Origin of the sequence: Hufsiella ginkgonis (genome assembly GCF_009834915.1) — a bacterium.
GTDB lineage: Bacteria > Bacteroidota > Bacteroidia > Sphingobacteriales > Sphingobacteriaceae > Hufsiella > Hufsiella ginkgonis.
In genome coordinates this window covers 288,357-345,208 of record NZ_WVHS01000004.1, presented here as the reverse complement: position 1 = coordinate 345,208, position 56,852 = coordinate 288,357, and the positions used below count along the sequence as shown (strand labels likewise).

The following is a 56,852-nucleotide window of genomic DNA, read 5'->3' as shown; positions in this document are numbered from 1 at the left end:
TACCGCATCGCCGATGCAAGTTGCCAGGCAGCAGTTGGCATCAAATTTTCCACACCCCGATTTTGATACTTTTCCACACTCCTTTTTGACCCTGATTTTTTTGATAATTTAGATACACATTTTTCAGAACGATCAGCGATGCCGGAATTCTCACATCTACACGTACATACACAATTTTCTTTACTTGACGGGGCCGCAGATATTTCGCGTCTCTTTAAAAAAGCAGCGGGCGACGGCATGAAAGCGATGGCGATCACCGACCATGGCAACATGTTTGGTGCATTTAAATTCGTTGCGGAGGCCGGCAAGCATGGTGTAAAACCGATCGTGGGATGCGAATTCTACGTGGTGGAAGACCGGCATAAAAAGCAATTCACTAAAGAGAACCGCGATGCGCGTCACCACCAGCTTTTCCTGGCGAAGAACGCGCAGGGATATAAGAACCTGATCAAGCTTTGCTCGCTCGGTTACATGGAAGGGTTGTACAGCAAATGGCCCAGGATAGACAAAGAACTGATCCTGAAACATCATGAAGGGCTGATCGCTACAAGCTGCTGCATCGGTGCTTCCGTTCCGCAGGCGATCCTGAAAAAAAGCGAGGAGGAAGCAGAAGCGGAATTTAAATGGTGGCTCGACCTTTTTGGCGAAGATTATTACATAGAGCTCCAACGTCATGATATCGACGATCAGAAAAAGATCAATACCACCCTGCTTACTTATGCGAAAAAATTTAATGTGAAAATGATCTGTTCCAATGATTCACATTATGTGGACCAGCAGGATTTCAATGCACATGATATTTTGCTTTGCGTAAATACCGGCGACATGCAAAGCACCCCCATTGCCACGGATGAAGAAGGTGGCAAGGGCTACCGTTTCGGGTTTCCAAACGACCAGTTTTATTTTAAATCGCAGGCAGAAATGGCGCAGTTGTTCCATGATCTTCCCGAATCATTGGACAATACCAACGAAATTGTTGATAAAGTTGAGCACTTGCAGCTTAAACGCGACATCCTGCTGCCCAACTTCCCTATACCGCCGGAATTTAAGATTCATACGGACGATACCCTGAATCAATGGGAATACCTGCGCGACCTGACCATGACCGGCGCCCGAACCCGATATAGCGATCTTACGCCGGTAATCGAAGAGCGTTTGCAATTTGAGCTTAACACTATCCGGATCATGGGTTTCGCAGGGTATTTTCTCATCGTTTCAGATTTCATTAAGGCTGGCCGCGACCTGGGTGTTTTTGTCGGGCCCGGCAGGGGGTCTGCTGCCGGATCAGTGGTGGCCTATTGTATTGGTATCACCAATATCGACCCGATGAAATATAACCTGCTGTTCGAACGTTTCCTGAATCCGGACCGTAAGTCGATGCCCGATATCGATACAGATTTTGACGATGCCGGCCGGCAGAAAGTGATCGATTACGTGGTGGATAAATACGGAAAGAACCAGGTGGCGCAGATCATTACTTATGGCTCGATGGCCGCCCGTACCAGTATCCAGGACGTGGCGCGTGTACTGGATGTGCCGCTTTCTGACGTGAGCGCGCTAAAAAAGTTGGTGCCCGACACCCTTGGCATCACCTTAAAGGAGGCCTATGCACAAGTGCCGGAACTGAACGAGATTCTGAAGGGAACTGATATCCGCGCAAAAGTATTGCAGGAAGCAGCTAAACTCGAAGGATCTATCAGGAACACGGGCATACACGCTGCGGGGATCATTATCGCACCATACGACCTGACGGATATTATTCCCGTGGCTACTTCCAAGGAGTCGGACCTGCTGGTTACGCAGTTCGACGGGAAAGTGATCGAAGATGCCGGTGTAATCAAAATGGACTTTCTTGGGCTGAAAACGCTCACAATTATAAAGGATGCCCTTCGGCTGATCAGGCAGAATTATGGCCTTGAAATAGATATCGACACCATCCCGCTGGATGATACCAAAACCTTTGAGCTCTACCAACGCGGCGACACCAACGGCACTTTCCAGTTTGAAAGCGACGGCATGCAAATGTACCTGCGTGAGCTTAAGCCCGACCAGTTCGAAGACCTGATCGCTATGAACGCATTGTACCGTCCAGGCCCGATCGAGTATATCCCCGACTTTATCGCCCGTAAACACGGCCGGCAGCAGGTGAGCTTCGACTTGCCGGTTATGGAAGAATACCTCGGTGATACTTACGGGATCACGGTATACCAGGAACAGGTGATGTTACTTTCGCAGAAATTGGCAGGGTTTACCAAAGGTGATGCCGACGTGCTCCGCAAGGCGATGGGTAAGAAGGACCGGAAAATGCTGGACAAACTGAAGCCTCAATTCATTGACGGCGCCAAGCAAAATGGGCACGACGAGAAGAAGCTCGAAAAGATCTGGACAGACTGGGAAGCATTCGCCTCCTATGCGTTTAACAAATCGCACTCCACCTGTTACGCTTTCGTGGCTTACCAAACGGCGTACCTGAAAGCGCATTATCCGTCTGAATACATGGCGGCGGTACTAAATAACCAGGGCAATATCGAGAAGATCTCGTTCTTTATGGACGAATGTAAAAGAATGGGACTGGCGGTACTGGGACCGGATATCAATGAATCAAACCTCAGTTTCGGCGTAAATAAAAAGGGAGAGATCAGGTTTGGAATGTCAGGGATTAAAGGGGTGGGTGAGAAAGCGGTAGAAAGCATCGTGGAAGAACGGGAAACCAACGGGCCTTATACCACCATCGTAGACTTTGCCAGGCGCTCAAACCCGCGTACCGTAAATAAAAAGGTATATGAGAACCTGGTATACGGCGGCGCATTCGACTGCTTCGGGTTTAACAGGGCCCAATTTTTCTTAAAACCCGATAATAGCCCGTATAATGGCATCGAGCGGCTCATAAAATACACAAACGACTACCAAAACAGCCTTAACAGTTCACAGGCATCGCTTTTTGGCGGGACCAGCGATGCACAGATCCAGAACCCGCAGCTGGCTGATGCACCGGAGTGGGGGTTGATCGAGAAACTTAAATATGAAAAGGACGTGATCGGTATCTATCTCACCGGTCACCCGCTTGATAATTACCTTTTTGAGCTGGAACATTTTTGCTCGCACCGCGTGAAATACCTGGCCCTGGCCACCAAAGCCAAAGGGGGCGAACTGCAGGACGACCAGGAACGGGAGGAGTTTAATAAAGTAAAAGGCCGCGAAATTACCATTGGCGGCCTGGTTTCGGGAGCGCAGCACCGTACCACGAAAACAGGCAAGCCGTTCGGCTCCTTTATCATCGAAGACTATAAGGATACTTACGAGATCGTTTTGTTTGGAGATGAATATGTTAAACAAAAGGCGTTCTTCACAGATGGTTATTTTCTCCAGGTGCGCGGAACCATCACAGAGCGTTTCGGGCAGAAGGATAACTGGGAGTTTAAGGTGAGTCACATCACCTCCTTGTCAGAATTGCGTGATAAGATGGCAAAATGTTTAACCATCCAGCTTCCGCTCACCGAGGTATCGGAAAGCTTTATCCTGCGCATGGATGAGATCCTCCGGCTGAATGCCGAACAGAACCCCAGCCGGAACTGCCTGTTGAAATTCAGCTTACTGGATTATGAAGACACCGTGGCCCTTGAAATGCCATCAAAGAATCATAAGATATTTCCAAGCAACGAGTTCCTGGAACAATTGAAGGAGCTTAGCAACGTTACCTACAAGTTGAACTGATTTTCTAAAACCAGCCAAGAACCAACACTTTTAACATGAGGAAAACGCTCTTTGCCGTCCTTTTAACGGCATATGTTAACTAGCGCGTTTACCTGGTTAGTATCCGCCTCCTTTTTAGCCCCCCGGCTGGACGACCTTATGCTACTGACAACCAATTGTCATATTGTTAACCCGCTATTGTGGCAGGGTTATTGAATACATACTTTTGATTAATAAAAAACTAGATCATGGCATTAGAGATAACCGACGCAAACTTTGAGGAGTTGGTGTTAAAATCAGACAAACCGGTACTGATTGATTTTTGGGCAGAATGGTGCGGCCCCTGCCGTATGGTTGGCCCGGTAGTAGAAGAATTGTCGAAAGAGTATAGCGGGAAAGCTGTAGTTGGAAAAGTAAACGTGGACCACAACCCGAACATTTCGATGAAATTCGGGATCCGTAATATACCCGCGCTGTTGTTCTTTAAGAACGGTGAGATTGTCGATAAACAAATCGGCGCAGTTCCTAAATCGGTGCTTGCTGATAAGCTGAGCAAACAGCTTGCTTAGTTGGGATTGATAAACGTTAAACGTGATGCGTTTAACGAAAAAAATCCTGCTTCATATGAAGCAGGATTTTTTTTTACCTGTAACGAACAGGATAAGCGGTCGTATCGGGAATAAATCTCCAGACGGATCTTATCATGAAAAAGCTCATTTACTTGTTTGTCATATTCCTTTTATTTGGTTGCGGAAAGGGTGCATATCCAGGGAAGGTGGATATTTACCTGCTCAAGTCGCATTCACAATTCACTACCGGCACTGCTTATCCCTACATTACGGCCATCACAAACGCGGTGCTTTCTGATACCATCCTGGTGAAAAGCGAGCAGATCGTTTCCTATGATTCCACGACGCATGTTTTTACGACAAAAAAAGGCGCGCTTAATTCGCTAAAGAACTTCGGGTCGAACAGGGCTTTTGCGGTAACTGTGAATAAGGAGATCGTGTACTGCGGGCAGTTCCGCCCGGGCTATCTTTCCTCGATAGTGACGGGTATCGCCTCAATCAACCCGGCGTTTAGCGAAGGAACGGAAAAGCTCGGGATCCAGTACGTGTCGGTGGCGGGCAGCGCTGTAATCGCCCAGCTCGACAAACGAAACGATATCCGCATAACTGGTCTGTTAAAGCAGCAGGGCCGGTTAAAATAACGGGCGTCATAACAAACGCCTGCGCGGTTAACCCGACAGGCGTTTGTTATGTAATCAGTACCGTTATTTCCAGTAAGCGATATAATCCTGGGGAACCGGTTTTTCCAGGAGATATTTGTAAATAAAGCGAGTGGTTTCCTGTGCAGATTGTCTTGCTTTTGAGCCACCGATGCCATGACGCTGGCCCGGGTAGATCATCATCTCGAAATCCTTATTGAGATCCTGGAGGCGGTCGATCAGCTGAATGCTGTTCTGCATATGTACGTTGTCGTCCATATTTCCATGAACGATGCGGAGCACTCCTTTTAGTTTTTCTGCATAAGTAACCGGGGAGGTGACGTTGTAACCCTCGGCGTTGTCCTGTGGCGTATCCATGTAACGTTCGGTATAATGGGTGTCGTACAGGTTCCAGTTGGTTGGCGACGACACCGCAATTCCGTGCGTAAACACGTCTGCGCCATAAGTAAGTGCCATGGCTGTCATATAACCCCCGAAGCTACCGCCGGTGATGCCCACTTTCTGCTCATTTACATAGCCTTTGCTCTCCAGGAACCTGATAGCGTCCATGTAATCTTCGATCTCATATTTGCCAAGGATCCGGTAAATGTAATTCATACCGGTTTTGCCGAGGTGACCCGCGCTCCGGTTGTCGATGTTTACCTGGATAATGCCTTCTTTGGCCCACCACCAGGTCTGCCCGGTAGGGCTCGACCAGCGATCATATACCTGCCCGGCATCCGGACCGCCGTAAATGGAGGTCCATACAGGGTATTTTTTTGAAGGATCGAAGTTAAGCGGGTAGGTAACTTTCATAGGCAGCTGGAGGCCGTCACGTGTGGTATAGTACACGAGCTCGGTTTTAGGCAGGTTATAGTTTTCGAACTGGGGGCCTTTCGAGTCACCGAGTTCGCGCACCAGCTTTCCGTTGGTATCGTATAGAGCCGAACGGTTAGGAGTTTGCAGGTTGGAGTAAGTGGTAACGAAATAGCTTCCGCCGGGGGAAAGGCTTACCTGGTGATCGAAGTTGCCGAACGTAAGACGCTTTGGCTCGCCGCCTTTAAGGCTCACTTTATAGAGGTCTATACGGGTCGACGCTTCTTTGCGTGCGGTGAAAAAGATCTCCTGGTTTTTTTCGTCAACGCGCAGCAGGTTTGAAACGCGCCAGTTCCCGGAGGTAAGCTGTTTCTTTAATTTCCCGGTCAGGTCATAATAATAGTAATGTCCCCAGCCGCTTTTGTCGCTTTGCAGGATAAAGCCCTGCCCGTTTTTGAGAAAATACATATTGTCGAACCAGTCTATCCAGGTTTTCTGTTTTTCTTCATAGATCACACTTTTCTGTCCGGTTTCCGGGCTCACGGAATAGATCACCAGGTTGTTCTGGTCGCGGTTCATCCATTGCACCCAAAGGGATTTGTTGTCGGCCATCCAGAACGGGGTGCCAAAGTACTGGTCTGTTTTCGGGTCGAAATCGGTCCACACTACTTGCGCGTTCCCGGTAGCTACGATTCCTACTTTCACTTCCGGGTTGCGGTCGCCGGGTTTCGGGTAGCGGGTCCTTTCCAGGTATCCGTGCTGCCCGGTAGCGCCGTAGATGGGGAACATGGGCACTTTCGAATCGTCGAAGTGCATGAAAGCGAGGTGTTTACTGTCAGGGCTCCACCAGAAAGCCTTGTAGCGCGTGGCACGGCCGAGGATCTCTTCGTAGTATACCCAGGACGCCCATCCGCTATAAATCACGTCAGTTCCGTCGCTGGTATAGCGTGTTTCTTTGCCGCTGGCGATATCTGCCGAGTAAAAATCGTTGTTGCGGGTAAATGCCACCTGTGTGCCGTCCGGTGAAAGCGTGGGATTTTTTTCCTCGGCGGTGTCTTTTGTCACCTGTGTTTCTTTGCCGTTGAGGTCGCGGTAAAAGATGTCTTTATTGCGCACCGAAACGCTTGCCTGGTTTACCTGTACCGGTGTGGAGGGAACTGCTTCGCCGGTTTTTACGTCCACGGTATAAGGCGTTCCCTGGAAACCGCCGCGATTCTCAATATAGTGGGTATCGTCTGCCCAGGAACGAACGGCGGGCAGCGGGTTCACGATGCCTTGTACCGGCCGGCCGAAAACATCGGCGAACACCGGGTCCTTTTTCTGCTGTCCAAAGGCTGTAACCGAAAGTCCGCTGAGAAGCGCGGCTGTCGTAAGTTTATAAAAGTTCATACGCTGAATGACATTTGAAAGATCGAAGCTATGGAATTACGGATTGGAGTATTGTAATTAGTTTATTACGTAGGGATGCGTTTGAAGCTGCCTTCAACTTACAACCTTAAACTCCGGGCAATTTTACAAGTTATTACTAACTTAGTACGATGACGCAAGAGTTAAGTACGTACAAGGAACTCCAGGATTTTGGTAACCTCGAGTTGCTGGCACAGCAGGTGGTAGAGGGGTTTATCACGGGCCTGCATAAAAGTCCTTTCCACGGATTCTCGGTAGAGTTTGCTGAACACCGGTTATATAACAACGGCGACTCGATCCGCAATATCGACTGGAAATTATTTGCGCGTACCGACAGGCTGTTTGTAAAACGGTTTGAAGAGGAGACCAATCTTCGCTGTCAGCTGGTACTCGATGTATCATCGTCTATGTACTACCCCGGGAAGGAAATGAACAAGCTGTTGTTCTCGGTATATTCCGCCGCTTCGCTGATGTATCTTTTCAAAAAACAGCGGGACGCCTTCGGGCTTAGCTGTTTTTCTGACCATGTGGAGCTTTCTACCCCGGCCAAGTCTACGGCTGTGCACCAGAAATATTTGTTCGCCGAGCTGGAGCGTCTCCTGGCACGGGAAAGCCGCGGAACAAAAACCTCCGTCGCCTCGGCGCTGCACGAGATTGCCGAGCAGGTGCACAAACGGTCGCTGATCATTATTTTTAGCGATATGCTGGAAACAGCAGGCTCGAAATCCGAGCTCGCGGAGATTTTTGAAGCCCTGCAGCACCTTAAGTATAATAAACATGAGGTGGTGATCTTTAACGTGCTGGAGCACCGAAGCGAGCTGGACTTCGCGTTCGATAACCGCCCCTACCATTTCATTGACCTGGAAAGCGGTGATGAGCTGAAAGTGAATCCCAGCCAGGTAAAAGCTTCCTATCTCGAAGCGATCCGTGGCTTTCACAAAGAGCTGCAGCTAAAGTGCGCCCAATACCGGATCGATTTTGTGGATGCCGACATGAACGCCGGATTTTACCAGGTGCTGAAAGCATACCTGATCAAACGGGAAAAAATGAATTGATTTAGGATTTATTCCTTAATTTCGCCTGTCAAGCCCGCTAACTATGGAAGAATTTGAGGACAGCACCTCGGCAAAAAAGACGAAAACGATCTATATTTCTACGGTGATCAGTATCTCGCTGGTATTGCTGATGCTTGGATTGCTCGGTTTGATCCTGGTACATGCCCGCGGTCTTTCCAATTATGTGAAAGAAAATATTGTGCTGAACATCATCGTGAACGACGGTGCCCGTGAAGTGGATATCCAGGCGCTGAAACGGCAGATCGATGCAAATCCGTATGTGCTTAAAACACAATATGTTAGTAAAGAACTTGCCGCTCATAACCTTACCCGCGACCTGGGAGAGGACTTCGTGGAGTTCCTTGGATATAACCCGTTGCTTTCCTCTATCGATGTGTACATGAAGGCTGATTATGCCAACAACGCCAGCATCGAAACTTTTAGCAGCCAGCTGGAGAAGAATCAGCTGGTGAAAGAGGTGATCTACCAGAAATCGCTGATCGACACGGTGAACCAGAATGTAAGGCTCATCGGCCTGGTGATCCTGGCATTTGCCATTATTCTTACTGTTATCGCCATCGCGTTAATTAATAATACCATCCGGCTCGCTATTTATTCACAGCGTTTTTTAATCAAAAGTATGCAGTTGGTAGGCGCTACGCGGAACTTTATCCGTAACCCGTTCCTCGGGTATGGCATTCTGCACGGGTTGCTTGCCGGTCTTATTTCCATCATCCTGCTGATGGGGATCCTTTACCTCGCGCAGCAGCAGGTGCCTGAATTGGTGATACTCCGCAATTGGTTCGAGTTTGGTGTGGTGTTCCTTGGTGTGATCGTAGCCGGGATCCTGATCTCTGGATTAAGCACCTATTTCGCGGTCAGCAAATATTTAAGTCTAAAAATTCATAATCTTTACAGATAATATGGCACAGAAAAAAAATGCACCTGCAACAGAAACCAAACAGGTTGAGTTCGTTTTTGGTAAAACAAATTACCGGCTCATGCTGCTCTGCATTGGTGTTGTTTTGTTGGGCTTTATCCTGATGACGGGCACCACCGATATTTATAGTTTCCGTAAAATCGTGCTGGCCCCGATCGTAGTGCTTGCCGGCTTCGCCATCGGTTTTGTAGCTATTCTCCGCAAGTAGGCATGACTACAGCACAAGCAATCGTCCTGGCCGTCATCGAGGGCCTGACGGAGTTTTTGCCGGTATCGTCTACCGGGCACATGATCCTCGGTTCTGCCCTAATGGGGATTGGCTCCGAAGAATTCGTAAAATTGTACATCGTGGCCATCCAGTTAGGTGCGATTCTTTCGGTGGTGGTGCTTTACTTCCAGCGTTTTTTCCAATCGTTCCAGTTTTATTTTAAGCTGCTGGTGGCATTTGTTCCGGCGGTGGTGTTGGGGGTGCTGTTAAGCGATAAGATCGATCAGCTGCTCGAAAATGCCATGGGTGTCGCCATCGCGCTGCTGGTAGGCGGGGTGATCCTGCTATTTACCGACAAATGGTTTAAAAATTCGGGAACCGGATCGACCGACGAAGTGACTTACCTCCAGGCTCTTAAGATAGGATTGTTCCAATGCCTCGCGATGATCCCCGGCACTTCCCGCTCCGCGGCGAGTATTGTAGGCGGTATGACCCAGGGCCTTACCCGGAAAGCGGCAGCCGAGTTCTCGTTCTTTCTTGCTGTACCCACCATGTTCGGTGCAACAGCTAAAAAGCTGTACGATTTTTACAAAGACGGTTACCCGCTCACCGGCGAGGAGATCAAGCTCCTGGCTATCGGCAACGTCGTGGCTTTTTTAGTAGCGATCCTTGCGATCAGGTCGTTTATCACCTTCCTGCAAAAGAAAGGCTTTGTAGCTTTCGGATGGTACCGGATCGTAGTAGGGGTGATCATCCTGGCGATCCTGTTATCAGGACGGTCTTTGCAGGTGATTTGAGCGGTAGTGCCGGTTAACTCTTTATTTCGGTTTCGTGACGGTGAAAGCCTGTTCACCAAATACCACATCGTTACTGGTAAGGCCCTGGACGACAACTTTAAACCTCCCCGTGATATCGCTGGTATAGAACTGTGCTGATGCGGTTCCGTCTTCGTTGAGCAGCAGGCCGTGTTTCCAGAAGATCGTAGAAAAATATTCTGGTTGCGAAGGGCTGAGTTCCGAATAGTCAGAGCCATAAAACTCTTTGTTCAGGTAAATCCCGGTGGCCCTGATCACGTGGTCGTCTTTTTTCGCGCTATTTACACAGCCGGAATAAACGACCCTGGCGCCGTTTGACAGGTAGATCCTTCCTTCCACAGGTTCCTTGTTTCCATACGCCCCGTTATGATTGGGGCAGTTTAGAATATTGTACATGCATACATAATCTCCGCAGGCATTTACCCCGAACCCGCGGGTCCCGAAGAGGTTATCGTCTTTTTTCGAGGTCAGGCTGATCTCCTTCATCATAATGGTGCGTTCGTTCCGGTTAATGAGCAGGGATCCGGTGGTGTTGATCGCCGCGGCCGCCACATCCGGGGCATCCTGTTCCCGGGCAAGCCGGGCGCTCACGGGCAAGTATGGATCGTTCAACCTGACGTCGTAACCTGCATATTGCTTTTCATTTACCGAGATGAGCAGCTTTTTATCAGGGGCAAGAATTAGGTCGCGGATGGCGGGCAAAAAAGTCCCTGTTTTGTCGGTTTGAAGCAGGGAAAATGCAGAGTCGCGTAAAAGGCTTACGGCGACAGGTTTCTTCAGCGGCTTTTTGAAATAAGTAACCGACCCGGTAAATTGCAGTGACTGATAGTTAACCGGCTGCGCCGGCTTGCCGGCCATCGCTTCCTGCCAGCTATATTTGCGCCAGCCCTTTACCAGTAGGATATTCTCGATGTATCCTTTGTTCCGGGCCCATTCGCCCATCGGGTCGGCCGGCAGATTTCCAAGCAGGCGGACCAGGTAAGCATAAGTTTCGATATCAGTCACGTTTCCCGTTTCCAGCCGGTTTTCCTGCACACAAGCTATAGAAACTATCCCCCGCAGCGGTTTTCCCGCGGCGTCTTTTAGCAAGAGGGATAGCGTTACCTTTTCGCGCGGTTTGTACTCAGGCTTATCGGTGGTAGCAGTCAGCGCTTCCCGTTGGTTATAGTGCGCAAAAATGAGCCGTTCGCCGCGAGGGCGATCCTCCTCGTCGAAAATGGTGAGCGCGGCAAGACCGCGGGGCAGCCCATCAAGCGCGATCTTGAAACTGGCGCGATATCCTCCTGCCGGGATCGGTTTCGAAATAAATACTTCATTGAAATTATGAAGCACTAACCGGCCGCCTTTTTCAATATTCCTGACGGTGACTTTCAGCGTGTCGTCGACCACGCTGCGGTTGGCGGATATCGCCGGGCTCCTGTCTATGGCAAGGGGCAGCGGCCAATCCTTCCCGGCCAGGTTGTGTTCAAATGGACGGATAAAATAAGTGCTTCCTTTTACGGGAGTAAGCAGGAACTTGCCAATTCCGAGGCTGCTGGTAAAGATCGTGTCGGCCGGTGCGCCGTCGCAAAATAATACCCCCGTTAGCTGAACGGGTATCCCGCCGGGCCTTTTGGCTTCCCAGCCCACTATACAAGGCGTTGCATCAATGAGATATCCGCCTTCGGGATAAAACCTGAGCGTTGTTTCTGCCGGGGCGACGGGCAGCCTGACACTCAGGCCCTGTTTGTCCTTTTGCCACGATACCGTTAATCGCAAGGTGTTGTTTAGTGCGGTAACATCTTTTATGGGAATATGAACAAGGTATTCGCCTCTTTCGTTGGTGCGGGCTTTGACCGTTTCTCCTGGTGTAACGTTGTAAGATAACGCCGCATTTTTTAATAACATCTTGTCTTTGGTAAAGCCCTCGAACAGCACCTTGTAAAATCCGTCGGCGGCTACGGTATCTAACAGCTTTAGGGAGGCCTGGAACGGCGGCTCGGTGGTAGTTTTCAGCGTGATGGGCTGGGTAAACGCGCTTTGGGGAATTCCGTTGACCACGTGGTTGGTAAATGCGTTAAAGTGGTACCTGCCCGCAGGCAGCGAATCGGGGACCGAAAGGTCGCCAAAGGCGAGACCATTAAACACCAGGAACTCGCGCTTAAGCACTACGGTACGATCGGCATCGCTCACCAGCGAAACAGATAACGTATGGGTGGTGTCCGTAGCAGGACGGTTAAGCAGGTACGCGGTAAACCAGGCCGTTTCATTGGCGGTGTACACGTTCTTGTCGAAATGTAAAAACAAGGCGGGCGAGGAGTTACCCGCATGGTAATCACTCAGTTTGCGCACCACGGAATCTGTAAAAAGGTCCTGGGCGTGCACGGTAACGGAGAAGCACAGGTAAAGTAATACGCAAACCAGCAGGCAGGGCAATGTCCTCATGCAGTAAATATACCAATTCGGATTTTAGGCTATCAAAATCCCGGTTATCTTTGCACCTTGACAACTACTAAATTTAAAACTTTCCACTTTGCGGAAGGAGAGGTGCTGCTGATCAATAAGCCGTACCGCTGGACAAGCTTCGATGTAGTGGGAAAGATCCGCAACGCATTTAAACCGCTGAAGCTGAAAGTGGGTCACGCAGGTACGCTCGATCCGCTTGCTACAGGGCTGCTGGTGATCTGCACGGGCAAGCTCACTAAAAAGATAGACACGTTCCAGGCACAGGATAAGACGTATACCGGTACCATGGTCCTTGGCGCTACCACGCCTTCATACGACCTGGAGACCGCGCCGGAAGGGCAGTTTGACATCTCTGCGCTTACCGAAGCGCAGGTTCGCGAAAATTGTGCCCGGTTTATCGGCGATACCGAGCAATATCCCCCCGCACATTCGGCCGTTAAAATTAACGGGGAGCGCCTGTATGAAAAAGCCCGCAGGGGTGAGGAAGTGGAGCTGAGGCTGCGCAAAGTGCATATTTCAACGTTTTCGATCACGCGTGTTGCGTTGCCCGAGGTCGACTTCGAGGTGACATGCAGCAAGGGGACCTATATCCGGTCGCTCGTGCACGATTTCGGTAAAGCCCTGGACAACGGCGCCTATCTTTCGGCTTTGCGCCGCACCAAAAGCGGGGGGCTGGATGTTGCCGGCGCCTTCGAAGTAATGGAGCTGGTAACGCACATCCGGGAACTGAAAGAAGCTGGTGAATTAATTTAGCCTCGTTAACAGCACCATGAAGATCTATCACGATATTAAAGAGTTCAGCCCCGTAAAGAATGCGGTGGTAACCATCGGGACTTTTGACGGGGTACATATCGGCCACCAGAAGATCATCGACCGGCTAAAGGAAGTGGCGAGACAGATTGATGGCGAGACCGTGATCCTTACTTTTTTCCCGCATCCGCGAATGATCCTGCATCCCGAAGATCAAAGCCTGAAGATGCTGACCACCATCTCCGAAAAGTCGGAGCTGCTCGCGCAATTTGGCATCGATCACCTGGTCATCACGCCCTTTACCAGGGATTTCTCCAACTTATCGCCCCGCGAATATGTAAAGCAGGTGCTGGTGCAGCAGATCGGCACGCGCCGGATCGTGATCGGCTATGACCATCGCTTCGGCAAGGACCGCAGCGGCGGATTTACCGACCTGCTCTGTTTTGGCCCGGAATACGGTTTTGAAGTGGAGGAGATCCCCGAGCAGGACATTAATGACGTGGCGGTTTCGTCGACGCGGATCCGCAACGCGCTGTTCTCCGGGAAGGTAGACGCTGCACGCGATTTTCTCGGGTATCCCTTCCACCTCACCGGTAAGGTGATAAAAGGCGACCGGCTTGGAAGAACCCTGGGCTACCCTACGGCCAATCTTTTTGTGGCCGAATCATATAAGCTGATTCCCGGCGACGGCATTTATGCGGTAGAAGCAGCCATTCCTGCCAGCGGCGAACACCCGGCTGTCACTTACCGGGGCATGGGCTACATCGGCAACCGGCCTACCATTAACGGGATGACGCGGAACATCGAGGTCAACCTTTTTGATTTTAACAGTGACATTTACGGGCAAACCATCCGGGTATATTTCCATAAATTCATCCGGGAGGACCGGAAATTTGAAGGACTGGAAGGCCTGATCCTTCAACTGGACGAGGATAAGACCGCCGCTCAGGATTTCTTCTCGAACAGATAGTCAACAGACTTCCCGCCGCCGGAGATCACCGCTTTTACGGTATTGCCGGTGCGGCCATACCAGATCTTTTTGGGGAATTCGTTTGCGTCATTCTCGCAAGTGAAACTATCTTCTTTGATCTCGGTGAGCTTAAACAATACCGGTGCTTTGTTTTCGGGAACATCGGCCGAATAGTAGATGCCGCCGTCCCTCACCACCAGCTTCAGTTTTTCTACATATACGGTATCGGCGCCGCGCATAGTGATACCGAAGCCCCGGATCTCGGTGTCGGATACTTTAAACCATCTTTCGTGTCCCGAGCGTCCGGGTTTTGCATTGGTGCGGTTCCAGGTGCCGGTAATCCATTCGAGTTTTTTAAAATCGGCCGCCAGTTGTTTGGGGGCTTGTGCGTGGGAGGAGGAGGCCAGTGTGCAAAGGAGTATGAAAGCTCCGGCGATTAGTTTTTTCATGTTGTTTTTATTGCGAAAATAACCAGCATAGCGGTCGCTGTATTGTACAAATCCGAACGGGTTTACCGGCAGCGGCCCACTGAAATAAATGACTATTTCCTGGTATACACACGGCTTGGGTCGCGGTCGGTGGAATCGAAGATCAGCTCGTTGCCGGCAAGTTTAAAGATCTTAAAATAAAAGTCGCGGGTTTTCCCGCCGGTCAATCGCTGTGTAACGAGGATCTTATCACCGGAGGGCTTAAACGTGCCTTTTAATATGGTATCGCCGCCCCAGACCATCACCAGCGAGTTATTTTCGTTAAACTGTACATACGGCTTTTGCATTTCAATCTCCCGGGTGGTGGTGCTGTCGGGGTTCCAGTTTAGGCTCTGGATCCGTGTATAGTTCCACTTTCCGTAAAGTTTTGCAGGGGTAACGGAGGTCCCGCATGCCACGCAAAGCGATAGCGCGGGGATCAGCAGTAAGTTCATTGATTTCATCCCGCAAAAATAGCGATCAGTATGCCGGCATGCTAAAACGCGTAAACAATTCTGAATCCTTTGTCGGTTTGCCTATTCCCCTGCCAGGCGCCGCCATAAAGCACACGCATACCGAGGTACTCTAGCCCGGCATAAAACTCCCGGTAATTCTTGTAGCCCGGGGTGGTCAGGTAGTTGCCGCCTACGATCTCCTGCAGGTGCAGTTTACGGATCAGCGGAAGCTTATTTACAAACAGTCCGCCGAAATTATGCTCGAGATGCCCCTCCAGGTATTGCTTGGAGGTACTGGGCAAATAATAGTTCAGGTACAGGAAACGGTTTACGGCAGGCTGGTAACGCAGCGCCTGGTTCCCTGCAAAATGGCGGTAATCGGTATAAAAAAGCTTGTTATTGTTCAGGAATTTACCGGCGCCGGCGTAAAATGAGAATTTGCCGTAAAGGCCGAGCCCTACGTCAGATTTGGTAATGTCGGCAAACAGCAGGTCGTAGTCTACATCCGATCCGAAGACCCCTTCTATACCTTTCACATAACTCAACCCAAGGCGCGGATATTTTGACGGAATATAGTACCTGCCGGAAGGGTAGGTGACATATTTCTTACTGAATTCGTAAGTCACCCGCATGTTTAGCGTAAACGACTGGTTGTCGGGGAACAGCGGCACATCCGCCTGTGGCGAGAAAGGGTTATTGGAGGTAAACGACCTGTTTTTGAGATCGCGGATGAGGTAATCAGCATGGTTTACCTGTGCTTCCCGGTTCGCCCATTCGGCCTGCAGGCTCAGGAGCAGGCCCCCCGCAACGCGACGCGACGTGGTTACGGTGGCAAAATCTTTCCGGTACAGTTTTAAGAAGTTCCGCTCGTAGAACAAAGAGTTTACCGTGTTCCCGAGGGTGGAAATGGTGCCCCTCGGGTTCAGATCGGCCATGGTGCTGCCTGCGGCGAAACTAACAGGCATTTTCCGGAACGGCAGGGTGCCCGATAAAGAGCCCATAAACTGTTCGCTCGCAAAGCCATAGCGCGCAGTTGCGTTCAGGAACACGTAGCGGTTGGTGGCAGAATCGATCTGTTTGCGGTAACTGACCGTGTAGTTACCGCCAAACCCCTCAACCGTGTTGTAAAATGCCGATCCCAGGAGGGAACTGTAGGTAATGTATTCCCTTTTCGCGCGGTTGCGGTGCGTATACCCGGAGGTAAAGATGAATGGCACCAGCTTAAATTTATTGTTAACCTTGTCAAGCGAATCCAGGTAAGGTTTCGAAGCCCGTTTCTCGGCCAGGGCGCCTTTTTTGCTGTAATCTTCGATCTCTTCCGCGGTAAGCGGGATAGGGCGTGCTTCCTTCCAGTAGGCGGAATCCTTCTTGTTCACGTCCTTGGTCACCTTCATTACTTCCCGGAACATGTTTTTATCGAGTGTGGGTTCGATCTCGTAATCGCGGAATACGGCGGTGTAATATCCGCCGAAGCGAAACCCGAACATCCCGCCAACAAAGTCGAACCTAACGGTAGACGGCATCCAGGTCTTTCCCCGGGCGGGGAAGAATTGCTGGTTCACTTTAACGGTATCCACAAAATTGATGTTGGCATCTTTCGTGAGATAGAGCTCCGCGCTGTAAATACGCCAGGTATCTTCCATGATGTAAATATTACCCGCAAAAGCAGGATCGGCCTTGTGCCTGGGGATCACCTGGATCTTATTTACCAGTTCCCCGTTTTCCATGGTGGTGCCGAGAAACTTGTAGTTATAATAGCTTAACGCATTGTCGGCGATGGGCGATATGAGCGGACGATTGGTAAGCCCCTGCCAGTCCTGGAGATTTTCGTAGAAGTTTACATCCAGGTCCGATGCCCTGTTGAAGCTGAATGACCGGTTGCTGCCGGAAACTTTCGAAGAGATCATTTCCTCGTGGCGCTGGTTAGGCGGCTTTACCGTGTACCTGGACTCAGATTCCGACAGGTACAGGATCCCGCGCCTGTTGGAGTCGAGACCGATCTGCTGCCCAAGTTTATCGATGTCTTTGCCCAGGAAGCGCCTGGGCGCGGCAAGCATTTTTTGCAGGCCTTTAATGTATACTTCGCAGCTATAGCTTTCTACCTCGTGCAGGTAAGATTTCCGTTTACTGATGGCGTTTCGGATGATCTCGTAGGCGGGGTCCGGTCCGCCGGCTTTAATGGCGATATCCCCCAATTGGTAAACCTGTGCTTTAAGCACTACGTTCAGCTGCTGATCTGCCTTGAGCTCGATGGTTCGTGTTTCCTGTGTGTATCCCACCGATTTAAACACCAGGGTGATCTTTCCTGCCGGAAACTTCAGGAAATACTGTCCGTCGCTGTTAGCGGAAGTTCCTTTGGTGGTTCCCTGCTGGTATACGCTGGCGAAGGGCACGGGTGCGCCGTCCTGGTCGGTGATGGTGCCCTTAATCACAAATCCCTGCGGGAAAACGTCGCCGGAAAAGATAAACAGCGATAAAAAAGCAATGATAAAGGAACGTATCATGATAAGAGGTTGGCTATTTGAACAAAGATATTCTTTTGACTAAAGGGTAGACGTTAAAAATAGTTAAAGGGTTGTATGCCGGGCTACGTATTACGTAATTCGTTCACGTTCAGTATAATTAGCGTAATAGGTTGTACGTTTTCTACTTCCTCCTGAGCCGGTAGCTCAGTTTAAACCCATTGTACACCTTCCTGTCGTGGTTGAAAGCCAGCGAGTAATCGATCCTGAATATCAGCCGTTGTAATCCAAAGAACAGTTCTGAGTAAGTCTGGTTGGCCGGCTGGTCGAGGTAGCCGCCCCCGATGATCTCGTCGAGTCGCAGCTTGCGGATCAGCGGGATCTTGTTTACGATAAAACCGCCGAGGTTATGCTCATAATGCGCCTCAAAGAACTGCCGGCTGGCGCTGAACTGGTACAGGTCGAGGAAGTGGAAGTTTCGTAAGCTGCTCTCGAAGATCAGTGAATTGTTACCGCGAAAATGATGCAGGTCCGGGTAATACAGCTGCCGGTTATTGAGGAACCTGCCTACTTTTACGGTGTACGAGGATTTTCCTAACAAGCCCAGTTTCAGCTCGTTCTGGTAGATCTCGAAAGAGGCAAAATCGAAGTCGACATCAGAACCCAGGATGTTGTTGAACCCTTTGCGGTAAGTGACCACGAAACGGGGGTATTTAAACGGCTCGTAAAATTTCCCCTCCGGGCGTGTCACATACCGGGCGGCGGGTGCATAATCCAGCTCGGCCATAAATGTAACGGCATCGTGCCGTGGAAAGAGTTCCGTATTCTCATCCGGGGTAAACGGGTTGTTAGAGCTGAAGTGCTTGTTCTTGCGGTCGATAATGCGGTACGTCGAGGTGTTTAACATCGGGAAGCGCTGGCTGTACTCGAGCGTGGAGGTGCCGAACAGCCCGGGTGCGGCTTCATAACTGCCGTTGAAGGTAACCATTCTCTTTTCATAGAACTTCCGGAAATTGGTTTCGTAGATCAGCGTATTAATGGAGTTGGTAACGCTCACAGACGATCGCAGGTTGCTGATATCCAATACTTCTGCCCCCAGCTTCATGCTCAGGAAGCCGAGGTTCACGGGGTCATAATAATATCGTGCTTCTACGCTCGGGTTAAAATGCCTGTTCGAAAGGCCGTAACGAAGCCGGGTAGTAACGTTGAGCGAATTCTTAAGGTTGTATTCTTTTTTAAAGGATGCCTGGTAGTAATAGCCAAAACCTTCTACGGTATTGTAAAAGATCCCGGGGAGCACCGGCGAGAAATTATACTCCGTATGATGTACCGTGCTGGTTTTGGTGTAACCGAATGCGGCAAGCTTCAGGAAGGTAAGCTTGTTGCTTTCGGCATCTACCGAATCTTTGTACCGTCGCGACGACATGATCTTCTCTACGCTGTCTTTCACCACATAATCCAGCGTCTCTTCCCGCGTAAGCGGAACGGGACGTTTATCAGCCCAGTACCCCTCATCTTTTTGCCGTACGTCCGTTACGATCTTGAGGATCTCGCCATTAAACAATTTATCTGATAAATTGGCATTGATCAGGTAGTTGCTGTAAATTCCCAGGAAGTAACCTTCAAACGAAAATCCCAAAACCTTTCCCTTAAAGCTCAGCTGCAGCGACGAAGGCATCCACACATCGCCGGTAACCGGTATAAATTGCTGGTTAAGGGTAAGCGTATCTACGAAATTAATGTTGGCGGTACGGGTGAGGCGCAGGTCGACGCTTTGCAGCCGCCACGTGCCGTTGGCGATATACAGCGTGCCCTGGAATACCGGGTCGTGTGCGCGTCGCGGGATCACCTGGATCTTGTAAATGGTTTCGCCGTCTTCCACGCTGGTACCCAAAAGTTTGTATTTGTAGTAGGAGAACGCAAAATCCGCCAGGGGCGATACGAAGCCGCGAATGGCAAGTTCATCCATCTGCACCAGGTTCTGGTAGAAGTTCACGTACAGGTCCGTCGCTTTATTAAAGCTCAGCGATTCGTTCTTGCCGGAGATCTTGCTCGCGGTCATCACCTCCCGGAAACGGTCGGGATGTTTATAATAGAGTTTCGATTCCGATTCCGAAAGGTACAGCAAGCCGCGGCGCGACGAATCGAGGTTGAGCACGGCGGCGACATCCTCCCCGAGAAATTTCTTCGGAGCATGCACCAGCTTTTGTACGCCTTTTATATAAACGTCGGTGGAGTAGGACTTAACCTCGTTCAGGCGGGTTTTGCGAAGGTTGATGGCTCTTCGCATGATCCCTACGGCAGGGTCTTGCGCCGACCCGAGTACGATCGTATCCAGTTTGAAAAATTCCTGCACCATGTTTACGTTCAGTTCGGTATCATGCTGCAGCTCCACGCGTATCAACTGGGTTTTATAACCGATGAAGCGGAAGGCGAGCTCGTAAGTGCCTTTGTCGAGCGTATACTGGTAAAATCCCTCGTCGTTGGCGGCCGTTCCTTTCGTGGTGTTATGTATCGCGATAGATCCGAAAGGCAGCGGTTTGCCGTTTTCGTCCATCACCCGGCCGGAAACAGTCACTTTTTGCGCCATGCAGGTTCCGCCGTACAACAGTAAAACGAAAATGAACAGGTATTGCCTCATCAGGGTAGGATAATCGCTTATTGAAGGAAAAGGTTTTATTAATCAGGCGTTAAACGGTCAATTTAACAATGTATTTTATAATTTTACGCGTTTCACGAAAAAGCACAACGCCTAAAGATATGTACGATACACTAAAGCCGGTTTTGGAAGAAGAACTTGCTGAAATTGAAAAAGCAGGATTATATAAGCGGGAAAGGGTGATCACCTCGCCGCAAGGTGCGACCATTACCGTTCAGGGCGGAGCTGAAGTGATCAATTTCTGCGCGAATAACTACCTCGGGCTTTCTTCTCACCCGGCGGTGATCGCCGCCGCGAAGGAAGCGATAGACAGTCACGGTTATGGCATGTCGTCCGTGCGTTTTATCTGCGGGACGCAGGATATCCACAAGGAGCTCGAAAAGCAACTGTCGCTGTTTCTGGGAACGGAAGACACGATATTGTATGCCGCTGCGTTCGATGCAAACGGCGGCGTTTTCGAGCCGCTGTTTAACGACCAGGACGCCATCATTTCCGATGAGCTGAACCATGCCTCGATCATTGATGGCGTGCGCCTGTGTAAAGCGCAGCGGTTCAGGTACCTGCACAATGACATGGCATCGCTCGAAGAGCAGCTGACCGCCAGCAAGCATTTGCGTCACCGGGTCATCGTTACCGACGGGGCGTTTTCTATGGATGGCACCATCGCACAGCTGGATAAGATCTGCGACCTGGCCGATAAGTACCAAGCCCTGGTGATGATCGACGAATCGCATTGCTCCGGTTTTATGGGACGTACGGGCAGGGGTACCCACGAGCATTGCGGCGTGACGGACCGGATCGACATCATTACCGGGACGCTTGGAAAGGCGCTGGGCGGCGCATCGGGCGGATTCACCTCGGGTAAGAAGGAGATCATCGATATGCTCCGCCAGCGGTCGCGCCCTTACCTGTTTTCCAATACGCTTGCGCCGTCGATCACCGGCGCATCCATCGCCGTGTTAAAAATGCTGAGCGAAACCACGCAGCTGCGGGATAAGCTGGAACAAAATACCACGTTCTTCAGAACAAAAATGACCGAAGCCGGATTCGATATTAAACCCGGTGTGCATCCCATCGTACCGGTGATGTTATATGACGCGCGCCTGGCGCAGGATTTTGCCGCCAAAATGCTGGAAGAAGGTATTTACGTGATCGGGTTTTACTACCCCGTGGTGCCCAGGGGGAAAGCAAGGATCAGGGTACAGCTTTCCGCGGCCCATGAGCAGGAGCACCTGGAGAAAGCGGTGACCGCATTTATTAAAGTCGGAAAAGAGCTGGGAGTTATAAAATAGTGATGATACAAGAAAAGATCAATCAATATACCGAAGAGATCAACGTTTTCCCGGGCGGGGATGCCGCCGCCGTGGAGGCCTTCCGCATCAAATATTTAGGCACCAGAGGCCTGATCAAGGATCTTTTTGATGAGTTTAAATCGGCTACGCCGGAAGAGAAACGCAGCCTGGGAAAGGTACTCAACGAGTTTAAAAAATTGGCCGAGGAGAAGTACCAGGCGGTAAAAGAACGGTCGGAGACCGGTGGCCCTGCACAAACGGATCTGCCTGACCTTACCCTCCCCGGCGAAAGCCTGGTGGAAGGGGCCCGCCACCCGCTGCAGCTTGTGCGTAAGGAGATCGTCGAAATTTTTAAGAAACTCGGCTTTACCGTTGCGGAAGGGCCGGAGATAGAGGACGACTGGCATAACTTTACCGCGTTGAATTTCCCGCTGGAACACCCGGCCAGGGATATGCAGGATACGTTCTTTATCCGTAAAGGCGGGAACGACATCGCGCTGCGCACGCATACATCTTCTGTACAGGTACGCATGATGGAAAGCGGTAAACCGCCGTTCCGTGCCATTATGCCGGGCAGGGTATACCGTAATGAAGCGATCTCGGCCCGTGCGCATTGTTTTTTCCACCAGGTGGAGGGATTATATGTCGACGAAAACGTTTCGTTTGCCGACCTTAAGCAAACATTATATTATTTTGTGCAGGAGTTGTATGGCGAGGGAACAAAAGTGCGCTTCAGGCCGTCATATTTTCCTTTTACCGAACCTTCTGCCGAAATGGATGTTTCCTGCAGTATCTGCAAAGGCGCCGGGTGCCAGATGTGTAAATACAGCGGTTGGGTGGAGATACTTGGCTGTGGCATGGTAGATCCCAACGTGCTCGAAAATTGCGGCATAGACAGCAACGTATATACCGGTTTCGCATTTGGAATGGGCATCGAGAGGATCACCAACCTGAAATACGAGATCCGTGACCTCAGGCTTTTTTCTGAGAACGACGTCAGGTTCCTGAAACAGTTCGGAACGGAGATCGTGTAAATAATTGAATGATAAGGGCATGGGCGTAAAGTATCTGGCGATCAACGTGAAACGGGTAATGATGTTGATGGTGCTAAGCAGCCTGTCGGTTGCCGCATGTACCGGCGATAAAGAAGGCCAGGTACCCAATGTGCCGGTTAACTACCGGATCCCGCTGCAGCAATTCCAGGTCCAGAACAAGAACGGGGTGCTGCTGGTAAACGGTCATGGCGTCGCGGGGTTGATCATTATTCATAAAGTGGGCGATTCCTATGCCGTATACGATCGTTGCAGCACCGTGAACCCATTGAAGAAGTGTGCGCTTACGGTCGACGATTCCGGCCTCGAGGCCACCGATCCATGCAGCGGAGCGAAGTTTTCGTTATATGACGGTACGCCCACCAAGGCTCCAGGGAAACGGTCGTTAAGAGCGTATACGGTGTTTATTAACAATGCAGAACTAGTGGTTTCAAATTAGCATGGAAGTTGAAAAAATAAAGGAAGCCATTAAACGTGCATCGCAGGACCTGTTCCGCAAATACGGTTATCACAAAACCAGTGTTAACCAGATCGCAAAAAAAGCCAAGATCGCTAAAGCCACTATTTACAAGTATTTTGATAGTAAAGAAGTGCTGCTGCATACGATCCTGATGGATTATATCCGGGTAAGCGTCGACGAACTTATTCACAGCGTGCCCGAAGAATCAGGCGAAGAACAATATTTAAGCAGCCTGATCCTTAAGACCAGCCGCATTTCGTATACCATTTGCAACGAATTTATCGGCTGGGAGTTCATCCGCGAATCCGCTAATGCGCAGGAATTTCTCAAGATCCTTTCAGACGACCTGGAGAAGCTCCTGATCCGTTCATTCACCGATATTCACCTGTCGCAGTCAGATCAAACTTTCCCGGCAAGACTGGGTTTCCTGATCAAGGCCAGTAAAAGCATCATCTTTTCGTTCGCGTTTATTTCGGTAAGCGACTCGGATGTGCGCAAGAACTTCGTTTCCTTCCAGAAAGAACTCTTACCTTACCTGGTGAAAGCGGCATTAAAACCCTGACGTTGATGATGAGCACACGCTTTTTTTATAAAAAACTTGTTATTCTGACGACAATCCCGTTGCTTTGCTGATCAAAGTACTTTACATGAAAGAAAACAACCTGGACAAGGAGATCACTTCCATCCGCCAGCTGATGGAGCGGTCAACGAAATTCATATCCCTGAGCGGGTTATCGGGTGTGATGGCGGGGATTTACGCGCTGATCGGCGCCGGTATCTCGTACCAGGTGGTTTACGCCGCCTTTCCCGGAAGGTATTCTTATAACCCAGGCGATACGGAGAGTACCGAAAAGGTGATCACAAGACTGCTGTTGGTGGCCCTGGGCGTCGTTTTATTCGCCTTGGTGAATGGTATCTGGCTTACTGTACGGAATGCCAAAAAGAAAGGACAGCGCTTCTGGAATCCCTCCAGCCGGAGCCTGATGATTAACATGCTTATCCCGCTGATCACGGGAGGTCTCTTTATCCTGATCATGATCTTCAGGTCCTATTTTGGCCTGATTGCGCCTGCCTGCCTCATCTTTTATGGATTGGCACTGATAAATGGCAGTCATTTTACGGTTGGCGATGTAAAATGGCTGGGAATTTGTGAACTTGTGCTCGGATTATTCGCTGCCCTCTTCCCGGGTTACGGGCTTTTCTTCTGGGCAGCGGGTTTTGGCGTACTGCATATTGTGTACGGCATCATGATGTACTATAAATACGACCGGTGAGATCAGCATTCGAACATTTTGATAAGGCCTTCGAGAATCGGATCAGGCTCCAGATCATGAGCGTGCTTGCCGCCAACGAAAGCTATGATTTTAATTCGCTTAAGGAATTGCTGGAAGTGACAGACGGCAACCTGGCCTCCCACCTTAAGGGGCTCGAAAAAGAGGAATACATACAGGTCAACAAATCCTTCCTGGGAAGAAAACCCAATACCCGTTACGTCGCCACAAAAAAAGGTCTCACGGCCTTTACAAACCATTTGCAAGCACTTGAAAATTTAATTCGAAGCCAGCAAAAAGGATAATTTTTTTATATTTTCACTTTGAAATTCAAAGAACTTTTATAATTTAATATATCTTGATCATGAACGAAACCCCCACACAATCACCCGTTAGCCGGCTCCATGAATCGGTTCTTCTAAAGCTTTTTCTCGTGGTAGTACTGGCCCTATTGCTGCTTATCCCTTCCAACGCTATCCAAAGCCTGATCCGGGAACGGCAGGAGCGGCAGGCAACGGTGATCAATGAAATTTCCGGGAGTTGGGCTGGCGCGCAGCTGGTAGGAGGCCCGGTGCTGGCCGTGCCTTACCGCTATGTTGAGAAAGAGGAAACAAAGACCGCCGATTCGCTAAAGATGACCCAAAAGGAGGGGATGCTTTATGTAATGCCTGAAAAGCTGAACGTCACCGGTAAATTATCGGCGGAGAAGCGGGAACGCGGCATTTTCGAGTCCGTTGTTTACCGGTCGGGCATCAACGTATCTGGGAATTTCGATCCTGGCGATGTACGGCATCCCGACATTAACCCGGCCGATCTTAAATGGGATAAGGCAAGGGTAATTATCGGGCTTGCCGATATTAAGGGATTAAAGAACTACCCGGTGATCAGGTTTGGCGCGGGCAAACATGTCGCGGAACCGGATTATGAGACACAGCTTTTCCAGAAATCGCTCTCCGTTTTGCCGGGACTGACAGATAGCCCTACCGGGAAGGTAGATTTTGAATTCGACCTGCAGCTGAACGGGAGTCAGAACCTGTCTTTCTTGCATCTTGGCAAAACCACTACCGTGAAGTTGGAAGGCGACTGGGGCACGCCCAAGTTTGAAGGAAGATATTTGCCTGATAAGCAGCATACAACGGCCAACTCTTTCCAGGGAGAATGGAAGCTGATCGGGTACAACCGCATATGCCCGCAACAATGGAAGGGCAACCGGTACAGGTTTGCACTGCCGGCGCCTGCATTGCCTGATACCGATATGAAAACAGAATCAGACGATGCGGTCTTCGGGGTGTCGCTGCTGCTGCCTGTAGACCAATATCAGAAAACCATGCGCACCTCTAAGTACGCGATCCTGATCATCCTGCTTACCTTCCTTTCCCTGTTTTTTACCGAGCTCATCCGCAAACATCGCATTCACCTGCTTCATTATATCCTGGTGGGAGCGGCCATGACGATTTATTACGTACTGTTGCTTTCGTTTGCCGAGAAGACCGGCTTTAACTGGGCTTATCTCATCGCCTCGTCCGCAACCATTATCCTGGTAAGCAGTTTCGTGGCATCGCTCATTCGTAAGCGCGATATTTCGTTCCTCTATACCGGGATCCTCAGCACCTTTTATGGGTTTATTTACGTGATCATCCAGTTGGAAGACTTCGCGTTAATGGTGGGAAGCATCGGCCTGTTTGTCATCGTTGCCCTGCTGATGTACTTTGCCAGGAAAACAGAGCTCGGCTGGTAAGCGTAAAAGTGATTTTTTATTTCACTATACCGATTTGGTTTCTAGTACAAAAAGTGTATTTTTGGAATAAATAGTCCCTTAATTTTACTATTATGAGTCGGGAGATAATGGAATTTTCAGCGCTTATCGACGAGGAGTTTTCTTTTGAGATAGAAGAACTAGATTTTCTTATTTTTGCCTCCCATGAGAGCAAACCAGTCCGGGAGGAAGATCGTAGAGCAAGTTGAGGTAATTGATATTGCCGAAGAAGGAAAAGGAGTAGGTAAAGACGGCGATCTGGTGATCTTCATCGACAAAGGTGTTCCCGGTGATGTGGTCAACGTGGAGGTGATGCGCAAGAAGAAGAAATTTCTCGAGGCGCGCATTCACAGCGTGGTAAAGTTCTCTTCGCACCGGACGCAGGCGTTTTGTATCCATTTCGGGGTTTGCGGCGGTTGTAAATGGCAGCACATGACCTATGAGGCACAGTTGAGGTTTAAGCAAAAAAGTGTCACCGATGCGTTGCAGCGTCTTGCCAGAGTAGACGTTTCTCAATGCGAATCCATCCTGCCGTCGGTCAATACCCGGTTTTACCGGAACAAGCTTGAATTTACCTTTTCAGATAAACGCTGGCTCACGCAGGAAGATGTGACCAACAATGCACCGGGCGGCCCTGCACTGGGGTTTCACGTACCGCTCCGGTTCGATAAGATCCTCGATATCCGCGAATGCCACCTGCAAGCTGATCCTTCCAACGCCATACGGAACGAGATCCGCGGCTTTGCGCTGCGGGAGAACATATCGTTTTACGATCTCCGCAATCACGAAGGCGCTTTGCGTAACCTCATCGTACGCAGCTCTTCTACTGGCGAGCTCATGGTCATTGTCGTATTCGCCTACCCGGCGGAAGAGCAGGTTGAAAGCCTGATGGGTTTCGTCGCCGGACGTTTCCCGGGGATCACCTCCCTGCTGTACATCATTAACCAGAAAAAGAACGATACCATCTTCGACCAGGAGATCCGCACCTTCCGGGGTCGCGATCATATCTTCGAGGAAATGCATTCAGGGATTCCCGGTGAAACCCCGCTGCGTTTTAAGATCGGCGCAAAATCCTTTTACCAGACGAATTCCGTGCAGGCCAATGAATTGTATCGTATCACGAAAGAATTTGCCGGGCTTAAAGGCCACGAACGCGTGTACGATCTCTATACCGGCGCGGGCACGATTGCCAATTTTGTTGCGCGCGGGGTGAAGGAGGTGATCGGCGTTGAATACGTACCCTCGGCTATCGAAGATGCTTATGTAAATTCGGCGATCAACGGCATAAAGAATACGCGGTTCTTCGCCGGCGACATGAAAGACATCCTAACCCCTCAATTTGTGCAGGAACAAGGTCGCCCTGATGTGGTGATCACCGATCCGCCAAGGGCGGGCATGCACCCGGAGGTGGTAGCGCGCCTGCTCGGGATCGCCGCGGCGAAAATCGTGTACGTGAGCTGCAACGCGGCGACACAAGCGCGTGATATTGCACTGTTAAAAGAAAAATATACCGTGACCAGGATTCGCCCCGTAGACATGTTCCCGCATACGCAGCATGTGGAGAACGTGGCGCTGCTGGAGCTAACCGTCGCCGGACAATCATAACCCGGCGACTTTAACGCTATACAATATGGACCTTCAAGATCTCCTGAACCAGGATAACGAAAGCACCGTTCCCGGGCAGAAAGAAAGCCCGTTAAAAAGCCTCGAAGCCGACCTGCGTTTCTACAGCGATTCTATCCGCGAAGTCGCCGTAGAGATCATGCTGGAAGGGATCTCCGCCTGCCCGATCTTTGTGGCGCACCAGCATGAGGTTAAGCTGGGCGAGCCTATCCTTGATAAAAATGAGCTGAACACCTCCTGGAGCGTAAACGCGTCCACGCTGGAGGAGTTCGTGGAAAAAGGCATTATTCACCAGAATAAAAAGGACCGTTTCGAAAAGAGCTATAAAAACGCCCACGAGTTTATGTGCCTGTTCGTAATCGTGCCGGAAGGCGCGAATTTTGTATTTTACCCGTATAAATAGAGAGTCGGTTGTCAGTGATCAGTGATCGGTTCCCCTACGGCGCGCCTTACATGCATTGGCAACTGCTAACTATCTCAAATTTTCCCCATATTTACAGCAATGTCCGAAAAAAAGCTACTCATTCTAAACAAGAAACAGATCAGCCAGAAGATCGACCGCATGGCTTACCAGGTATGGGAAGATAATATGCATGAGGAGGAGATCGTAATAGCGGGGATAGCCGATTGTGGTTTTACTCTTGCAAAGCGAATTAAGGAGGTGCTGGAGCGTATCTCGGGGTTGAAAGTGCTGCTGATGCGGATCTCGCTCGACAAAAACAGCAGTCACCTGAAGGCAAGTACGGATATCCCGGTAGAAGATTGCTCGGGTAAGGCTGTGGTGCTTGCAGATGACGTGCTCAACAGCGGCCGCACGCTGGCCTACGGCATGGGTGTTTTTCTCAACATCCCGTTAACAAAACTACGCACCATGGTATTGGTCGACCGCAGTCACCGGATCTTCCCCGTTTCTACCGATTATACCGGGCTCGAGATCTCTACCGTCCTCCGTGAACATGTCGACGTGGTACTCGACGATGAAGGCGAAAATGATGCGGTTTATTTAAGATAGCCTTGTGCTTCCCGTTCGTGCCTTCAGCTTAATTCTAACCGTTTATCCGCAGGTAATCGATGATCTTCTCTGCGGTAAGGTCGATTCCGTTCAGGATGTAGTTGGCTTTCCGGTAAAACGGCTCGCGTTCAGCAAGTTTTTTGGTGATGAATTCAAGTAAGGCTTCCCCCTTCAGGTTTTGCAGTACAGGCCGTTCTTCCTGCGCGGTGTTTAGCCGGTCTGCCAGCACTTTGGGGGGTAAACTGATAAAGGCGGAGATGCCATGCTCGTTCATCCATTGCATATTATCGTGAAAGCAGGGAAGCCCGCCGCCGGTAGCGATCACCGTGTCTTCGGGAAACGCGGTAGTTTGCAGCGTATTTTTTTCCAGCTCGCGGAAGGCGGTTTCGCCGAAGGCTTCAAAGTAGCGGGGAATGGGCATGCCGGCGTTCTGTTCGATCACCTTGTCGAGGTCTACGAAACTATAACTCAATTTATTGGCAAGCTTTCGGCCGAGCGTACTTTTTCCGCAGCCCATAAAACCGGTCAGAAATATTTTCATAGTAAACCGTTCCTTTTTAACCAAATGTAATCTGTTGCCGGGCAGGCTATTTCATGCAGCCTGAATTGGGTAGCTACCTGCCCCCGGTGATAAGTAGAATGATTGGTAACGTGGTAAATGATATCGACCACCGAATTGGTCGCGACGGTAAGATCAGCGTTCATCAGGTTAAGTGTTTATTGGAGTTTTACCCTCGGGTCTACCAGCGCATACGCGATGTCGGCCAGGATATTAATGATCACAAAAATGAAGGCCACAAAAAGGATAGCGCCCATCACCACGGGGAAGTCAGCGTATTCCAGCGCATCTACCGTTGCCTTTCCCAGGCCGTTATAGCCGAAAATATACTCGACAAAAAAAGATCCTGCCAGCAACGAAGCAAACCAGCCCGAAATCGCGGTGATCACCGGGTTAAGCGCGTTCTTTAAAGCGTGCCGGTAAATGATCGTATGTTTATCGAGCCCCTTGGCTTTCGCCGTGCGTATATAGTCCTGGCTCAGCACGTCGAGCATCGCACTGCGGGTAAGCTGCACAATGATGGCCAGCGGGCGCAGCCCCAGGGTAAGCATGGGCAACACCAGGTTGCCGGGAGTAAGCACCTCTCCGCGAAACGGGTCATAATTGTACAAGCTGCCCGACATGTTGAGGCCCGTGTATTTGCTTAGCACGAAGCCGAAGATCCAGGCGATCACGATCCCGGCAAAAAACGAAGGTGCGGAAATGCCCAGTACGGCGAACGCGTTTGCCGACTTATCAATCCAGGTATCCTTATTCACCGCAGAAACGATCCCCAGGAAGATGCCGATGATCGTAGCGAAGATCATCGCGCTTAACGCGAGCACGATGGTGTTGGGAATGGTCTCGCCCAGGATGCTGCTTACCTCGCGGCGCGTTTGGTATGAGCGCCGCAGGTAAGGTTTTTTAAGCACCAGCGATTGTGCTTTTCCTAACGGGATAAGGCGGAAGTAGTGATATTTTTCGCGCGAAGCTGCGTCGTTCCCGTGGATGGAAAGCGGCAGCAGATCATTAAGGTAATAAATGAATTGTATGTAAACCGGCTTATCGAGCCCGAATTCCTTGCGGATAGCCTCCAGCGATTGCACATCGGGCCGTTGTCCCATCGTCATTCGCGCCGGGTCCCCGGGCAGGATATTGAACAGGAAGAAGATCACCCCGATAATCCCGGCCAGCACCGCGAGTCCATAACTTGTTTTGCGGACAATGAAGCGGAACATCTAGGGCGTTTTTGAAAAGTAGTTTTTCTCCAGCTCATCGTAAGAAGGCAGGCGGTGGTAATGCCACTTGTTAATCACCGTACCGTTTTTAAGAAGTATTAACCCCGGATTGGCACGTACCATGCTCTTTAGCGGCACATCGTCGGCATTAAAGATCTCCATTACCAGCTTATGCCGCTTTTTAAAGGCATCGGCGCCGGTTGGCGAGGTCGATGTAAGCACCACCGTACGGATATTGTAGTTCTCGGCGGCATTAATGGCGAGGGCATTCAGGTCGCCGATGGCACGAACGTCTGCTTTCTCGAGGCTGTTAGCCACGATCACAAGATTATAGTACGGATTGCCGATAATTTCAGTCGTGTAATCGGTGCCCTGCACATCGGTGATCTTGAGGTCGCGGATCTTTGGCTCAAATCCTTTTTTGATGAGCTTGTTTACGGGCTCCCCGATAATTTCCCAGTTGTCGTCTTTCCAGATCCCGGTTTTAAGGTACTCTTTATCCGTCATTACTTTATTTTCGCCGGTCTTTTTGTGCTTCAGCGTATAAGTGATCTCGAACACATCCAGCGGAGCGCCGGCGGGTACTTTCATTTGATCGGGAATGTTCAGCCCGGTCTTATACGGGAGAAAGTCCATCACCGGGAGGAAGTTAAGAGTATACAGCCCAAAGCCCGCCGAAAGGATCGAGATGATCCAGAGACTGGCACGTTCCGCTTTGGGATTGGTTATAGCCGGCCTGATCGATTTACGGTTAACGAAAATGACCACGATCAGTAACAGCAGGACCAGGTCCTTGGTAAACGATTGCCAGGGCGTAAGCGGGATGGCGTCGCCGAAACAACCGCAGGTTTTCACCACGTCGAAAAACGCCGAATAAAACGTAAGGAACGTAAAGAAAATGATCAGCAGCAGTAACCCCCAGGCCACCTGTACGGGCCGGATGCCCAGTAAAAGCGCCGCACCCAGTATCATTTCCAGCGCACACAGCAGGATGGCCATTGCGGTAGCATAATCTGCCAGGAACAGCATGTGGAAAACCTCGAAATACTCCACCAGTTTGTACCCAAATCCCAGCGGATCATTCGCCTTGATAAGCCCGGAGAAAATAAAGAGCACGCCGACCAGCAGGCGGCAGATGAACAGTATAATTCGTTTCATATGTTTTTTAGCAAACCGTTTCCATTCCCTGTTTTTCTGTCCTCATCGAGCCTGATCAACGCAAAGATGGAGTAATTCATCATGTCCTGGTAATTAGCAATTACGCCTTCTGATGCGAGGGTTTGGCCCATATTATCCTCAATTTGCTTTACGCGAAGGAGCTTCATCAGGATAAGATCTGTCAGGGAGCTTACACGCATCTCGCGCCAGGCCTCACCGTAATCGTGGTTCTTGGCAAACATCAGTTGGCGGGTTTCTTCGGCTTTGATATCAAAAAGCGCAGCCACTTTTTCGTAAGGCAGGTCTAAGGGCTCGGTGGCGCTCAACTCGTACTGCATCATGGCGATGAGGCAATAGTTAACGATCCCGATGTATTCAGGCCGGATCCCTTCTCCCACCATCGATACTTTTTTTTCTTCCAGTGTACGTATCCGCTGTGCTTTGATAAAGATCTGGTCGGTAATAGACGATAGCCTGAGCACACGCCACGCAGTTCCGTAGTCTTTTGTCTTTTTCAGGAACAGGTCCCTGCATAACTGCACAACCGCGCTGTACTCTTCCCCCGTATTGTTCTTCAAAATGGCCACAGTTTGTTTTAGCGATGAATTAATCGGTATTTTGTCGTTTTATGACGGATAAAAGTACAGAATTTCATCAAAAGATGACGCTGAATGCCGGCGGAACCATCCTCGATCTTTCTACGCCGGTAGTAATGGGGATCCTTAACCTAACGCCCGATTCATTTTACGATGGCGGCCGGAATAATACCGCCGCGCTGGCTATAGAAAGGGCAGGGCAGATGCTGGCCGACGGCGCCGCTATCCTGGATCTTGGGGCTTATTCCTCCAGGCCGGGTGCAGCGGATATCAGCACCGGGGAGGAAATTTTAAGGCTGCTCCCGGTACTCCGCGCCCTTGTAAAGGCTTACCCGCGTGCCATAATTTCCGTCGATACCTTTCGGTCGGAAGTGGCACAGGCCGCCATCGGCGAAGGAGCGCATATTATTAACGATATCTCAGGCGGTTCGCTCGACCCGCAACTCTTTGAAACCGTAGCCCGGTTAAAAGTACCTTACGTTTTAATGCACATGAAAGGAACACCGCAGAACATGGTTCAGCACGCACATTACCACGACCTGTTCGACGAAATATTTACCTGCTTTACCGAACGGCTCTTCCAACTGGGGGAGCTGGGCGTAACGGATATCTTGATCGACCCCGGCTTCGGCTTTGCCAAAACTCCCGAACAAAGCTACCGCCTGCTGTCCATGCTCGAACAGTTTAAAGCGTTCGGTCACCCGGTGCTCGCAGGCCTTTCCCGTAAATCAATGATCTATAAAAAACTCGGCGTCACCGCCGCCGAAGCCCTCAACGGAACCACCGTGTTAAACACCATCGCCCTGCAGAAGGGCGCCAACATTCTTCGCGTGCACGATGTAAAGGAGGCTGCCGAAGCGATTAAACTGGTAAGTCTGACGTTTAACGTTTAACGCTCCTGCAAAACGCCCGCGATAACCCATATATTTGCAAGCAGTAAAGTAATCATGATACAACCCCGACCTTCAGCTTACTACTTTCCTAACGTCCAACGTATATGCAAGGCCTCGATCTAAGTTTCCTCCATATCCGGCTGCTCGACGTGGTCGACATTATCCTGGTGGCGGTGATCATGTACTATGTGTATAACCTCATCCGGGGCACTATTGCGGTAAACATACTCTTTGGACTGGTGATCATTTACCTGGCCTATATCCTGGTAGATCAGCTGAGCATGCGCCTATTGAGCCGGATCCTGGGTGGATTTGTGCAGGTAGGGTTCCTGGCGCTCATCATCGTTTTCCAGCAGGAGATACGCAGGTTCCTGTTGCTCATTGGCAAAAATGCGAACCTCAAGAAAAATACCTGGTGGACTTATTTCTTCGGAGATAAAACGCTGAAAAAAACCAACCTCGCTTATATCAAAGCTACGCTTGATGCCTGCAAAAGCATGAAGGCCAGCCGGACCGGCGCACTGATCATTTTTGCGAAATACTTCGACGAGCAGTATTACCAGAACAGCGGCGAATCCATGGATGCGCACATCTCTAAACGGCTGCTGGAGAGTATTTTCCAGAAATACAGCCCGCTGCATGACGGCGCCGTGGTAATCACCGACGGGAAGTTAAAATGCGCCAGCTGCATCCTTCCCTTAACGGATAATGAAAATCTCCCGCTTCATTTCGGCCTCCGGCATCGTGCCGGTATTGGTATTTCGGAAGTAAGCGATGCCGTAGCCGTGATCGTGTCTGAAGAAACAGGTGAGATAGCCTATGCCAAACAGGGCCGCGTTAAAATGAACGTGGGGTACGCGGAATTGGAAAGGTTACTGAATAAGGATGCGTAATTGATCAGGTTTCAGTGATCAGTGATCAGTTTCAGGGCGTGTGGCGCATGCCGGCGCTGATATAACTGATCACCGACAACTGAAAAAAACCTTAGCAGTACGCCTCGAACGCACCGATCAAATTATCAGCGATCATCTGCGCAGGTCTTCCCTCGATCTGGTGACGCTCGATGATATGCACAAGCTTTCCGTCTTTAAACAATGCCATCGAAGGCGATGAAGGTGGGTAAGGCAGCATGTATCCGCGTGCCTGGTCTACCGCATCCTTCTCCATTCCGGCGAAAACGGTTACGAGTTTGTCGGGATGTTTTTCATTTTTCGAGGCAATTTTGGCGGCAGGACGTGCATTCGCAGCGGCACAACCACAAACTGAATTAACCACCACCAGTACGGTGCCTTCCGATTTCACGGCGGCGTCAACCTCTTCAGGCGTTTTTAACTCCTCAAAGCCGGCGCCCGTAAGGTCCTGGCGCATAGGGGCTACTAAATATTCTGGATACATCTCTTTTGTTTTTGGATTACAAAAATAGGAAATGTTTGATTAGCAGCGATTGCAGGAGGAGAGTTTTACTTTGGGATTACGAAGGGTAAACTTCCCGCTTTGTTATTCACGATCCGATCCGTTACCTTTGCGCTTCATTTAAAATCAAAATTATGTCATCAGTAGAGACAACTTACGTACCTTACAAAGTTAAGGACATTTCACTGGCGGAATGGGGCCGCAAAGAGATCGGGTTAGCAGAAGCAGAAATGCCGGGCTTAATGGCGCTTCGCGAAGAATTCGGTGCGAGTAAACCCCTTGCCGGCGCCCGCATTGCAGGATGCCTGCATATGACCATCCAAACGGCGGTACTTATCGAAACTTTGATCGAGCTTGGCGCCGAAGTTACCTGGTCGTCCTGTAACATCTTTTCAACCCAGGACCATGCCGCCGCCGCCATCGCTGCCGCCGGGATCCAGGTTTACGCATGGAAAGGCATGGATGCCGAGTCGTTCGACTGGTGCATCGAGCAAACCCTTCATTTCGGCGAAGACCGCAAACCGCTGAACATGATCCTCGACGACGGCGGCGATCTGACAAACATGGTATTCGATAAGTACCCTGAGCTTATCGCGGCGATAAAAGGCCTGTCTGAAGAAACTACTACCGGCGTTCACCGCTTATACGAGCGCATGAAGAACGGTACCTTGCACCTGCCGGCCATCAACGTGAACGACTCCGTTACCAAATCTAAATTCGATAATAAGTACGGTTGCCGCGAATCGCTGGTCGACGCCATCCGCCGTGCAACCGATATCATGCTTGCCGGTAAAGTAGCCGTAGTTTGCGGTTATGGTGATGTAGGTAAAGGTTCTGCCGAATCATTGAGCTCACAAGGCGTACGCGTGATCGTTACCGAAATCGACCCGATCTGCGCTCTGCAGGCCGCAATGGAAGGTTACCAGGTGAAAAAGTTATCTTCGGTTATAGGCGAAGTCGACATCGTGGTAACTACTACCGGTAACTGCGACATCGTTCGTGCCGAGCACTTCAGGGGCTTAAAAGATAAAGCGATCGTTTGTAACATCGGTCACTTCGACAACGAGATCGATATGGCCTGGCTCAATGCCAATTATGGCGATACCAAGGTAGAGATCAAGCCGCAGGTCGATAAATACACCATCGATGGTAAAGACATTATCATCCTGGCTGAAGGCCGTTTGGTGAACCTTGGCTGTGCAACCGGTCACCCTTCTTTCGTAATGTCTAACTCGTTTACCAACCAGACCCTGGCGCAGCTGGAGCTGTGGACCAACTCGGATAAATACGAGAACAAAGTGTATGTGCTTCCTAAGGCGCTTGATGAAAAAGTAGCGCGCCTGCACCTGGCAAAAATCGGTGTAGAGCTCGAAACCCTCGATCAGCACCAGGCCGATTATATCGGCGTGCAGGTGGAAGGTCCGTTTAAATCGGATGCGTACCGGTATTAAACGGCCGGTTACCTATAAAAAAACGTGACTGGTATTCCAGTCGCGTTTTTTTTTTTGCAGCCCCTATAAAATGGCCTGGGGTTTGTATACAGTAATATAACGGGGTAAATTAGTTAGCCTATTGATTCTTTAGTTAAATATATTTAGTTTTACATAATAGACATCTGTATGGGACTGATTAAAGCTTTTTTGAATTGGAAAAACAGGAAGGATACGTCTGATCTAAAGCGAATAGTAGTAACTTCCAACGGTGATTTTTACATGAAAAGTGAAGACATTTTTCATGACAAGGCTAAATCGCTGGCGCTGATAGATAAACTTAACGAGGCGGCGAATAAACGTTCCTGATTTCCTGAACCTACTTTAATCGGTTTTTTGTTATGCCGAGGCTGGATTTGATCCTTCTGCCACTCCTTGGTGGTTATCTTTTTCTTTCCACTTTTAACCTGACGAAATTTTATCACCAACGCGTCGAAAAGCAACGGCTGATTTTTAACGCATTGATCACCTCCTGTTTAATTGCTGTAGTCGGTTATCTTTTTGATTATTTTATACTCCGCTCCGAAAGATACCTGGACTTGTATGTCATCAAAACCGGGAAAATGGTTTTTTATCGCGGAGAAATAAGTGCGTTCGTATCCAAAGTAGTCGGAAAAGATGTTCCCGGCCTTAAGCATGCGATCCTGTTTTTTTTAATTTCCTATCCGCTCGCATTATTTTTTAATATATTTTTCACAAGGAAATTTTCTTTCGATTACACTATCGAACGGTGGGGAACGCAACTGGAAAAATTATTCTGGCGGTCGGTTAGCGAAGTACAGGAAGAAGACAAAATGCTGATGCTGACCACTAAAAGCAACAAGATTTATATTGGGATCGTGAATAAAATATCACAACCTATCGGGGAGCCTTATATAAGTATCATGCCTAGTTTTAGCGGGTATCGAAATAAAGAAACCCTCAGGTTGGAGCTTACAACCAGGTATACCGACATACGTAAAGCCTATATCCTTAAGGACAGGGTAAATGAGCTGGATGAAAAACTGGGTATCATTTTACCGATAAGTGAAATCCTCATCGTATCAAGATTCGATAATGAGATCTTCGGATGGTTTAATGACAACCCGGCCAGAGAAGCCGGGCGCCCGCTATCAATAAGAGGCAGGATCAGCCAGGCATTCAGCGCTCTTTTCCGGTAACGCACTTTTGTATTCATTATCTTATTCTTTTTGTTAAAGCACCTATAGGCTCCGGGTAGCTTTTTATTGCCAATAATAAACCGTACCTTTGCACCGCTTTTAGGCAATGACGCCAGGAAGCTTTATAATTTATCATGAACCCATTTAGTACGTTGGGTATCCGTCATGATATTGTTAATGCCATCACTGATTTGGGATTTGAAACTCCCACACCGATCCAGGAACAAGCCATCCCGGTATTACTTTCAGGCAGCAACGATTTTGTCGGATTAGCTCAAACAGGAACCGGTAAGACGGCAGCATTTGGCCTGCCTTTGTTAGAACTACTGGACTTTAACCAAAATCATCCCCAGGCATTAGTTCTATGCCCAACCCGCGAACTTTGTTTACAGATCACCAAAGACATAAACAACTACGCGAAAAACATTAAAAATGCAAACGTAGTGGCCGTATACGGCGGTGCCAGTATCATGGACCAGCTTCGCGCGATCCGCAAAGGCGTACAGATCGTGGTGGCTACCCCGGGACGTATGCTCGACATCCTGAACCGTAAAGCAATCGATTTCTCCGAAGTACGTTTTGTCGTACTTGATGAGGCCGACGAAATGCTCAACATGGGTTTCCAGGAAGATATCGACAGCATCCTTTCGACCACACCTGAAGACAAGAAAACCTGGCTTTTCTCGGCTACTATGCCGATGGAAGTGCGCAGGATCGCAAAAAAATACATGACCGATCCCCATGAGTTAACCATGGGTACCAAAAATACCGGCAACGTGAACATCGACCACGAATATTACGTGGTGCGTGCGCGCGATAAGTATGCGGCATTTAAGCGTATCGTCGACTTTAACCCGGAGATCTTCGGTATCGTGTTTTGCCGTACCAAGATCGAAACCCAGGAGATCGCTGAAGCCTTGATCAAGGACGGCTACAACGCCGATTCGCTTCACGGCGACCTTTCGCAGCAGCAGCGTGATAAGGTAATGAAACGTTACCGTGAACGCAGCCTCCAGTTGCTTATCGCTACCGACGTAGCCGCACGCGGGATCGACGTGAACGACGTTACCCACGTAATTAACTATTCATTGCCGGATGAGATCGAAAACTACACGCACAGGAGCGGCCGTACCGCACGTGCCGGTAAAACCGGTGTATCGATCGCCATCATCAATTCTAAAGAGCTGGGCAAGATCCGCCAGATCGAGCGTGTGATCGGCAAGCAGTTCACCAAAGCGGAGATCCCGAACGGGTTCGATGTTTGTGAAAAGCAACTCTTCGCGTTGGTGCATAAAGTACATAATGTGGAAGTGAACGAGGAGCAGATCGAGCAGTATATTCCAAGGATCATGGACGAGTTTAAAGACCTCTCGAAGGAAGACATTATTAAACGTTTCGCTTCCCTCGAGTTTAACCGCTTCCTGGAATATTACCAGAATGCACCGGACCTGAATGCCGGTGACGAGCGCGGTTTCGAGCGTACCGGCGATCGGTTCCCGCGCAACGGCGGAAAGAGCGAGTACACCCGTTTGTTCATGAATCTCGGTTCTGTAGACGATTTCACTCGTGGCGATATGCTGGGATTCATTTGCAGCCAGGGCAAGATCAGCGGAAAAGCGGTGGGTAAGATCGACCTGAAAGGTGTTTACACCTTTTTCGAGGTGGAGAACGCAGTGGCCGACCAGGTGCAGCAAGCGTTCAAGTCGGTAGATTACCAGGGTCGTAAAGTGAGGATCGAACTTGCAGGCGATCGCGGAATGGAAAGCTCAGGCGGTAACCGTGGCGAACGCAGCTTCGGCGGCGGTGGTTCGTTCCGCGGAGATCGCCGTTCCGGCGGTGACCGTCGTGATAGCGGGGGCGGCTTCCGCGATTTTTCCGGCAAACGCCGGGAGGACAGGAGCGGAGGCGACAGGAAGAAGAAATGGTAGTCGCAAACCCATAGATGATAAAGAAACCGTCTCGTAAGTTAATTATGAGGCGGTTTTTTTTATGCTTTTCTATCCGGTACATGCAACAATCGCCGGTTGTGCACGACTTCCCTTTAGAAACTACTTTATATCCCATACAAGCTTACACATTGGGCCAAACAGCAAACAAAAGCGATAGCGAACTAATTGCCTTATGCCAGGCAAACCGCGATCTTGGTTATAGCGGGTTGTACCAGCGATATGCACGGCGTGTTTACAACTCGATACACCGGTTCGTGTCGCATACCGCCGAAGCAGAAGATATTCTCCAGGAAACGTTCATAACCGTTTTTAGAGAGGTCGCCCAATCGAGCAGGATACAGAATTTTGAAGCATGGGCAAAGAGAGTCGCTATCAACAAGGCTATTTCTCATTTACGAAAAAAGAAGATCGAGTTTTCAGAAATAGATTATATGGAAATGAGTGATGAAGTATTCGACGATGCGGAAGACAACGAGCTCATGGAAAATAAGCTGGAGGATATCAGGAACAGTATCGATAACCTGCCCCAGGGTTACAAAACGGTGGTGTGTCTTTACCTTTTCGAGAATATATCCCAGGAAGAGATTGCAATGATGCTTGGTATCTCGCACGCTACCGTCCGGACGCAGTACCATCGTGCCAGGAAGAAGATCTTATCATCTCTAAAAGACAAAGCGTATCATGGATGATCAATTAAAAAAATATGTACAGGAGAACCGGGATGACTTCGATCATCTCGAACCTTCGGAGTCAGTTTACCTCAGGATCAGGGAAGGATTACAAACACTTCCGAAGAAAGAGAAGAACGTGTTCCGCCTCTTCGCCGGTCATAAATGGATGGCGGCAGCATCGGTAATGCTGATGCTTTCTTTGACCTACCTGGTGTTGAACCAACGAAACCGCCATGCGATCGTAGCGCCTCGTGCCATGGGAGCGGCACCTAAAGTCCCGCAGACCGCTATGGCTGACACGGGCAAGAGCGTAGCAGGAACCCAAACGGATCATATTGCCAGGGCGACGTATTCAAGGTCCGGTCCATCCGTGTTAAAAAAAGGCAAGCGGGACCAGGCTGGCGTAAACATCAGCGCCATATACAACGACCTGGCCGACAGTAGTTCTGCAAGCACCCGTTTAACGGCGGTGCTTAAGATCCGTGAATCGGAAGTGATGAACGCAGAGATCGTCGACAACCTCGCCAAAACGCTTAATCACGATCCCAATAGCAATGTGCGGCTGGCCGTACTGGACCTTGCCGGGAAATATGCCAATAACAGTTATGTAGCGGGGGTATTCCTGCAATCGCTTACGAGTCAGCAAGATCCGCTGGTACAGCTTGGACTGATCGATCTCCTGTCGCGGGTTAATGACAGGCGGCTCGACGAACGGCTCTATGCATTGGCTGGCAATCCGGAAACCACGGATGCGGTAAGGGACCGTGCTTACCTGGTGCTGCTCAACCAGAACAAACTTTAACAATAAATCTTAACACGCTTAAATATCCATAAAATGAAAAAGACGCTAACATTATTACTCATCCTTTTAAGCGCCGGCATACTGGCCCGGGCGCAAAAAGAATATCGTTTAACCAAATCAACAGGAAATCTCAAGATTAATCTTACCAACGCCATCATTGAAGGTTATAACGGGAAGGAGATCATTTTTTCGGGGCAGGCGATAGAGGCTCCGGAGCCGGACGAGCGGGCAAAAGGGCTGGTGAACATCAACAGTACCGGGTATACAGATAACACCGGTCTGGGCATCAGTGTAACAGAAAACGGTACCGACGTAAGCGTAAAACTGGTGGCCAAAAAATCGATCGGTACGCTCACGATCAAGGTGCCTGAAAATATGAAAGTGTCATTTTCCAATCGCAATGACTTCGATTGGGCCTACAGGAGCGGACCAGCGGAAACTCTGCTCCTTAAAAACCTTAAAGGCGAAATAGAGGTGTTTGCAAATAACAATAAAGTGAGGCTCGAGTATAACACGGGGCCCATGAACGTAACAACATTATATGGGTCGGTGGAAGCGGTTTTTAAAGGTGACATAAAAGGGCCCGTATCTATCATTTCCGTACACGATTATGTTGATGTTACCCTTCCTGCTACGACAAAAGCAAACATCGAGCTCAGCAGCCAGGCCGGGAAGCTTTACGCGGCAAAGGAATTCGACATCAGCATAGAAAAAGCCGAGAGCGATAAAGAGATAACAGCCATAACCGGCAGCGGCATATCCGGTAAGAATCCGGCAATTGCGACAACTAACGGACAGTCCGCTACTATCGTGGCTCAACCAGGCACGCAGGTGGTTGAAGTTGCGGGGATAACGGGTCAATCAACGGGGAAATTAACTGATGGCAAGCGATATATAATGGAATACCCGGCTTCAACGTACTCCTATGCGATTGGCGGCCGCCAAGCAGAGCGGATCAAAGGTAAGCTTAACGGCGGCGGTATCAACCTGATCTTTAAATCCACCGATAAAAGTGTTTACCTGAGGCAATAATAAGAGGAGAGAAAGCGGCCTGTATCCACGGAAATTATTAAGGCCGATGGATACAGGCCGTTCCGGTACGATAGCCCTAGGTCGTTTCCAGGTAGATCCTTTTTCCTTGCGGATCTTCGTAAAAGTGCCTGTCGTACATATCCGCATAAACGTGCTCGCCGTTGGGTCCGTGTACATCATGCATCAACCGGTCTTTTAACTGCCGGCCATAGCGGCGTATCTTGTTGCCGGCTTCGTTGAGGGTATCGGCAATTCGCCCGGTAAAGTCGGTGCCGAATTTTTTGCGGTATATCACCACGGCGCTAACGGCTGCTACTCCGGCAAGCACCATCAGTAAACTTGTTGTCTTTTTCATATGAGTAGGTATTTGAAAAGATAACAACCCCTTCGGCACTAAGTTTTGGAAAAGAGTAGTGGAAATTACCCGGTCACGGCTAAGAGAGTACTTCGGATAAGGCCCTCATGGTTACGCCGGGAGATTGCCGCTCATATAAGATCGCGTACACCGCTTTACAAATAGGCATGTTCACCTCGTAGTTACGGTTGATCTCGTAAAGGCATTTCACGGCGTAATATCCCTCAGCGATCATGTTCATTTCTAATTGCGCAGAGCGGACCGTATATCCTTTACCGATCATGTTCCCGAAGGTACGGTTCCTGCTAAACTGCGAATAAGCGGTAACCAGCAGATCGCCCAGGTAGGCCGATTCTTTGATATCGCGGTTAATGGGGTGCACGGCGTCCACGAACCGTTTTATCTCGCGGATGGCATTGGAGATCAGTACTGCCTGGAAGTTGTCGCCATAGCCTACACCGTGACAGATCCCGCTGGCGATGGCATAAATATTCTTCAGCACAGCAGCGTACTCAGTGCCGTAAATATCGTCGGACACGTTAGTTTTGATATACCTTGTATTAACCAGCGCGGCAAATACGGCGGCGAATTTGGTGTCGCTCGAGGCGATTGTCAGGTAGGAGAGTTTCTCCAGCGCCACTTCTTCGGCGTGACAGGGGCCGCTGATCACCACGATATCGGTAAAGGGAATGCCATAGCGCACGTGCATAAACTCACCGATGATCATGTTCTCATCCGGCACGATGCCTTTAATGGCTGATACGATCTTCTTGCCGCGGAGGTCGGAAGGTTCGATGCCGGTAAGCGCCTCTTTCAAAAAAGCGGCCGGTACGTTAAGAAGCAGGATATCTACCCGCGCAATGGTTTCGCGAATGTGGTTGCTGATGTTCGTTGCCGGCACGCGGATCTCCACCGAGCTCAGGTAACTCGGGTTGTGGCGGTACTTCCGGATGTGATCGGCCGTTTGTGCGCTTCGCATCCACCAGTAAATTTCTTTGTCCTGGTCATTGTCGCACAGCATCTTGACGATGGCTGTGGCCCAGCTTCCCCCGCCAATGATACCGATCCTGGGTGTTAATGTTTCCATAAAATAAAATGTCCCCGAACGGCAGTGCCATTCACGGGGACAAGTTAATCGTTTTTAACTAAAAACTATTTTTTCTCAGGAGTGAAGAGTTTCTCTTTGCTCACCTTCTCTACTGCCATGCCGTCCTTCAGTGTCCGGGAAATGGCATTAAACGGGCGGGAGACTACTTCTTCGCCACCTTTTAATCCGCTCAGCACCTGGATATAAGTATCGTCCTGGATCCCGGTGGTAACCAATACCTGTTTTACTTTTCCGGCGCTGTAAACGAATACGTACTCTTTCACCGGCTCATCAGATTTCTTCTCATTTTGCTGCGAAGAATTGTTGTTATTTCCGCTTTGCGGGCCTTTCCCGGCATCGCCTTTCGGTTTATCTTCTTCGCGTGTGGTTACCGCCTGGATAGGAATGGCAATCCCGGTTACTTTATTGGTCTGGATATCCACGGTCGCCGACAATCCCGGGCGGAAGGGAGAGGTGTTGGCGTTGCCGCTTTTTATCAGCGCCGCATAGGATTCAGGGAGCATCCGCACCTTTACGGTAAAGTTGGTCACCTGGTCTGCGCTGGTACCTGCCACGTTTGCAGAGCTTCCGATCTCTGTTACCACGCCTTTGAATTTCTTTCCCTGGAAAGCGTCGATCTCGATCTCCGCCTCGTTATTTAGCGACACACGGTTGATGTCGCTTTCGTTCACGTCAACACTCGCTTCCATGGTGTTCAGGTTCGAAATGCGCATGATCTCGGTACCTGCCATTTGAGCCGTTCCTACCACACGCTCGCCAAGCTCTACCGAAAGCTTAGAGATCACACCGTCAACCGGCGCGAAAATAGTGGCCTTTGCCAGGTTGTCGCCGGCTTCTTTCACCATCGCCGATGATTGGTCGATACCGTAGCGGGAACCGATCACGTTCTGGCGCAACGCTTCAAGATTCGCTTTTGCGGAAGTATATTGTGCCTCGGCGGCATCATACTCAGAAGCCGAAAGTACTTTTTGTTTATAAAGTTCCGAACTTCTTTTAAAAACAGCCTCCGTATTCTTGAAATTAGCCTGTGCCTGTTTTAACTGCTGCTCGGTACCGGCAAGCGAAGCTTTCTGGCTGTTTAACGAGGCCACTGCGCGGTTGTAGCCCGATTGCAGAATGTCCGGGCGGACCTTACAAAGCAGCTGGCCTTTTTTAACCACGTCGCCTTCTTTTACCGATAGCTCTACGATTTCACCGGAAACCTCCGAGCTGAGTTTTACCTCAACTTCCGGCTGGATCTTTCCGCTGGCAGATACGGTTTCTTTAATGGAGCGTTTTTCTGACTTATCGGTCGCAACCTGGGTGACGTCGCCCTTGCCAAACCAGCCGAGCTTACTTCCTGCAATTACCAGGATCAAAACGACCCCAAGCCCGATCAGGACGTATTTCAGCGTATTGTTTTTCTTCTTCATTGTGCTATTGAAACTTTAATTGATTAAAAGGTTAGAGGATTTCCCAGGTAGTAATCGATCACTTTGTTACGGAATATCAGGTTATACTTCGCCTGGATCAGGTTAAACTGCGCGGTATTTAAATTGATCTGTGCCTGGTTAAAGTCCAGGGAATTTACCAGTCCTACCGTGTACCGCTGCTGGGTTGCATTGAACGCGTCTTGCGAAGAGCTGAAGGCGCTCTGCGACGAATAATAGCTTTTTTCCGCCGCGCGGAGATCGAGCACGGCCTGGTTAATGGTTTTATTCAGGTTGTTTTTCTGTAACTGTTCGGCGATCACCGCGTTTTGAAGATTGATCTTCGCCCTGCGAACACCGATCCGTGCGCTGGATCCGTTAAAAATCGGGATGGCTAACGACAGGCCGATTGACTGGCTGAAGTTATCCTGGTACTGATTGATGAAAGGATAATCCTCTAATGTATTGGTAACTGGGTTGAGGCGGCGCCGGCTGTCGGAATAGCCGGAGCTTAAATTGCCGCCAAGGGTTAAACGCGGCAGGTAGCTTCCGCGGGCTATTTCCACCGATTTTTCGGCAACCAGCCTGTTGTAGCCGGCTAACTTAATGTCGGGATAAATTTCCGCAGAGCGGATGAACAATTGCACGGGGTCCAGATTCGTGTTTATGGCGCCTACCTCTACCGCCGGTAATACTACCTGGAAGCGTTGAGCCGGGTCGCGCTCCATCAGCTGTGCCAGGTTGAGGTAAGAAATATCCAGCTGGTTTTGTGCGTTGATCACATTCAGGTCGGCGGTGGCCACCTGTGATTTTGCCTGCGAGAGGTCGGCGGTCGTATTGTTACCTACATCGAATAATTTCTGTACCCGGTCCATCTGCTGGTTAGAGTAACCAAGCTGTTGTTGTGCGGCCGTTAATAAGTCGGTGTTGACCAGTACCTGGAGATAAGTACTCACCACCAGCAGCAGCAGGTCGTTCTTGATCTTATTGGTATAGCTCTTGTCGGCCTCCAGCTGGTACTTATTCTGGGCGATCTGGTTTAATTTCTGGAACCCCTGGAACAATGTAACGTTCGACGAAACCGAGCTGTTTAAGTTGGTGATCTGCGTATTGGCGAATTGCCGGGTAGTAGGGTCTTCGCTGCGTCCGAAGCTGAAGTTGAGGTTGTTGGAGGCGTTCAGCGTGGGGTAAAGTGCCAGCTTAGAGAGCTTAAGCGATTCTTCGGTCAGCGCTTCGCCCAGTGCGGCCTGTTTGATCTGCAGGTTGTTCTTCAGGGTGTATTCCACGGCCTGCTGCAGTGTGATCTTTTCCTGCGCCTTTATTTCGGTTTGGCTCAATAAGGCGCAAACTGCGGTAACTGCTGTCAATCGCTTTGCGAAACTACCGGCCTTGACCAGGGTAAAAATAGAATCCATAGTTTTATTTAACTCCTCTAAAATAAGCCTATACGGGCTATCTTCGTAATAAATTTATATTTACCCCATGTACCTGGTAAAAACCCCGTTTCTTTTGCGCTGGTGGTATCCTGCCTTTTTATGGCGCCGGAGCAGAAAGGAAAAAGTCATTTATCTCACCTTTGACGATGGCCCTATACCAGTTGTTACACCTTTTGTACTAAAAACTTTGCGGCTATTTAACGCGAAAGCCACTTTTTTCTGCATAGGCGACAATATCCAAAAACATCCGGAGGTTTTTGCAGCATTAAAACGAGACGGGCATCACGTAGGCAACCATACGTATAATCACCTGAAAGGATGGGATACCGAAGACACGGTTTATGTAAACAATGCGATGCGATGCGATACACTGGTTTCTTCCAGCCTGTTCAGGCCGCCGTATGGCCGGATCCGCAAATCACAAAGCAGGAAACTGGCAGCCAGTTACAGCGACCGTCACGCAGGGCGAAAGCTGGAGATCGTAATGTGGGATGTTTTGAGCGGCGATTTCGACGTAAACCTGCTCCCGTCTGCGTGCCTTCAAAATGTTCTTAAGCATACCGAAAACGGGTCGATTGTTGTTTTTCACGATAGTTTAAAAGCGTTCGACCGCCTGGAATATACGCTTCCCCGGGCGCTCGAGGTATGGTCGGAAAAAGGATATACTTTTGGCGTGCTATAACGCGAAAGAAACTTTTCGCTCAGGGAAGCGGCTGGCATAATGCTGTACCAGGTTGCGGATATAGTCGTTCCCCGGATAGGGGGTAAGCACGTTTTTTAGGGCGGAGATCTCGCGGGGATATTCGTCCGCAGGAACGTAGCCCATCCCGTAAAATTTGCCTTCTTCCACCAAAATGCAGCTTTGCTCGGCCATGGAGCGTCCCTGGTCTACGATGGCGAATGTTGGACTGGCTGATTTTAACCATTCCATGGCTGTCTTTACCCGAAGATTATAATCGCCCGGTAGTTCCTCCAGCTGGCAGGCGCCTTTACAGGATCCTGAATCTATCCCTGTGCAAACCTGGTTGTTTTTCTGGATAAAGCACAGTTTGGGGCAAAGATTAAAGTCCGCTACCAGGCTTCGTAACAGGTTATGGCCGTCGGGCAGGTTGCGGAAGGTATAAACGGGTTTAGTATACTTTTGCCGTTTCCCGATGGCGATGCGGAAGTAACCCCGTTGGTCCTCGAATACGAAGAACCCCCAGGTATGCTCAAGCGTTTTCTGGGCCCGGTTAAACTTCGGCCAAAGCCGTTTGATCTCCACGGCTTCCAGGATAAAGGCCATTAGCTCGGTACCGCAATCCTGGTAGGTAACGGAATGGATGTTTCGCAGGAAATCCTGCTTTTGCCTGCCCGCGCTGTTGTTGGCAAAATGGCTGCACACCCGTTTCTTCAGGCTCTTGGCTTTGCCTACATAGATCACTTTCCCTTTACTGTCGTGAAAATAGTATACGCCCGGGGTGAGCGGCAATCCAGCCACTTGTTCTTTTGGTAAATGGGGCGGGAGCGACTGTTCTTTGGACCCCTGGCTGAGAAAGGAACGGATATGTCCATCGCGGTCATTGTTCAGCATCATCGCAAACAGGACGGCTGTCGCTTCGGCATCGCCGGCGGCGCGGTGACGATCGGTGATCGCGATCCCCATTTGCCTGGTGAATTTCCCCAGGCTGTAGGAAGGAAGACCGGGCCAGATCTTCCGGCCCAGGCGGACCGTACAAAGCTTCCTGCAGTTCAGCTGGTACCCGGCGGCGGCCAGGTGGTGTTTAATGAATGAGTAGTCGAAATTTACGTTGTGCGCCACAAAGATCTTATCGCGCAGCAGCTCAAATAATTCCCGCGCAATCCCCGGGAACGACGGCGCGGAGCGTACCATCTCGTTGGTAATGCCGGTGAGCGCACGAATGTACACCGGGATGTCCATATGCGGGTTTACCAATGTCTGGTATCGGTGTACCACCTGTATGCCGTCATGTATCACCACCGCAACTTCAGTAATGCCGTTTGCGCTGGCATGGCCTCCCGTGGTCTCAATATCTACAATGGCGTACATCAGGAACAAACATACTGAAGACTAACAATTTTAGCAAGCATTTAATGGAAGTTATTACTATTTTCGCACGTCAATCGCGCATACATATGACCAGCCGCCACCCCATCCTCGATGCTATCGGTAATACGCCCATGGTGAAACTGCAGCGTATCGTTCCGGGGCATTGCGCCGATATTTACGTAAAGCTCGAGTACTTCAATCCGACAGGCTCTTACAAAGACCGCATGGCGGTGGCGATGATAGACGGCGCGGAAGCATCGGGTAAACTAAAGCCGGGGATGACGGTGGTGGAAGCTACGGCGGGTAATACGGGTACCTCGCTCGCCTTTGTTTGTTCCGTAAAAGGATATGCTTTCCGCGTGGTGTCGTCCGATGCGTTTTCGAAAGAGAAACTTCAGTCCATGAAGCTGTTTGGCGCCGAACTCGAGCTCATTCCTGCGGAAAACGGTAAGATCACTCCCGACCTGGTCCCGGCCATGATCAGGCGTGTAAAGAAAATGAGCTCCAGCCCCGAAATTTATTGGACCGCCCAGTTTGAAAACAAGGATATGCTCAAGGGTTATCGTAAAATGGGGCACGAAATCCTGCTCCAGGTAGGAAAGCCGATCTCCGTATTCTGCGCCGCCGCCGGAACGTCAGGTATGCTTACCGGCGTGTCGCAGGTACTGCGGGAAATGAACGGAGACACGCGCATCATCCTGCTCGAGCCCGCATCGGCGCCGCTGGTTTCCTCGGGCATCAAAGGGTCGCACACGGTGGATGGGATCAGTGTTGGGTTTATGCCGCCCATACTTAAACCCGCCGATCTGGATGACGTCCGCACGATCGAAGAAGCGGAAGCACGTAACATGGCGCGCCTGCTGGCGGCCAAAGAAGGGATCTTCGGCGGTACTTCTACCGGGCTTAACGTAGCGGCCGCCATCAAGATCGGGATGGAGCTCGGGCCGGGTCATAACGTGGTTACCGTAGCCTGCGATTCGGGGATGAAATACCTGGCAAGCGGGTTGTTCGACATTTCGTAGCAGCTAATTACAATAAGATCCCTTTCATCAGCATTACCGCGATAGAGAAATAGATGATCAGGCCCGTTACATCCACCAACGTCGCTACAAAAGGTGCGGAAGAAGTGGCGGGATCTGCGCCCAGTTTTTTAAGGAGCAGCGGAAGCATCGACCCGGTTAACGAGCCCCAAAGCACCACACCGGTTAGTGCAATGGAAACGGTTAAGCCCACCAGGTGCCAGTGCGGGCCATAGATCGGGGTGAAAAAAGTCCATAAATAGATCCTGAAAAACCCGATGACGCCTAGTGTGATACCCAGTAACGTGCCCGAAATCAGCTCCCGCCGCATCACCTTCCACCAGTCGGCCAGCGTTACCTCGCCCAGCGCCATGGCCTGGATGATCAGCGTAGACGCCTGCGAACCGCTGTTCCCGCCACTGGAAATGATCAGGGGAACAAATAAGGCTAATACAACGGCTTTCGCGATCTGGCCCTCGAAAAATCCCATCGCAGTAGCCGTTAACATCTCGCCCAGGAACAGTACGATGAGCCAGCCCACCCTTTTCTTTACGAGTTTCGGGATCGAAATGTCCAGGTAAGGTTCATTTAAGGCGGACGTACCACCGATCTTCTGGATGTCTTCGGAGAATTCTTCGTGAGCGATCCAGAGAATGTCGTCTACCGTAACAATGCCCAGCAAAATGTTCTCCTCATCGACCACCGGCAAAGCTACGCGGTTATTCATCCTGAACACGGCGATTGCTTCCTCCTGCGGGTCGTTCGCATGCAGCGCGATGAGGCGCTGGTCCATCAGCTCGCTTATTTTAGTTTCGGGTTTTACCAACAGGATTTCGCGGATCCTGATATCGTCAAGCAAAACACCATTTTCGTCGATGATGTAAATTACGTCGATCGTTTCAGAATTTTTGCCGTGGCGGCGGATATGGCTCAGTACCCGCGTCACATCCCAGTTCTTGTTTACTGCAATATAATCGGGGGTCATCAGCCTGCCTACGCTGTCTTCTTTATACCCGAGCAGGGAAAGTGTTTCTTTCCGGTCTTCCGGGGAAAGCAGGATAATGAGTTTTTTAACCACATCCCCATGCAGCTGGCTGAAAAGGGCGGTGCGGTCATCCGGGGGAAGGTGGTTGATCACTGCTGCGATCCGCTCACCGGATAACTTTTTCAGGATCCGCTGCTGCGCGGAGAAATCAAGGATCCTGAATACATTGGTGGCGCGGTTGACGGAAAGCGTTTCGATGATCCTCGGGCCGTGCTCAGGCATCTCGTCTACCACCTGCGCTACCCCGGAAATGTTCTGTTCGTCGAGGAACTTTTTAAGTTTACGCTCATTACCCTCTTCAAGTAATAAACGGGTTTGCTCGAGTAAGTCTTCCATGGGTGTGGCTATTACGGGCAAAAGTCGGTTTTTTTGATTTAATATTTGAACCCGGCTACAGGAATGAGCCGCCTTTCTTTTATGACGATCTTTTAAGTGCTTAAGTTAAAATAATCTTTAATAATATTTTTATAATTAATATAATTGTATTAAAAAGAAATATAATTATAACATATGTCTGGTGTTCAAAAGATATTGTTCCTCACCCTGAGAACTTTTAGTGTGACCGGCGGAATTGAGAAAATGTGCCGTTCGATGGCGAAAGCGTTATACGACCTTGAAGTTGATGGTAAGATCAGGATGCGGATGTATTCTGCGTACGACAGGTCTTCACAACTGGATCTGCGATACTTACCACCTTCGCATTTTACGGCATTTGCGGGGCGGAGGGGCTTATTCGCCTGGCGATCCTTTCTTGCCGGACTGGACAGCGATATGATCATCCTGAGTCATATCCACCTGCTGCCGGTGATTCGCCTGGTACATATTTTTTCTTCACAAAAGAGGGTCGCTGTTTTCGCGCATGGCACCGAGGTCTGGAGGGCGGGTAAAGCATGGGAGAAAGCGATGTTAAGAAGCAGGCGGCTCAAGATCTGGTCGGTCAGCCACTTTACCGCGCAGGAGGTACGTGCCCGGCAGCAGGCAGATGAACGCGATATTTTCGTGCTTAACAATTGCCTCGATCCTTTTTTCGTCCCGCCTGACGATTTCAAAAAACCGCCTGCCTTGTTAAGGAAGTATGGGTTAACCCCCGGTCAGCCGGTGCTGATGACGCTCGCCCGCCTGGTATCGCCCGACGAGCAGAAAGGTTATGACCAGGTACTGGAGTGCCTGCCGTCGCTTAAGGCGAAGTTTCCGGGTATTTGTTATCTCCTGGCCGGACAAACCGCCGGGTCGGAGCGCCTGCGGCTTGAAACGCTGATCAACAACCGCGGACTTGCCGGTGACGTGCGCTTTACGGGCTTCATTCCGGACAACCTGTTGCCGGATATTTATCAACTGGCCGACATATTTGTGATGCCCAGTCGCCGGGAAGGTTTCGGTATCGTATTTATCGAGGCGGCAGCCTGTGGCGCCTGCATCATCGGGGGTAACCAGGACGGGAGCGCCGATGCGTTATTAAACGGAAAACTCGGGAAAATGGTCGACCCGGACGATATTGGGGGAATGACCACGGCGATCGAAACCATGTTAATGAGCCCTGACCCGGCACTCCGCAGGCAGGTGCAGTCGCTGTGCCTCCAAAGCTTCGGCTTCGAGGGTTACCGTAAGCAGGTACAGTTGCTGCTGGGTGTTTGAAAATTTAAGACAGGCTGATGGAGGCGCACTTCTCATTCATTATTCTTACTTATAACGAAGAATGTCATTTACCTGGTTTGTTCAACGCTATCTCCGGATTAAATGCACCCGTATATGTATTGGATACCGGCAGTACAGACCGAACGCTCGATCTTTGTGAACAATTCGGGGCGATCACCGCAGTACATCCTTTCTATAATCATCCGGTACAATGGCAGGTCGCGCTGGATCTTTTCCCGGTAAATACCCCGTGGATCATAGGCCTGGACGCTGATCAACGACCCGATAAGGAGCTCTTCGACTCGCTCAGAGCCTTTCGGGATGAGGACTATCCGGCCATAAACGGCATCTATTTTCGCAGAAGATACTTTTTTAAGGGGAAATGGATCAGGTTCGGCGGTTGCTACCCGATGTACCAGTTAAAAATGTTCCGGCGTGGTGCCGGCTATTCAGATCTGAATGAAAATACCGATCACCGATTTGTTGTGCACGGAAGATCGGTTAATTGGAAAAATGGCTTCCTCGTAGAAGATAACCAGAAAGACCGGGTGATCTCTTTCTGGATTCAGAAGCACAATCGGTATAGCGATCTTTTTGCGCAGGAAGAGATCGAACGCAGGGAGCTTATCCGTGTACAGGTGATCAAGCCAGGTTTGTATGGAACGCCCGATCAGCGGCGGGCGCTGCTTAAACTGTTGTGGTGGAAGCTTCCGCGGTATATCAGGCCCGGTCTTTACTTCATTTTCAGGCTGATTTTCCAGCTGGGAATTCTCGACGGGCGGACGGGGATTCTCTATCATTTTTTACAGGCGTTCTGGTTTCGCCTGTTGGTGGATATTAAGATCGGGGAGATGGACCGGGAGCAAAAACATTTGTAAATTGCCACCTCATTTAAACTCATCAATATGATCAGAAATGCGACAGCCGTATGGCATGGTTCCGGTAAAGAAGGAAACGGAACGTTAACTACACAGAGCACCGTGCTCAACGAAACTCAATATTCATTTAATACGAGGTTTGCTGAGGGCGTAGGAACAAATCCCGAGGAGTTGGTCGCCGCCGCTCACTCCGGGTGCTTTACTATGAAACTAAGCTTTGTACTGAACGAGAAAGGCTTCACCGCCGACAGCCTGACCACTAGGTGCCTGATCACTTTTGAAAACGGCTCGATCACCAAATCTTACCTGGTGGTTGAAGGTTCTGTACCTGGCATCAGCGATGAACAGTTCCAGGAAGCAGTAAAAGATGCGGAAGCTAATTGCCCGATCTCGAAATTGTTGAACACCGCCATCTCGTCTGAGGCGAAACTGGTTTAATAGATTAAAGCCGGAAGCATAAACCTTAGTTTCGCAAAGATGCTTTATGCTTTCGGCTTTATACTTCCGGCTTCCCAATAGCTTGTCTATCTTTCCAACAATTCCGTCGCTGTGTAAGGTTTAGAGATAAACTCGTTCATGCCGATGTTACCGCATCCGACGATTCTAACTTATTTTCCATGATCATGGTCACGGAATGCAGGATGCCGCGCAGGTTAAACGGCTATTGTTCGAGCGCGATCTTAGGAAACTTTATTTCACCAAATATCCTTCAGCTTTCGCCGCAACGAGGAAAGCATCAGTTAATTTGTTATTCCCGCTTGTGCAACGGAGAGCGTATATCTAAAAATATTAAAATTTAGCTAAGACTGAAATAAAAGTGATTTTAGATAACTTGCAGTTACCTTCCGCAATTAACATGGAAAAAATCAAAAAAATTATGATTGCCGATGATGACCCGGGCATTGTAGATGCAGTGAGCATGATGCTGGAATTTGAAGGGTACGATGTTGCCTCAACCATGAACGGATCATTGCTGCTGGGAATGACAAGTGACCTCCCAGACCTCTTATTGCTCGATATCTGGATGTCGGGCGAGGACGGAAGAGACATCTGCAAACAGTTAAAGGATAACCGGGTTACCCGCGGGATCCCGGTGATCCTCGTCTCTGCAAGTACGGACCTCCGGAAATCTGCCGAAGAAGCGGGTGCAAATGATTTCCTGGAGAAACCATTCGAAATGAATGATCTGCTGGGGAAAATCGATCGTCTCCTTAACGGTAAAATGACAGCAGGCTAATTTTAGCCTCTTAACGTTTCCAGCCTTTTGATTTTCCTGTACGTGATATACAACGGAATAATTCCAAAAACTCCAAAAGAGCAATCTACCAGCCGCCAGAAAAATGGAATATGGCGCACGGGCCCTGCGATAAACGCCAGCGGCAACACCAACACGCAGGCAATCATCCCGAATTGTACTACCCAGATATTCCGAACCGGGTCTTTTAACGGGCCGATGAAGGAAACTGCGAGCACCAGGTGCGCAAAAGCGAGCCAGTCGGTGCCGTAACTAAGATAAGGATACTGGTTATTGGTAGCTTTTACCGCAGTATATGCGGCATTTACCCAGTCCTGCGCGGTTTTTGGTAACCAGCCCGCGTTTTCGGTAAGGAATTTCAGCTCTGTTTCAATCGGGAATGCGGTAATGCCGCTAAAGGTAAGTCCCGTGATAAATAGAAGCAGCCAGTTCCTGGTGCTTTTCTCCAGTTTATTTGTTAAGGTGTTCACGTGTGGGTGGTTTCGGCCTTTTGTTTAATTACAGTGTTTCTTATTTCAAGCAGGCGCATGATATAGTTTTCGAGGAAGAGTTTATCGGCAAGACGGCCGAGCATCCCCCCGGGCGACCGGTACACCAGTTCATCCCTCATAAGGGTAAAGCCCTCTTTCCTGGTAAAAGTATGGGTATGCCTGAACGCTTTGAACGGGCCGCGAAGCATTTCGTCAGCGAAGAATACCGGCGGACGCATTTCAGTGATGTGTACCGTCATTTTTAAGATCATTCCGAAGTGGCGGGCCTTCCAGCTTACGGTTTCGCCCAGCTCGATCAACCCGCTTGTAACGCCGGCTGTAGCTTTTTCTGCTGTATGCGCCATGGATGCCTGGTGCAGGCCGATATCACGGGAAAGGTCGAAACATGCTGAAACGGGAGCATGGATCTTTGTTTCTAAATGGATGATGGGCATGATTGATTGATTAAGTTGCCGGAAAGGTTAAGCCTGCAAGCGGCCAGATGATTTCCCTGGTAAATAAAGGAGGAAAAAGCAAGGGAAGCGGGAGGACTACGCAGCAGGCAGTCCATATGCTGCCGGTTATTTTTATGCCTGCTTTTTCGCCGGTGACGATAAGACCCTGGATAAAGAAATAGACAAGCGGCAACCCATACCCTGACCGTACCGGGAGCGTGATGGCTAGTTCATGGAGGATCCCTGAGAATAAGAAACCTGCAATAACGGCGATGCGCGTGCCTGCCCGCTTCTTTACCGGGCGGTAAACACCGATCGTGATCATTTCGCTAAACGCCACATTCCAGCGTTTGCTCCAGAATTCGCCTACCGTTAACGACCTGGCCGGTGAATTGAACAGGTACCAGGTGTTTACGCCCCTTAATCTCCATACGCCGGCGCTGATACTTAAGATCCCGAAATGAAGAACCAGGCTATAGCTGATCATCAGTAACGCGGTAACGATTACCGGGAATCGCAGCACGATGGGCATACAGGCAACCAACACACGAATAGCCAATAACAATGCCGCTCCGGCGAACAGGCGACCGAACCCTTTTTGGAGCATCGTTCTCGCACCACGCAGCGGTCCATCCGGTGTGACTTTAAAGATCTCCGTCCGCATACCAACCCACCCTATTGAAAATGACAGCCATTGTTTCCAATTGAGACGTTTGCTGCCCGGCCGGTCGGCGGAGGCAACTACTATTTTCATACCACAAAGCAGGACGATAATGCCGCTAAACATCCGGGAAAGCGGCGCTTCCGCGATAGTGATATACCAGCATGTACCGCAGGCCGCAATGGTGAGAAACCAGGCAAGCCATATAAGTCTTTCACGCTGAAGCCAGTACCCAGTCACCACCATGGCGGAGGCTAAAAGCACCAATAACGTCATGTTAAGCAAAGCCTTATACCTGTTTAAAGTTGAAATAGGTGATCCTGCCGTAAACCAGCGTAAGTAATACAAAGGCGGCTACCAGTAATGCTTCCCCGGCCACGTACAAATTCCCCTTGGGAAAGCTATCTCTGCTGAAATACAGGAACTGGATCAATACCCTCGACAACCAATACGCTGTGATAAACCCGGTCAGCGAAGTAGCCAGCAATGAGCCGTTCAGCAGTTCACCTGTTGCCACGACCGACACGGCCCCGAACCCGGCGTTAATGCAAAGGATGTACCCCGCATAAGTCCAGAAAAGTCGCCTGGTCAGAATCGAGATCCTGGCGAGCTCTGTGTTCCACCGCAATACGCGCGGGATTAACAGGCTTCCCGCTGCAATGGCGAGTTGTAAATAGCCGGCGAGCGTTAGCAGGACGTTATCTTGCGGGATGCTTATCATGTTTGTTCTGGTTGAGCAGGTGTTCTTTTTTACAGGGCATGGGTTAAAATATTCAGCACGGCCTCATCAGCTTCCGTATAACTGAACTTGTAGCCGGAATCTAGCAGTCTTCGCGGTTCAACCAGGCGGCTTTTTAAGATAAGTTCGGTCTCGGTGCCGAGAAACAACGCGCCGATCTCCAGCAGCCACCCGGGAGCAGGGAGCCCGAAGCTTGCACCGTAGATATCGCGGATCACTTTCATCATTTCCGCATTACGGATGGCCCGTGGAGCCGTGCAGTTAATCGCACCGTCAAGCTCCTTGTGTTGCAATACCCACTCGGTGACTCTCGCAGCATCGCGTTCGTGGATCCAGGATATATATTGCTTTCCGTTGCCCTGCCGGCCGCCGAGACCGAACTTCGCAAGGTTTAGCCAGTAGGGAAAGGCACCATGACGGCGGCCGAGCACGATCCCCATGCGGAGCGCGACCTTTCTCGTTCCGGGGGTTTTTGTATCAAAAAACGTTTGTTCCCACCGTTTACACACTTCAACTGAAAAGCCGTGACCAATCTCGCCGGTATACTCATCCTGGGGACGGTCTTCGGCATGCCGGTAGATC

At 50.0% G+C, this 56,852-nt stretch carries 57 protein-coding genes (1 of these 57 only partly in view); 34 read left to right on the top strand and 23 right to left on the bottom strand.

What is annotated here, in order from left to right; genetic code table 11:
• The first annotated feature begins 138 nt into the window (after positions 1 to 138).
• The 3 genes from dnaE (at position 139) to GS398_RS17760 (ending at position 4,903) form a co-directional block, all read left to right on the top strand.
• Entirely contained in the window at positions 139 to 3,714 is a 3,576-nt protein-coding gene (dnaE, locus tag GS398_RS17770; RefSeq protein ID WP_160908157.1) for a DNA polymerase III subunit alpha, read from the top strand.
• A gap of 227 nt (positions 3,715 to 3,941) precedes the next feature.
• A complete protein-coding gene (gene trxA, locus GS398_RS17765; RefSeq protein ID WP_160908156.1) occupies positions 3,942 to 4,262 on the top strand; it encodes a thioredoxin in 321 nt (106 codons plus the stop codon).
• 134 nt (positions 4,263 to 4,396) lie between these two features.
• Positions 4,397 to 4,903, top strand: coding sequence for a hypothetical protein (locus GS398_RS17760; RefSeq protein WP_160908155.1), 507 nt, complete (start codon positions 4,397 to 4,399; stop codon positions 4,901 to 4,903).
• 63 nt (positions 4,904 to 4,966) lie between these two features.
• On the opposite strand, the gene GS398_RS17755 is transcribed toward GS398_RS17760, so the two are convergent.
• Positions 4,967 to 7,105 carry a S9 family peptidase gene (locus GS398_RS17755; protein WP_160908154.1) on the bottom strand — a complete coding sequence of 713 codons (2,139 nt, stop codon included), beginning with the start codon at positions 7,103 to 7,105 and terminating at the stop codon, positions 4,967 to 4,969.
• A 149-nt stretch (positions 7,106 to 7,254) separates the two neighbouring features.
• Here GS398_RS17755 and GS398_RS17750 point away from each other — a divergent pair, with 149 nt between their 5' ends.
• From GS398_RS17750 to GS398_RS17735, 4 genes are read left to right on the top strand one after another with little or no spacing between them, the layout of a single operon-like run.
• Complete coding sequence (locus GS398_RS17750) at positions 7,255 to 8,178, top strand: DUF58 domain-containing protein (RefSeq protein WP_160908153.1); 924 nt, start codon at positions 7,255 to 7,257, stop codon at positions 8,176 to 8,178.
• A 43-nt stretch (positions 8,179 to 8,221) separates the two neighbouring features.
• A complete protein-coding gene (locus GS398_RS17745) occupies positions 8,222 to 9,100 on the top strand; it encodes a cell division protein FtsX (protein ID WP_160908152.1) in 879 nt (292 codons plus the stop codon).
• 1 nt (position 9,101) lies between these two features.
• Positions 9,102 to 9,326: a DUF3098 domain-containing protein gene (locus GS398_RS17740; protein WP_160908151.1), complete on the top strand. Its 225-nt coding sequence runs from the start codon at positions 9,102 to 9,104 to the stop codon at positions 9,324 to 9,326.
• Positions 9,327 to 9,328: 2 nt separating this feature from the next.
• Positions 9,329 to 10,123, top strand: a complete 795-nt coding sequence (locus tag GS398_RS17735) for an undecaprenyl-diphosphate phosphatase (RefSeq protein WP_160908150.1) — start codon at positions 9,329 to 9,331, stop codon at positions 10,121 to 10,123.
• 21 nt (positions 10,124 to 10,144) lie between these two features.
• On the opposite strand, the gene GS398_RS17730 is transcribed toward GS398_RS17735, so the two are convergent.
• Positions 10,145 to 12,565, bottom strand: coding sequence for a hypothetical protein (locus GS398_RS17730; protein ID WP_160908149.1), 2,421 nt, complete (start codon positions 12,563 to 12,565; stop codon positions 10,145 to 10,147).
• 57 nt (positions 12,566 to 12,622) lie between these two features.
• On the opposite strand from GS398_RS17730, the gene truB reads away from it, so the two are divergent.
• On the top strand, positions 12,623 to 13,339 hold the full coding sequence (gene truB / locus GS398_RS17725) for a tRNA pseudouridine(55) synthase TruB (RefSeq protein ID WP_160908148.1): 717 nt from the start codon (positions 12,623 to 12,625) through the stop codon (positions 13,337 to 13,339).
• A gap of 16 nt (positions 13,340 to 13,355) precedes the next feature.
• The gene (locus tag GS398_RS17720; RefSeq protein ID WP_160908147.1) at positions 13,356 to 14,306 is read left to right on the top strand and encodes a bifunctional riboflavin kinase/FAD synthetase; all 951 of its coding nucleotides are present in this window, start codon (positions 13,356 to 13,358) and stop codon (positions 14,304 to 14,306) included.
• On the opposite strand, the gene GS398_RS17715 is transcribed toward GS398_RS17720, so the two are convergent.
• From GS398_RS17715 to GS398_RS17700, 4 genes are all read right to left on the bottom strand, one after another.
• A complete protein-coding gene (locus GS398_RS17715; protein WP_160908146.1) occupies positions 14,282 to 14,755 on the bottom strand; it encodes a DUF6265 family protein in 474 nt (157 codons plus the stop codon). The two genes, GS398_RS17720 and GS398_RS17715, sit on opposite strands and share 25 nt — an antisense overlap.
• A 92-nt stretch (positions 14,756 to 14,847) precedes the next feature.
• Positions 14,848 to 15,228, bottom strand: a complete 381-nt coding sequence (locus GS398_RS17710) for a hypothetical protein (RefSeq protein WP_160908145.1) — start codon at positions 15,226 to 15,228, stop codon at positions 14,848 to 14,850.
• Between the two features lie 41 nt (positions 15,229 to 15,269).
• Positions 15,270 to 17,732, bottom strand: a complete 2,463-nt coding sequence (locus GS398_RS17705) for a DUF5686 and carboxypeptidase regulatory-like domain-containing protein (protein WP_160908144.1) — start codon at positions 17,730 to 17,732, stop codon at positions 15,270 to 15,272.
• 142 nt (positions 17,733 to 17,874) lie between these two features.
• On the bottom strand, positions 17,875 to 20,331 hold the full coding sequence (locus GS398_RS17700) for a DUF5686 and carboxypeptidase regulatory-like domain-containing protein (RefSeq protein ID WP_160908143.1): 2,457 nt from the start codon (positions 20,329 to 20,331) through the stop codon (positions 17,875 to 17,877).
• Between the two features lie 119 nt (positions 20,332 to 20,450).
• Here GS398_RS17700 and kbl point away from each other — a divergent pair, with 119 nt between their 5' ends.
• From kbl to GS398_RS17650, 10 genes are all read left to right on the top strand, one after another.
• The gene (kbl, locus tag GS398_RS17695; protein WP_160908142.1) at positions 20,451 to 21,641 is read left to right on the top strand and encodes a glycine C-acetyltransferase; all 1,191 of its coding nucleotides are present in this window, start codon (positions 20,451 to 20,453) and stop codon (positions 21,639 to 21,641) included.
• A gap of 2 nt (positions 21,642 to 21,643) precedes the next feature.
• Positions 21,644 to 22,675 carry a phenylalanine--tRNA ligase subunit alpha gene (pheS, locus tag GS398_RS17690; RefSeq protein WP_160908141.1) on the top strand — a complete coding sequence of 344 codons (1,032 nt, stop codon included), beginning with the start codon at positions 21,644 to 21,646 and terminating at the stop codon, positions 22,673 to 22,675.
• A gap of 19 nt (positions 22,676 to 22,694) precedes the next feature.
• Entirely contained in the window at positions 22,695 to 23,132 is a 438-nt protein-coding gene (locus GS398_RS17685; RefSeq protein WP_160908140.1) for a Rieske (2Fe-2S) protein, read from the top strand.
• A 1-nt stretch (position 23,133) separates the two neighbouring features.
• Entirely contained in the window at positions 23,134 to 23,715 is a 582-nt protein-coding gene (locus GS398_RS17680; protein WP_160908139.1) for a TetR/AcrR family transcriptional regulator, read from the top strand.
• Positions 23,716 to 23,800: 85 nt separating this feature from the next.
• The gene (locus tag GS398_RS17675; RefSeq protein WP_160908138.1) at positions 23,801 to 24,427 is read left to right on the top strand and encodes a hypothetical protein; all 627 of its coding nucleotides are present in this window, start codon (positions 23,801 to 23,803) and stop codon (positions 24,425 to 24,427) included.
• On the top strand, positions 24,424 to 24,729 hold the full coding sequence (locus GS398_RS17670; protein WP_369410275.1) for a winged helix-turn-helix domain-containing protein: 306 nt from the start codon (positions 24,424 to 24,426) through the stop codon (positions 24,727 to 24,729). The genes GS398_RS17675 and GS398_RS17670 overlap by 4 nt, the downstream gene beginning before the upstream one ends.
• Before the next feature lie 59 nt (positions 24,730 to 24,788).
• Positions 24,789 to 26,162: a cell envelope integrity protein CreD gene (creD, locus tag GS398_RS17665; RefSeq protein ID WP_160908137.1), complete on the top strand. Its 1,374-nt coding sequence runs from the start codon at positions 24,789 to 24,791 to the stop codon at positions 26,160 to 26,162.
• 183 nt (positions 26,163 to 26,345) lie between these two features.
• On the top strand, positions 26,346 to 27,785 hold the full coding sequence (gene rlmD / locus GS398_RS17660; RefSeq protein ID WP_160908136.1) for a 23S rRNA (uracil(1939)-C(5))-methyltransferase RlmD: 1,440 nt from the start codon (positions 26,346 to 26,348) through the stop codon (positions 27,783 to 27,785).
• Positions 27,786 to 27,810: 25 nt separating this feature from the next.
• Positions 27,811 to 28,206 carry a hypothetical protein gene (locus GS398_RS17655; RefSeq protein WP_160908135.1) on the top strand — a complete coding sequence of 132 codons (396 nt, stop codon included), beginning with the start codon at positions 27,811 to 27,813 and terminating at the stop codon, positions 28,204 to 28,206.
• A 99-nt stretch (positions 28,207 to 28,305) separates the two neighbouring features.
• The gene (locus GS398_RS17650; protein ID WP_160908134.1) at positions 28,306 to 28,815 is read left to right on the top strand and encodes a phosphoribosyltransferase family protein; all 510 of its coding nucleotides are present in this window, start codon (positions 28,306 to 28,308) and stop codon (positions 28,813 to 28,815) included.
• 34 nt (positions 28,816 to 28,849) lie between these two features.
• On the opposite strand, the gene GS398_RS17645 is transcribed toward GS398_RS17650, so the two are convergent.
• Genes GS398_RS17645 through GS398_RS17625 form a run of 5 tightly spaced genes read right to left on the bottom strand, consistent with a single transcriptional unit; the run spans position 28,850 to position 32,327 of the window.
• A complete protein-coding gene (locus GS398_RS17645) occupies positions 28,850 to 29,356 on the bottom strand; it encodes a shikimate kinase (RefSeq protein WP_160908133.1) in 507 nt (168 codons plus the stop codon).
• Positions 29,353 to 29,520, bottom strand: coding sequence for a DinB family protein (locus GS398_RS17640; RefSeq protein ID WP_160908132.1), 168 nt, complete (start codon positions 29,518 to 29,520; stop codon positions 29,353 to 29,355). Before GS398_RS17640 ends, GS398_RS17645 begins: the two co-directional genes overlap by 4 nt.
• A gap of 12 nt (positions 29,521 to 29,532) precedes the next feature.
• Positions 29,533 to 30,591: an ABC transporter permease gene (locus tag GS398_RS17635; protein ID WP_160908131.1), complete on the bottom strand. Its 1,059-nt coding sequence runs from the start codon at positions 30,589 to 30,591 to the stop codon at positions 29,533 to 29,535.
• Positions 30,592 to 31,749: a BT_3928 family protein gene (locus GS398_RS17630; protein WP_160908130.1), complete on the bottom strand. Its 1,158-nt coding sequence runs from the start codon at positions 31,747 to 31,749 to the stop codon at positions 30,592 to 30,594.
• Complete coding sequence (locus GS398_RS17625) at positions 31,746 to 32,327, bottom strand: DUF1599 domain-containing protein (protein WP_160908129.1); 582 nt, start codon at positions 32,325 to 32,327, stop codon at positions 31,746 to 31,748. The genes GS398_RS17630 and GS398_RS17625 overlap by 4 nt, the downstream gene beginning before the upstream one ends.
• 50 nt (positions 32,328 to 32,377) lie before the next feature.
• Here GS398_RS17625 and folP point away from each other — a divergent pair, with 50 nt between their 5' ends.
• On the top strand, positions 32,378 to 33,238 hold the full coding sequence (gene folP, locus GS398_RS17620) for a dihydropteroate synthase (protein ID WP_160908128.1): 861 nt from the start codon (positions 32,378 to 32,380) through the stop codon (positions 33,236 to 33,238).
• A gap of 104 nt (positions 33,239 to 33,342) precedes the next feature.
• On the top strand, positions 33,343 to 34,131 hold the full coding sequence (gene cdaA, locus GS398_RS17615) for a diadenylate cyclase CdaA (RefSeq protein WP_160908127.1): 789 nt from the start codon (positions 33,343 to 33,345) through the stop codon (positions 34,129 to 34,131).
• 91 nt (positions 34,132 to 34,222) lie between these two features.
• Here the strand turns inward: cdaA and GS398_RS17610 are convergent, their stop codons facing one another.
• The gene (locus GS398_RS17610) at positions 34,223 to 34,633 is read right to left on the bottom strand and encodes a BrxA/BrxB family bacilliredoxin (RefSeq protein ID WP_160908126.1); all 411 of its coding nucleotides are present in this window, start codon (positions 34,631 to 34,633) and stop codon (positions 34,223 to 34,225) included.
• Positions 34,634 to 34,785: 152 nt separating this feature from the next.
• On the opposite strand from GS398_RS17610, the gene ahcY reads away from it, so the two are divergent.
• From ahcY to GS398_RS17575, 7 genes are all read left to right on the top strand, one after another.
• Positions 34,786 to 36,102, top strand: a complete 1,317-nt coding sequence (gene ahcY, locus GS398_RS17605; protein WP_160908125.1) for an adenosylhomocysteinase — start codon at positions 34,786 to 34,788, stop codon at positions 36,100 to 36,102.
• Between the two features lie 168 nt (positions 36,103 to 36,270).
• Positions 36,271 to 36,450 (top strand): hypothetical protein, encoded by a 180-nt coding sequence (locus GS398_RS17600; protein WP_160908124.1) that lies wholly within the window; start codon positions 36,271 to 36,273, stop codon positions 36,448 to 36,450.
• A gap of 254 nt (positions 36,451 to 36,704) precedes the next feature.
• Positions 36,705 to 37,301: a hypothetical protein gene (locus GS398_RS17595; RefSeq protein ID WP_160908123.1), complete on the top strand. Its 597-nt coding sequence runs from the start codon at positions 36,705 to 36,707 to the stop codon at positions 37,299 to 37,301.
• Between the two features lie 134 nt (positions 37,302 to 37,435).
• Positions 37,436 to 39,229 carry a DEAD/DEAH box helicase gene (locus GS398_RS17590; protein WP_160908122.1) on the top strand — a complete coding sequence of 598 codons (1,794 nt, stop codon included), beginning with the start codon at positions 37,436 to 37,438 and terminating at the stop codon, positions 39,227 to 39,229.
• 80 nt (positions 39,230 to 39,309) lie between these two features.
• A complete protein-coding gene (locus GS398_RS17585) occupies positions 39,310 to 39,939 on the top strand; it encodes an RNA polymerase sigma factor (protein WP_160908121.1) in 630 nt (209 codons plus the stop codon).
• On the top strand, positions 39,932 to 40,723 hold the full coding sequence (locus GS398_RS17580; protein ID WP_160908120.1) for a HEAT repeat domain-containing protein: 792 nt from the start codon (positions 39,932 to 39,934) through the stop codon (positions 40,721 to 40,723). Before GS398_RS17585 ends, GS398_RS17580 begins: the two co-directional genes overlap by 8 nt.
• Positions 40,724 to 40,756: 33 nt before the next feature.
• Positions 40,757 to 41,755 (top strand): DUF4097 family beta strand repeat-containing protein, encoded by a 999-nt coding sequence (locus GS398_RS17575; protein WP_160908119.1) that lies wholly within the window; start codon positions 40,757 to 40,759, stop codon positions 41,753 to 41,755.
• A 76-nt stretch (positions 41,756 to 41,831) separates the two neighbouring features.
• Here the strand turns inward: GS398_RS17575 and GS398_RS17570 are convergent, their stop codons facing one another.
• The 4 genes from GS398_RS17570 to GS398_RS17555 form a co-directional block, all read right to left on the bottom strand.
• Positions 41,832 to 42,110, bottom strand: a complete 279-nt coding sequence (locus tag GS398_RS17570) for a hypothetical protein (RefSeq protein WP_160908118.1) — start codon at positions 42,108 to 42,110, stop codon at positions 41,832 to 41,834.
• A gap of 79 nt (positions 42,111 to 42,189) precedes the next feature.
• Positions 42,190 to 43,197: an NAD(P)H-dependent glycerol-3-phosphate dehydrogenase gene (locus tag GS398_RS17565; RefSeq protein ID WP_160908117.1), complete on the bottom strand. Its 1,008-nt coding sequence runs from the start codon at positions 43,195 to 43,197 to the stop codon at positions 42,190 to 42,192.
• Between the two features lie 65 nt (positions 43,198 to 43,262).
• Positions 43,263 to 44,630 (bottom strand): efflux RND transporter periplasmic adaptor subunit, encoded by a 1,368-nt coding sequence (locus GS398_RS17560; RefSeq protein WP_160908116.1) that lies wholly within the window; start codon positions 44,628 to 44,630, stop codon positions 43,263 to 43,265.
• 23 nt (positions 44,631 to 44,653) lie between these two features.
• A complete protein-coding gene (locus GS398_RS17555) occupies positions 44,654 to 46,042 on the bottom strand; it encodes a TolC family protein (protein WP_160908115.1) in 1,389 nt (462 codons plus the stop codon).
• 67 nt (positions 46,043 to 46,109) lie between these two features.
• On the opposite strand from GS398_RS17555, the gene GS398_RS17550 reads away from it, so the two are divergent.
• Positions 46,110 to 46,745, top strand: a complete 636-nt coding sequence (locus GS398_RS17550) for a polysaccharide deacetylase family protein (protein WP_160908114.1) — start codon at positions 46,110 to 46,112, stop codon at positions 46,743 to 46,745.
• On the opposite strand, the gene GS398_RS17545 is transcribed toward GS398_RS17550, so the two are convergent.
• On the bottom strand, positions 46,740 to 48,113 hold the full coding sequence (locus GS398_RS17545) for an exonuclease domain-containing protein (protein ID WP_160908113.1): 1,374 nt from the start codon (positions 48,111 to 48,113) through the stop codon (positions 46,740 to 46,742). The two genes, GS398_RS17550 and GS398_RS17545, sit on opposite strands and share 6 nt — an antisense overlap.
• A 44-nt stretch (positions 48,114 to 48,157) precedes the next feature.
• On the opposite strand from GS398_RS17545, the gene GS398_RS17540 reads away from it, so the two are divergent.
• Positions 48,158 to 49,135: a PLP-dependent cysteine synthase family protein gene (locus GS398_RS17540; protein WP_202406119.1), complete on the top strand. Its 978-nt coding sequence runs from the start codon at positions 48,158 to 48,160 to the stop codon at positions 49,133 to 49,135.
• 7 nt (positions 49,136 to 49,142) lie between these two features.
• On the opposite strand, the gene mgtE is transcribed toward GS398_RS17540, so the two are convergent.
• A complete protein-coding gene (gene mgtE / locus GS398_RS17535) occupies positions 49,143 to 50,513 on the bottom strand; it encodes a magnesium transporter (protein ID WP_160908112.1) in 1,371 nt (456 codons plus the stop codon).
• A 174-nt stretch (positions 50,514 to 50,687) separates the two neighbouring features.
• Here mgtE and GS398_RS17530 point away from each other — a divergent pair, with 174 nt between their 5' ends.
• From GS398_RS17530 to GS398_RS17515, 4 genes are all read left to right on the top strand, one after another.
• Entirely contained in the window at positions 50,688 to 51,812 is a 1,125-nt protein-coding gene (locus GS398_RS17530) for a glycosyltransferase family 4 protein (protein ID WP_160908111.1), read from the top strand.
• A 17-nt stretch (positions 51,813 to 51,829) separates the two neighbouring features.
• Complete coding sequence (locus GS398_RS17525) at positions 51,830 to 52,690, top strand: glycosyltransferase family 2 protein (protein WP_160908110.1); 861 nt, start codon at positions 51,830 to 51,832, stop codon at positions 52,688 to 52,690.
• A gap of 27 nt (positions 52,691 to 52,717) precedes the next feature.
• Positions 52,718 to 53,128, top strand: a complete 411-nt coding sequence (locus GS398_RS17520) for an OsmC family protein (RefSeq protein ID WP_202406118.1) — start codon at positions 52,718 to 52,720, stop codon at positions 53,126 to 53,128.
• A gap of 418 nt (positions 53,129 to 53,546) precedes the next feature.
• Positions 53,547 to 53,927 carry a response regulator gene (locus GS398_RS17515; protein ID WP_160908109.1) on the top strand — a complete coding sequence of 127 codons (381 nt, stop codon included), beginning with the start codon at positions 53,547 to 53,549 and terminating at the stop codon, positions 53,925 to 53,927.
• Positions 53,928 to 53,929: 2 nt separating this feature from the next.
• Here GS398_RS17515 and GS398_RS17510 read toward each other — a convergent pair whose 3' ends face one another.
• The 5 genes in view from GS398_RS17510 to GS398_RS17490 are tightly spaced (at most 29 nt apart) and all read right to left on the bottom strand, a layout consistent with a single transcriptional unit that may run on beyond the window.
• Positions 53,930 to 54,415: a hypothetical protein gene (locus GS398_RS17510; RefSeq protein ID WP_202406117.1), complete on the bottom strand. Its 486-nt coding sequence runs from the start codon at positions 54,413 to 54,415 to the stop codon at positions 53,930 to 53,932.
• Positions 54,412 to 54,870: an SRPBCC family protein gene (locus GS398_RS17505; protein WP_160908108.1), complete on the bottom strand. Its 459-nt coding sequence runs from the start codon at positions 54,868 to 54,870 to the stop codon at positions 54,412 to 54,414. The genes GS398_RS17510 and GS398_RS17505 overlap by 4 nt, the downstream gene beginning before the upstream one ends.
• A gap of 10 nt (positions 54,871 to 54,880) precedes the next feature.
• Positions 54,881 to 55,795, bottom strand: coding sequence for an MBOAT family protein (locus tag GS398_RS22885; RefSeq protein WP_160908107.1), 915 nt, complete (start codon positions 55,793 to 55,795; stop codon positions 54,881 to 54,883).
• Between the two features lie 25 nt (positions 55,796 to 55,820).
• Positions 55,821 to 56,252: a hypothetical protein gene (locus GS398_RS17495; RefSeq protein WP_160908106.1), complete on the bottom strand. Its 432-nt coding sequence runs from the start codon at positions 56,250 to 56,252 to the stop codon at positions 55,821 to 55,823.
• 29 nt (positions 56,253 to 56,281) lie between these two features.
• Positions 56,282 to 56,852, bottom strand: partial view of a TIGR01777 family oxidoreductase gene (locus GS398_RS17490; protein WP_160908105.1) — the 3' portion only. 359 nt of this gene lie beyond the right edge of the window; 571 of the gene's 930 nt are visible here — the last part of the coding sequence; its start codon lies beyond the right edge, outside the window — the gene reads right to left on this strand; the stop codon is at positions 56,282 to 56,284.

Coding starts and splice junctions, on each gene's coding strand:
- dnaE (WP_160908157.1), top strand. CDS start 139: ATGCCGGAATTCTCACATCTACACGTACATACACAATTTTCTTTACTT.
- trxA (WP_160908156.1), top strand. CDS start 3,942: ATGGCATTAGAGATAACCGACGCAAACTTTGAGGAGTTGGTGTTAAAA.
- GS398_RS17760 (WP_160908155.1), top strand. CDS start 4,397: ATGAAAAAGCTCATTTACTTGTTTGTCATATTCCTTTTATTTGGTTGC.
- GS398_RS17755 (WP_160908154.1), bottom strand. CDS start 7,105: ATGAACTTTTATAAACTTACGACAGCCGCGCTTCTCAGCGGACTTTCG.
- GS398_RS17750 (WP_160908153.1), top strand. CDS start 7,255: ATGACGCAAGAGTTAAGTACGTACAAGGAACTCCAGGATTTTGGTAAC.
- GS398_RS17745 (WP_160908152.1), top strand. CDS start 8,222: ATGGAAGAATTTGAGGACAGCACCTCGGCAAAAAAGACGAAAACGATC.
- GS398_RS17740 (WP_160908151.1), top strand. CDS start 9,102: ATGGCACAGAAAAAAAATGCACCTGCAACAGAAACCAAACAGGTTGAG.
- GS398_RS17735 (WP_160908150.1), top strand. CDS start 9,329: ATGACTACAGCACAAGCAATCGTCCTGGCCGTCATCGAGGGCCTGACG.
- GS398_RS17730 (WP_160908149.1), bottom strand. CDS start 12,565: ATGAGGACATTGCCCTGCCTGCTGGTTTGCGTATTACTTTACCTGTGC.
- GS398_RS17720 (WP_160908147.1), top strand. CDS start 13,356: ATGAAGATCTATCACGATATTAAAGAGTTCAGCCCCGTAAAGAATGCG.
- GS398_RS17715 (WP_160908146.1), bottom strand. CDS start 14,755: ATGAAAAAACTAATCGCCGGAGCTTTCATACTCCTTTGCACACTGGCC.
- GS398_RS17710 (WP_160908145.1), bottom strand. CDS start 15,228: ATGAACTTACTGCTGATCCCCGCGCTATCGCTTTGCGTGGCATGCGGG.
- GS398_RS17705 (WP_160908144.1), bottom strand. CDS start 17,732: ATGATACGTTCCTTTATCATTGCTTTTTTATCGCTGTTTATCTTTTCC.
- GS398_RS17700 (WP_160908143.1), bottom strand. CDS start 20,331: ATGAGGCAATACCTGTTCATTTTCGTTTTACTGTTGTACGGCGGAACC.
- kbl (WP_160908142.1), top strand. CDS start 20,451: ATGTACGATACACTAAAGCCGGTTTTGGAAGAAGAACTTGCTGAAATT.
- pheS (WP_160908141.1), top strand. CDS start 21,644: ATGATACAAGAAAAGATCAATCAATATACCGAAGAGATCAACGTTTTC.
- GS398_RS17685 (WP_160908140.1), top strand. CDS start 22,695: ATGGGCGTAAAGTATCTGGCGATCAACGTGAAACGGGTAATGATGTTG.
- GS398_RS17680 (WP_160908139.1), top strand. CDS start 23,134: ATGGAAGTTGAAAAAATAAAGGAAGCCATTAAACGTGCATCGCAGGAC.
- GS398_RS17675 (WP_160908138.1), top strand. CDS start 23,801: ATGAAAGAAAACAACCTGGACAAGGAGATCACTTCCATCCGCCAGCTG.
- creD (WP_160908137.1), top strand. CDS start 24,789: ATGAACGAAACCCCCACACAATCACCCGTTAGCCGGCTCCATGAATCG.
- rlmD (WP_160908136.1), top strand. CDS start 26,346: ATGAGAGCAAACCAGTCCGGGAGGAAGATCGTAGAGCAAGTTGAGGTA.
- GS398_RS17655 (WP_160908135.1), top strand. CDS start 27,811: ATGGACCTTCAAGATCTCCTGAACCAGGATAACGAAAGCACCGTTCCC.
- GS398_RS17650 (WP_160908134.1), top strand. CDS start 28,306: ATGTCCGAAAAAAAGCTACTCATTCTAAACAAGAAACAGATCAGCCAG.
- GS398_RS17645 (WP_160908133.1), bottom strand. CDS start 29,356: ATGAAAATATTTCTGACCGGTTTTATGGGCTGCGGAAAAAGTACGCTC.
- GS398_RS17640 (WP_160908132.1), bottom strand. CDS start 29,520: ATGAACGCTGATCTTACCGTCGCGACCAATTCGGTGGTCGATATCATT.
- GS398_RS17635 (WP_160908131.1), bottom strand. CDS start 30,591: ATGTTCCGCTTCATTGTCCGCAAAACAAGTTATGGACTCGCGGTGCTG.
- GS398_RS17630 (WP_160908130.1), bottom strand. CDS start 31,749: ATGAAACGAATTATACTGTTCATCTGCCGCCTGCTGGTCGGCGTGCTC.
- folP (WP_160908128.1), top strand. CDS start 32,378: ATGACGGATAAAAGTACAGAATTTCATCAAAAGATGACGCTGAATGCC.
- cdaA (WP_160908127.1), top strand. CDS start 33,343: ATGCAAGGCCTCGATCTAAGTTTCCTCCATATCCGGCTGCTCGACGTG.
- GS398_RS17610 (WP_160908126.1), bottom strand. CDS start 34,633: ATGTATCCAGAATATTTAGTAGCCCCTATGCGCCAGGACCTTACGGGC.
- ahcY (WP_160908125.1), top strand. CDS start 34,786: ATGTCATCAGTAGAGACAACTTACGTACCTTACAAAGTTAAGGACATT.
- GS398_RS17600 (WP_160908124.1), top strand. CDS start 36,271: ATGGGACTGATTAAAGCTTTTTTGAATTGGAAAAACAGGAAGGATACG.
- GS398_RS17595 (WP_160908123.1), top strand. CDS start 36,705: ATGGTTTTTTATCGCGGAGAAATAAGTGCGTTCGTATCCAAAGTAGTC.
- GS398_RS17590 (WP_160908122.1), top strand. CDS start 37,436: ATGAACCCATTTAGTACGTTGGGTATCCGTCATGATATTGTTAATGCC.
- GS398_RS17585 (WP_160908121.1), top strand. CDS start 39,310: ATGCAACAATCGCCGGTTGTGCACGACTTCCCTTTAGAAACTACTTTA.
- GS398_RS17580 (WP_160908120.1), top strand. CDS start 39,932: ATGGATGATCAATTAAAAAAATATGTACAGGAGAACCGGGATGACTTC.
- GS398_RS17575 (WP_160908119.1), top strand. CDS start 40,757: ATGAAAAAGACGCTAACATTATTACTCATCCTTTTAAGCGCCGGCATA.
- GS398_RS17570 (WP_160908118.1), bottom strand. CDS start 42,110: ATGAAAAAGACAACAAGTTTACTGATGGTGCTTGCCGGAGTAGCAGCC.
- GS398_RS17565 (WP_160908117.1), bottom strand. CDS start 43,197: ATGGAAACATTAACACCCAGGATCGGTATCATTGGCGGGGGAAGCTGG.
- GS398_RS17560 (WP_160908116.1), bottom strand. CDS start 44,630: ATGAAGAAGAAAAACAATACGCTGAAATACGTCCTGATCGGGCTTGGG.
- GS398_RS17555 (WP_160908115.1), bottom strand. CDS start 46,042: ATGGATTCTATTTTTACCCTGGTCAAGGCCGGTAGTTTCGCAAAGCGA.
- GS398_RS17550 (WP_160908114.1), top strand. CDS start 46,110: ATGTACCTGGTAAAAACCCCGTTTCTTTTGCGCTGGTGGTATCCTGCC.
- GS398_RS17545 (WP_160908113.1), bottom strand. CDS start 48,113: ATGTACGCCATTGTAGATATTGAGACCACGGGAGGCCATGCCAGCGCA.
- GS398_RS17540 (WP_202406119.1), top strand. CDS start 48,158: ATGGAAGTTATTACTATTTTCGCACGTCAATCGCGCATACATATGACC.
- mgtE (WP_160908112.1), bottom strand. CDS start 50,513: ATGGAAGACTTACTCGAGCAAACCCGTTTATTACTTGAAGAGGGTAAT.
- GS398_RS17530 (WP_160908111.1), top strand. CDS start 50,688: ATGTCTGGTGTTCAAAAGATATTGTTCCTCACCCTGAGAACTTTTAGT.
- GS398_RS17525 (WP_160908110.1), top strand. CDS start 51,830: ATGGAGGCGCACTTCTCATTCATTATTCTTACTTATAACGAAGAATGT.
- GS398_RS17520 (WP_202406118.1), top strand. CDS start 52,718: ATGATCAGAAATGCGACAGCCGTATGGCATGGTTCCGGTAAAGAAGGA.
- GS398_RS17515 (WP_160908109.1), top strand. CDS start 53,547: ATGGAAAAAATCAAAAAAATTATGATTGCCGATGATGACCCGGGCATT.
- GS398_RS17505 (WP_160908108.1), bottom strand. CDS start 54,870: ATGCCCATCATCCATTTAGAAACAAAGATCCATGCTCCCGTTTCAGCA.
- GS398_RS17495 (WP_160908106.1), bottom strand. CDS start 56,252: ATGATAAGCATCCCGCAAGATAACGTCCTGCTAACGCTCGCCGGCTAT.